The sequence below is a fragment of the Bradyrhizobium liaoningense genome (assembly GCF_018130785.1).
In the GTDB taxonomy this organism is placed as follows: Bacteria; Pseudomonadota; Alphaproteobacteria; order Rhizobiales; family Xanthobacteraceae; genus Bradyrhizobium; species Bradyrhizobium liaoningense_A.
In genome coordinates, this window is the sequence record NZ_JAFCJT010000021.1 from 1 (window position 1) to 55505 (window position 55505).

Here is a 55505-nt window from a genome sequence, read left to right on the forward strand (position 1 = left end):
ATGGCCTTGCGGCGATCGCCGAAGCCCGGAGCCTTGACGGCCGCGACCTTCAGGCCGCCACGGAGGCGGTTGACGACCAGGGTCGCGAGGGCTTCGCCTTCGACGTCCTCGGCAACGATGACCAGCGGCTTGCCGGTCTGCACCACGGCCTCGAGCAGCGGGAGCAGCTCGTTCAGCGAGGAGAGCTTCTTCTCGTTGATGAGGATGTAGGCGTCGTCCATCTCAACGCGCATCTTGTCGGCGTTGGTGACGAAGTAGGGCGAGATGTAGCCGCGGTCGAACTGCATGCCCTCGACGACGTCGAGTTCGGTCTCGAGCGACTTGGCTTCCTCGACGGTGATGACACCCTCGTTGCCGACCTTCTTCATGGCGTCGGCCAGGAACTTGCCGATCTCCGCGTCACCGTTGGCCGAGATGGTGCCGACCTGGGCGATCTCGTCGTTCGAGGTGACCTTCTTGGAGTTCTTCTGGAGGTCCGCAACCACGGCTTCGACCGCGAGGTCGATACCGCGCTTGAGGTCCATCGGGTTCATGCCGGCGGCAACCGACTTGGCGCCTTCCTTCACGATCGCCTGGGCGAGCACGGTGGCGGTGGTGGTGCCGTCGCCGGCCGCGTCAGCCGACTTGGAGGCGACTTCGCGCACCATCTGGGCGCCCATGTTCTCGAACTTGTCGTCGAGCTCGATCTCCTTGGCGACGGTGACGCCGTCCTTGGTGATGCGGGGAGCGCCGAACGACTTGTCGAGCACGACGTTGCGGCCCTTCGGACCGAGCGTGACCTTCACCGCGTTGGCGAGAACGTCGACGCCGCGCAGCATCTTGTCGCGCGCTTCAACCGAGAATTTGACTTCTTTGGCTGCCATCTGGAATTTTCCTTGAGGTTTTTGACAGGAGGGAGAGAGGGGCTCTTAGGCCGCCTTCTTCTTGGAAGCGGGGACGTCGAGGACGCCCATGATGTCGCTTTCCTTCATGATCAGCAGATCGACGCCGTCGATCTTGACTTCGGTGCCGGACCACTTGCCGAACAGCACGCGGTCGCCGACCTTCAGGTCGATCGGGATCAGCTTGCCGGCTTCGTCGCGGCCACCCGGGCCAACGGCGACGACTTCACCCTGGGAGGGCTTTTCCTTGGCAGTGTCGGGAATGATGATGCCGCCGGCGGTCTTCTCTTCTGCGTCGATACGCTTGACCACGACGCGGTCGTGAAGCGGACGGAATTTCATGCAGTCCTCCTAAGCATTTGCTCAGATTGATGTTTTGAGGGTGTTAGCAATCGATGCCCGCGAGTGCTAATGCGGGTGAAGCTCAAATAGGACAGGATTTTTGCGGGAGCAAGGGCTTCTAGCAGAAAATTCGGCACTCAGAAGGCCCGTCTGCCAAATTCTCTTTACCATCGTTAACCCGCCCGGAGAGCCTCTGGAGGCCCTCTTGGGGTCCGTATTAGCACGGAGCCGACTCTGCTGCTAAAGCATTGAATTTCAACAGCTTGTTAAACTTTTGGGCTTGAGATGGATTGTCAGTTTGCGTCACATTTCTCTCATGTGAGCGCATCAGTACCGGGTGGCTCGTAAGGCGCACACCGACCAGGCCGCCCCTTGAATGCGCTCCTGCAAAGGAGGTTGGCATGGGCTTGCGGAGTGGGGGCGTTTCCGAAGATTTCCGGAAACAGCTTTTGGGTTACGGGCTGACGACAGCGCAAATTCTCTATCGGATGCCCGATCATCCCTCGCTTCTCCAGACTTACGTCTGGCAGAACTACGACATGTTTCCGAAATTTCCGGCGCTGAAGGATTTCCTGGCGTTCTGGCAGGAGAAGCTCGACGGTCCCCTCCATTCGGTGACCGTCGCGCATTCCAAGCTGATCAAGCCGACCGAGCTGCGCGCGGTGGACGGCGTGTTCCGGCTGCATTGAACAGAACGCCGGATTCGTAGGATGGGCAAAGGCGCGCTCGCGCCGTGCCCACCATCTCTCCACGATTGCATCTGGCAATGGTGGGCACACTCCGCTTTACCCACCCTACGATATCTCGTTCTGTGCTAGCCTCTTCCTATAACAACAACAGGGAGGCGGCCCATGGCCAAGAAAGCAAAATCGCGCAGCGCAGCCCAGACCGCGGTGAAGAAGCGGAGCGGTACCAAGTCCGCAGCGCGATCCTCGGCCCGCAAGGCCGTGAAGGCGAAGGCACGCTCGACACCGGTAAAGCCCGCCCCGAAAAAAACCGCGCGTCCCAAGCAGCGCATCGCCATCAGCCATCACCGCGAGGAAGACTTCAAGGCCGACGGCCTGCGCACCTACGCAAAGTACCGCGACCTCGGCATCGCCGAAGCCAGCCACGGCCTCGCGCAAGCCCACGTGATCCGCCTGCAAGGGCCCTGCGATCCGGCCGAGGTCTCGAAGCTGCACTTCCACGACGTCGAATTCCAGATGGTCTACGTGCTCAAGGGCTGGGTGAAGACCTACATGGATGGCCAGGGCGAGACCTTGATGAAGGAAGGCAGCGCTTGGACCCAACCGCCGAAGATAAAGCACATGATCCTGGATTATTCCGACGACGTCGAGCTGCTGGAAGTGATCCTGCCGGCGGAGTTCAAGACGGTGGAGTTGAAGGCGTAGGTCTCGCCACCGTCACTGCGAGGAGCGGAGCGACGAAGCAATCAAGAAATGCAATCGTGGAGACAGTCTGGATTGCGTCGCTTGCAATGACCCTTCTCCGATCTCTCCGCTGTCATTCCGGGGCGATGCGCAGCATCGAGCCGGAATCCATCGGGCGGCAGTACGCGTGGTGAAATGGTTTCTCAGGTGCGCAATTGCGCACCGTAGCTCGCGCTACGCGCGCCCCGGAATGACGATCTCCATCCGGGCTACGCCATCACGACGGGTGCGCCAGGCGATCGCTAGAAAGCGACAGATCCGCGAAACCGGGCCGTTACCAGTTAGAAGGTTCCAGCCACCCGCAGCGCTGGCGGTAACCACTCGAAAATACCTCTCGCGTCAACTCAAGGGTGTGAAAATGCGGGAAATGTTTTCATGGCGACCAACACTTTTGGCCGACGCGGCGTCGTGGCGCCACCCCCGAGGGCATCGTTTCAACCCGTCGCCGCGCCGATCGCTCCAGCGGTCGTGCACGACAGTGAGGGGACGCTTTTTGTCGACAACAAGCTTCTCTCCGATATCCCCTTCCTCACCCTAGGCCTGATTTTCGGTCTGCTCCTGATCTACGCTCTGCAACGCAGTCTGGCCATCGACATTGCGCCGGACGGCTCACTCGATGTCCGCTCGCTGATCGCTCAGGGCGCGTCCGGCTACGATCTGGTTGTCGGAAGGCACGAGTGGTGGCGGATCGGCCTTGCGCCGCTTCTGCATGGCAGCCAGGGGCACCTCATCGGCAACTGCGTTGCGCTGTTCATCGTCGGCGTCAGGCTGGAGAGCCTGATCGGTCGTGGCTGGTTTTCGCTGATCTTTGTTGCCAGTGCGCTCGCCGGCGAGGCCGGCTCGCTGCTGGGCAATGGTCCCGGCACGGTGGGTGTCGGTGCGTCCGGCGCCATTACCGGACTCATCGCCGCGCTGTTCGTCGCGAGCTTCGAGCCAGACGCGGACGCCGATCAAACAATGTCGAGACTGAAGACGTCGCTTTTCTTCGGTGTTCCAGCACTGCTGCCGCTCGCCTTTGGCGCCTCCGGCAATGTCAACTACTATGCGCATGCCGGTGGTGCGCTGGCCGGCGGCGCGCTTGCCATCATGCCGTGGCTCGCCTTCTGGTCCTATGACAGCCTGCCGCGGAGCGCCGGCATGGTATTGCTCGCAGGATTCGTCGGATCTCTGATCTGCGCCGGCTTCGCCGTCGCTCATTATTCGTCCTACATGGCCGATGCCGTACACTATATCCGCGCGTCGGAAGCGCCGGCGAATGCCGACGACATGGCCAGCCGGTCTCTCGATCTCGTCACCCGCTATCCGAAAGACCCGCGGGCTCATCTGTTCCGTGCGATCTTCCTCCTGGAAAAAGCGAGCCTCAACGCCGCCGAGGCGGAAGCGCGAACCGCCATGTCGCTCGCCACTTCGGATGTGGCGGGTGGGACGGCACGTACCGGGGCGCAGGGCTTGATGGCGGTGTTGCTGTGGGCGCAGGGACGAAACAGCGAGGCGAAGGCCATGGCGGTCGAGCCGTGCCGTGCGAAGATGGCTGAGGTGCGTCGTATATTGCAGAAGCAGAAATTGTGCGGTTGACCGGGACGGCGGAGCTGAAGGCGCAGGCGCTGTCTCCTTCGTCATTGCGAGGAGCTCTTGCGACGAAGCAATCCAGACTATCTCCGCGAATGCATTTCTGGATTGCTTCGCTTCGCTCGCAATGACGAGGAGAGAGAGCTAACTCAACACCCCCACCACCGCTCCCATCAAACACGTCGTCAGCGTCCCCGACACGATCGACTTCAGCCCGAGCGCGTTGATCTCGTCGCGGCGCTCCGGCGCCATCACCCCTAAGCCGCCGATCATGATGCCGAGGCTGGCGAAATTGGCGAAGCCGCACATCGCGTAGAGCATGATCAGGCGCGAACGCGGATCGAGTGCGTCGGGCGGCAGCTTCGAGAAGTCGACATAGGCGATCAGCTCATTGAGCACGGTCTTGGTGCCCATCAGGCTGCCGGCGGTGACCGCCTGATCCCAGGGCAATCCCATCAGCCAGCACACCGGCGCCATCACGAGGCCCAGCAGCCTTTGCAACGAAATCGCCGCGCCGCCGATATCAGGCAGCAGGCCGAGGACGGCATTGACGAGATAGACCAGCGCCACCAGCACCAGGAGCATCGCGACAATGTTGATCAGCAGCTCGATCCCTGCGCCGGTGCCTTTCACGATCGCGTCCATCGTGCCGGAGACCTCCATCTCGGGGTCCTCCAGCGCGCCGCCGGTGCGTCTGTCGGATGTCTCCGGCACCATGATCAGGCTGACGAGGATCGCGGCCGGCGCGCCCAGCACGGATGCGATGACGAAATGGGCGGCCGCGTCGGGGATGAGCGGTGCCAGCAGCGTCGCGTAGAGGACCAGCACCGTGCCGGCGATGCCGGCCATGCCGCCGGTCATCACCAGAAACAATTCGCTGCGTGTCATCTGCGCCAGGTACGGCCGCACGAACAGCGGTGCCTCGACCATGCCGAGGAAGATGTTGGCCGCGGTCGAGAGCCCGACCGCGCCGCCGACGCCCAGCGTCCGCTCCAGCAGCCAGGCCATGCCGCGCACGACCGGCGGCAGCACACGCCAATAGAACAAGAGCGTCGTCAGCACGCTCATGACAAGCACGATCGGCAGGGCCTGGAACGCCAGGATGAAATCGGCGCCCGGCACCTTCGCGTCGAAGGGCAGGGGACCGCCCCCGATATAGCCGAACACGAAGGAGGAGCCGGCGCGCGAGGCCGCGGAGATCGCGCCCACCGCGTCGTTGATCGCGCCAAAAGCCCGTGCGACCACGGGCACTTTCAGGAGGACCGCCGCGGTGACGAAGGTCGCGACGAGGCCAATCGCTGCCTGCCGCAGCGATACGGCGCGGCGATTCTCTGCCAACGCGAAAGCGATCAACAGCAATGCGAAAATGCCGAGTGCCGATTGCAAGCGAAGCATGATGTCCCCAAAGCCCCAATGATTATGGCCGCGCCCGCGTTGCAAACGCAATGCCGGGACATGCGGGACGCGGTCTGCTGTTGACAAGCAGGTGCGCCTCAGTCACGCGGGGGCACGTCGACATCAGGGAGCGGACGGTCCAGGGTGACCCAAGAGGCGATGCCAGAGCAGCCAATTTCGGCCAGTCCACCGGTCAGTGCCCGCGCGCTCCTTACCCACCGCGCCTTCCTGTTCTTCCTGCTCTCGCGCAGCCTATCGCGCTTCTCCAGCCAGATCGCGGCGGTCGCGATCGGCTGGCAGATCTATGATCTCACCAGCTCGGCCTTCGACCTCGGCATGGTCGGCCTCGTGCAATTCCTGCCCACCGCGCTCCTGGTGTTCGTTGCCGGCCACGCCGCCGACCGTTTTGAGCGCAAGCGCGTGGTCCAGCTCTGTCAGCTGGTGGAAGCCGCGACCGCGCTCTATCTCGCTGTCATCACCTATCTCGGCGCGGTCGGCGAGGTGCAGATCTTCGTCGCGACCTTCGTGCTCGGCATTGCCGGTGCCTTCGAGAGCCCGACCACCGCGGCGCTCCTGCCGCTGATCGCGCCGCAGGGATCGCTCCAGCGCGCGACGGCGGTCGCGAGCGGCGCGGGGCAGGTCGCGACCATCACGGGGCCCGCGCTCGGCGGTTTTGCGTACGCGTTCGCGCCGCACCTCGCCTATACCGTGATGCTGCTGTTCTGGATACTTGGGATGATCCTGACCGGCTTCATCCGGCCGCGCCCGCAGGCGGTCGCCAAGGAGGGGACAAGCTCGGACAACATCTTTGCCGGTGTCCGCTTCATCCGCAGCAACCCGGCGATCCTCGGCACCATCTCGCTCGATCTGTTCGCGGTGCTGTTCGGCGGCGTCACCGCGCTGTTGCCGATCTATGCCCGCGACATCCTCCAGGCCGGCCCGGTCGGGCTCGGCGTGCTCCGTGCGGCGCCTGCGGTGGGTGCGTTGCTGATGACCATGGTGCTGGCGCGTCACGCCATTTCGCGGCATGTGGGCTTGCGCATGTTCCAGGCCGTGATCGTGTTCGGCGTCGCCACGGTCGTGTTCGCGCTGTCGTCCTGGATGTGGCTGTCGGTGCTCGCGCTCGCGGTTCTCGGCGCAGCCGACACGATCAGCGTCGTGATCCGCTTCTCGCTGGTGCAGCTCTCAACGCCCGACGAGATGCGCGGCCGGGTCGGGGCGGTCAACTTCCTCTTCATCAACGCCTCGAACCAGCTCGGCCAGTTCGAGAGCGGCGTGGCGGCCGCGCTGCTCGGCGCGATGCCCGCCGCCGTGCTCGGCGGCGTCTGCACGATCGCGGTGGCGCTGCTGTGGATGAAGCTGTTTCCGGCGCTGCGGCAAGTGGAGAGTTTGGAGTAGGGCACCGCTCTCTCCCCGTCATTGCGAGCGCAGCGAAGCAATCCAGAATCTTGCCGCAGAGACAGTCTGGATTGCTTCGCTGCGCTCGCAATGACGATTGTGGAAGCAGCACAGGTATTTGGCCGGCCTCACCCCGTTGGCAGGGCGAGACCGGAGTCTACTGTGCATGGGGTTGTTTTCGCGTTTTTTAGTTCAGCCGCGCCCGACGAACGGCATCTTGGTCGCCATGACCGTCATCGTCAGCACGTTGGCATCGAGCGGCAGGCCGGCCATGTAGGCGACGGCATCGCCGACCGCCTTGGCGTCCATGCGCGGCTCGTGCTTGGTCGTGCCGTCCGGCTGCAGCACGCCGGGGCCGTTGACCATGCGGTCGGTCATGGGCGTTGCGGCATTGCCGATGTCGACCTGGCCGACCGCGATGTCGTACATGCGGCCGTCGAGGTTCGAGGCCTTGGTCAGGCCGGTGATGGCGTGCTTGGTCGAGGTGTAGGCGGCCGAGAACGGCCGCGGCGCGTGCGCCGAGATCGAGCCGTTGTTGATGATGCGGCCGCCGCGCGGGCTCTGGTCCTTCATGATGCGGAAGGCGTGCTGGGTGCACAGGAACGGGCCGGTGAGGTTGGTGTTCACCACCGCCTGCCACTGCTCGAGGCTCAGGTCCTCGAAATTGACGGCGGGCGCGCCCATGCCGGCATTGTTGAAGAGCACGTCGAGGCGGCCGTAGGTCGCCTTCACCTTGTCGAACAGCGCGGCAATGGAATCCGGCTTGGTCATGTCGGCGGTGACGCACAAGCTCTTGCCCGCGGGGCCGAGCTTCGCGGTCTCTTCGAGCATGTCGAGCCGGCGGCCGACGAGCACCACGGTGAAGCCGGTGTTCATCAGCGCCAGCGACGCCGCGCGCCCGACACCGGTGCCGGCGCCCGTCACCACTGCGATCTTCTTTGCTTCACTCATCGTTTCCTGCCTTTTCTCTCTTCAAGTTGGCTGTCAGGTTTTTGGTTCTTTTTCGCTCTTGTAGGGCGGCCGCGGAATGTTCTGATGCGCCGCGCGCAAGGCCGCCGACCAGCGCGAGCGCAGGTCGTGGAAATAGGGCTCGCCCGCCTCGATGCGGTGATTGAGATCGGCATCGCAGGCATCCGAGCGCACCACCAGCACGTCGATCGGAAGGCCGACGCCGAGATTGGAGCGCATCGTCGAATCCATCGAGATCAGGCCGGTCTTCAGCGCCTCGTAGAGCTCGACGTCGTAATGCATGGCGCGGTCGAGCACCGGCTTGCCGTATTTGTGCTCGCCGATCTGAAGGTATGGCGTGTCGGTCGTGCACTCGATGAAATTGCCTGCCGTGTAGACCATGAACAGGCGCATGCGCGCGCCCTTGATCTGGCCGCCGAACAGGAAGGAGACGTCGAAGGAGACGTCTTCGGATTTCAGCGCCGGTCCTTCGGTCGCGTGCACCGACCGGATCGCCCGGCCGATGCGCTGGGCCGCCTGGAACATGGTCGGTGCGTTCATCAGCGTCTCGACCTCGCCCGTGTTGGGGTCCTCCAGGCCCTCGGTCAGCGTCGACAGCACCGACTGGCTGATGGCGAGGTTGCCGGCGCTGGCGATCGCCATGATGCGGTCGCCGGGTTTTGAGAAGATGTGGAGCTTGCGGAAGGTCGAGACGTTGTCGAGGCCGGCATTGGTGCGGGTATCGGCGATCATCACCAGACCGTCCCGAACCAGGATTCCGCAGCAATAGGTCATTTCCAGTCCCCGAACGCGTTTGCGCGGAATTACTAGCCAATTTCGGAGAGGCATGAAACCCCCGATTCCCCGGGGGGAGGCCGTCATTCCGACGCGCGACTGCCAGTCTGCTGCGACCGCCGAACTCAGTCAGCGGCATCGACGAGAAACGCCTCGTCGACGGGCACGCCGAGCGCCGTGACCAGCCGGTTCGTCTCTGCGGCCATGCCGACGATGGCGAGCAGCTCGCCATATTCGGCCTCGGTCATGCCCTTGGCCCGTGCGCCCGCGGTGTGCGAATGGATGCAGTAGCTGCAGCCATGCGCGATCGAAACCGCGACATAGAGCATTTCCTTGACCTTGGGATCGAGCGCGCCCGGAGCCATCACCTCCTTGATGCTCTCCCAGGTCCGCCGCAGCGTCTTCGGATCATGCGCCAGCGCGCGCCAGAAATTGTTGACGAAGTCCGACTTCCGCACCTTGCGGATATCGTCGAAAACGGCGCGCGCCTCGGCGGAGAGCTCATCGTCCGAAAGCAGCTTTACGGTCGCCATGGGATACCTCGCAGGGTCAGGTCTGATCCCGCGAGTGTAGCACGGCTCATGCGATCAGTCGGCAGCGCCTCGTGACGAGATGCGGCTGCGCCTAGCTCTGCCGCTGTGACTGCGATTGCGATTGCCCGCCGCGGCCGGCCTGCTCGACCTTCACGGCCACCGTCAGAGTCTCCGCACCGCCGCCATAGCGGGTGCCCCGCACGGGGGCTGCGCCGAGATAATCGAGCCCGATCGCAACGCGGACATGGGCGTCGGTGGTGCAGATGCAGTTGGCGGGATCGAAGCCGACCCAGCCAAGACCGTCGACGTACGCTTCCGCCCAGGCATGGCCGGCATCCTGGTGCACCGTGCCATCCGAGCGCAGGAAATGGCCGGAGACGAAGCGCGCCGGCACGCCGCCGCTGCGGGCGCAGGCGATGAAGATATGCGCGTAGTCCTGGCAGACGCCGCGCTTGAGGGTGAACGCATCCGCCGCCGAGGTGCCGCTGTTGGTCGGGTCCTCGTCGAAGGTCATATGATCGCTGATTTGCGTCATCAGCGTGTGCAGGAAGCCGAGCGTGTCGCTCTCGGCTTCGCTGCGCAGCTGCCGCGCGACCGCCGTCATTGCAGGATTGACCCCGGTAAGGTCGGTGGCGCGCAAGAACATGCCGGCCGGAAAGCGCTCGTCGGCGCCGCGCAGCACGCCGCCGGTGTCGTGTGTCTCGATCAGGCCTTCGGCGGTGATCCTGATGTCGCCGACAGGTCCGCAGGACAGCACATGGGTGACGTTGCCGAAGGCGTCCTCATGGGTGTCGAGCTTGGTGTCGGTGGAGACGTCAATCTGCCACTCCGCCACATATTGCCCGTCATGGCTGCCGGGCGTCATGCGCAGGATCTGGATCACGCTGGTGGCCGGCGGCTCGTAGCGATAGGTCGTGGTGTGCTGGATTCGCAGGCGCATGGTGGACCGTTGTTCTTGCGTCGTCATTCCGGGCCTGCCCTGCGGGCGCCCCGGAACGACCGCAGTATCAGATCAAATACTGCTTCGTGATGATTTCGCCCAGCCTGGAATTGTCCGCGATGAATTCCTGAATGAATTCATGCACGCCATGCTGGAAAATGTCGTTCATATTGCTGTGTTCCAGCCGGTTGCGGATGCCGCGGGCGTGGCGCTGGGCGGGGCCCTGGCGGCCATAGGCGACGCCGATCTGGTCGAGGTTGCGCACGAGATTGCCGTAGCAGCTTGCCAGCGAGCGCGGCAGCGTGTCGTTGAGGATGAGCAGGTCCGCAATCAGCCATGGCTTCAGCGTCTCGCGATAGACCCAGTGATAGGCCGTCAGCGCCGAGACCGAACGCAGGATCGAGCTCCACTGATAAAAGTCGAGCGGGCCGCCGACATGCTCCTCCTCGGGCAGCAGCACATGGTATTTCACGTCGAGAATGCGCGCGGTGTTGTCGGCGCGCTCCAGATGCACGCCCATGCGCGAGAACCAGTAGGCGTCGTTGCGCAGCATGGTCCGGTAGGCCGAGCCGTCGAAGCGCAGCGAAGTCTCCTGTACGAAGCGCAGGAACTTGGCGAGGTCCTCGCGCGTGGAGGTGCCCTTGCTCCAGACCGCCTGGAGCTCGATCCAGGCCGAGTTAATGGTGTCCCACATCTCGCTGGTCAGCGCGGTGCGCACAGAGCGCGAGTTCAGCCGCGCCGCCTCGATGCAGTTCCGGATCGAGGACGGGTTGTCAGCAGAGAACGAGAGGTAGTCGACGACGTTGTGTTCGTTGGCTTCCTCGTAGGTCTGATAGAAGCTTGCGGCGACGCCGGCGGTGAGCAGCGCCGAGTCCCATTCATTGGTCTTGCCGATATAGGCGGCAGGAAGCGCGGTGACGCGCAGCGTCGCATCGATGGTGCGCGCGAGATACTCGGCCCGTTCGACATAGCGGGCGAGCCAGTAGAGGTTTTCGGCGGTACGCGACAGCATCTGACTACTCGTCCAGGATCCAGGTGTCTTTGGTACCGCCGCCCTGGCTCGAATTCACCACCAGGGAACCTTCTTTCAGCGCAACACGCGTCAGGCCGCCCGGCACGATGGTGGTGCCCTTGCTGCCGGTCAGCACGAAGGGCCGCAAGTCCACGTGGCGCGGGGCGAGGCCCGATGCCGTGCAGGTCGGGCAGGTCGAGAGCGCCAGCGTCGGCTGGGCAATGAAACCTTCGGGCTCGCGCTTGAGCTTTTCGCGGAAGGCTTCGATGGTTGCCTTCGTCGCGGCGGGGCCGATCAGCATGCCGTAGCCGCCGGAGCCGTGGACTTCCTTGACGACGAGCTCGCCGAGATTGTCCAGCACATAAGCAAGATCCTTCGGCTCGCGGCAGCGCCAGGTCGGCACGTTCTTCAGGATCGGCTCCTCGCCGAGATAGAATTTCACGATGTCGGGCATGTAGGAGTAGATCGCCTTGTCGTCGGCGATGCCGGTGCCGACCGCGTTGGCGAGCGTGATGTTGCCGGCCGCGTAGGCCGACATCAGCCCGGGCACGCCGAGCACGGAGTCGGGGCGGAAGGTGAGGGGATCGAGGAAGTCGTCGTCGACGCGACGGTAGATCACGTCGATCCGCTTCACCCCCTCGGTCGTCCGCATGAACACTTCGTTGTTCTTGACGATGAGGTCGCGGCCTTCGACCAGTTCGATGCCGAGCTTGTCGGCGAGGAAGGAGTGCTCGTAATAGGCGGAGTTGTAGACGCCCGGCGTGAGCAGGGCGACCGTCGGCTCGCCGGAGGCGCTGTGCGGTGCAACGGAGCGCAGTGCCGAGAGCAGCTCGTCCGGATAGCGTTCGACCGGCGCCACCCTGTGGCGGGCGAACAGATCCGGAAACAGCCGCATCATGATCTCGCGGTTTTCCAGCATGTAGGACACACCCGACGGCGTACGGGCATTGTCCTCCAGCACGATGAAGTCCTCGGCATCGACCCGGACGATGTCGATGCCGGCAATGTGCACGTAGACGTCGTGCGGCACCTGCTGGCCGTTCATCTCGGGGCGGAAGACCGGGTTCTGGAAGATCAGGTCGTCGGGCACGATCTCGGCGCGCAGGATGTCGCGGCCATGATAGATGTCGCGCAGGAACATGTTGAGCGCGCGCACACGCTGCTTCAGGCCCTTCTCCAGCAGCGCCCACTCCTTGCCGGACATGATTCGCGGGATCACGTCGAAGGGGATCAGGCGTTCGGTGGACTCGGAATCCCCGTAGACCGCGAAGGTGATGCCGATGCGGCGGAACAGGAGCTCGGCCTCCTGGCGGCGATATTCAAGCGCCTCGGGAGGCGTCTCCTTGAGCCAGCGTGCCAGCTCCTGATAGGCGGGGCGAAGGTCCCCGCCGGGAATGTTCATCTCATCAAACGCGACTGCCATAGATCCCGACTTGTCTCCGTGGCCATGCGGCAAGAGTGCATGACTCCGAGGTGGTAGCAAGGGCCGGGCCAGCGCGATAAGCATGGAGGGAGGACATTTGCCGGGCATGGCCGGCGGCTTGCCTGAAAAAATGGCTGAGGACTGCTTATTTCGGCAGCAAAACCGCGTGACTTCAACGCGTTACCTCGGCAAAGTCGGGCCGACAGGTGAGGGACTTAAGGTATGAACGACATCGTCACGGCGGGCATTCTGGTCATCGGGGATGAAATCCTGTCCGGCCGGACCAAGGACAAGAATATCGGCTTCATCGCCGAATACCTGACCAATATCGGCATCGACCTCAAGGAAGTCCGGGTCGTCTCCGACGACGAGCCCGACATCATCGCCGCGTTGGATGCGCTGCGGAAACGCTATACTTATGTGTTCACCACCGGCGGCATCGGGCCGACGCATGACGACATCACCGCCGACAGCGTCGCCAAGGCCTTTGGCGTCGGCATCGATCACCATCCGGAGGTCGTCGCCCGCTTCCGCGAGCGCTGGAGCGAGCAGGACCTCAACGAGGCCCGCCTGCGCATGGCCCGGATCCCCGACGGCGCCGAGCTGATCCAGAGCGCCACCATCCTCGCCCCCGGCTTCAAGATCGGCAACGTCATCGTGATGGCCGGCGTGCCCTCGATCATGCAGGCGATGATGGACATCGTCTCGCCCAAGCTGAAGTCGGGCGTGCGCATGCTCTCCGAATCGGTTCGCGCCAATGCGCGGGAGGGTGACATCGGCAGCCCGCTGCGCGCGATCGCTGCCGCCCACCCGGACACCATCATCGGCAGCTATCCGTTCATGGACGAAGAGCAGAAGCCCAACACCAACCTGGTGGTGCGCTCGCGCGATGCGGACAAGCTCGCATCCGCGATGGCCGCGGTGAAGGAAATGCTGGCGGGATTGAGCATCACCCGCTAAAGCGCCCGGCTTGCCGGCAGACGAATGGCAGGAGACGACAATGGCTGAAGCACCGGAACCGAGTGCGCAGGAGCGGGCCGGCAAGGCCTTCCCGGTCTCGTGGGACCAATTCCACCGGGATTGCCGGGCGCTGACCTGGCGGCTCAACGAGGTCGGCCCCTTCAACGCGGTGATCGCGATCACCCGCGGTGGGCTGGTGCCGGCCGCGATTGTCGCGCGCGAGCTCGGCGTGCGCGTGATCGATACGGTCTGTATCGCCAGCTACGATCACGACAAGCAGGGCGACCTGCAGGTCCTCAAGGGTATTTCCGAGGCGGCGATGAAGCTCGGCGGGGGCACCGGGAAGGGACTCTTGATCGTCGACGACCTCGTCGACACCGGCAAGACCGGCAGGCTGGTGCGCGAGATGCTGCCCGACGCGCATTTCGCGACTGTTTATGCCAAGCCGAAGGGACGCCCGCTGGTCGACACGTTCATCACCGAAGTGTCGCAGGACACCTGGATATTCTTCCCGTGGGACACCGCGCTGTCCTACCACCCGCCGCTGCGCGACGGGGCGGCGTAGTTATCGCCGTCATTGCGAGGAGCAAAGCGACGAAGCAATCCAGACTGCTTCCGCGGATGCATTTCTGGATTGCTTCGCTTCGCTCGTCGCAATGACGGGTGGAGGCGACCATGCCCCTGCAAAACCGCGTCATGCCCACGGGCGACATCGTCGCCACCCCGCATCGCGGCCTGTTCACCGGCAATCGCGGCATCATCCATGATCCCGCGACCAAGACGCTTCTGAAGAAGCGCTGGTCGTCGCCGGCCTGGCTCACTTGCACTTGCGAATTCCGCGGCCGTCGCCGCGAGGTGATGGCACAGCGGAGCTGGACCGAGCTGTTCTTCCTCGACGAGGCCACCGCGCTCGCCGCCGGTCATCGTCCCTGTTTCTACTGCCGCCGTGACGATGCCAATCGCTTCCGGGCTGCGTGGGAGAAGGGGAACCGCGTCCATGATGTCCGCATGCACGATATCGATACGGTGCTGCACCACGAGCGGCTCGATCACGGCGAGAAGCGGCTGCACGCGCTGCTGGTGCCGCTCGACCAGCTGCCCGACGGCGCAATGGTGCAGCAGGGCGAGGAGAGTTTTCTGGTGATGCAGGGCAGGGCGTTGCTGTGGTCGGCGGCGGGTTATGTTGAAGGCGGGCGGGAGCTTTCCCAACCAGCTTTGCTGACGCCGCCATCAACGCTACGTGCCATGAACGCCGGCTACCAGGCTACACTGCATCCCAGCGCACACCGCGCCCTCTCCCCCCTTGCGGGGGAGGTCGGGGGAGACGGGTAGCCACGAACTTCGGCGCGTGGCTACTTCAGCGGCCGCCCTTGCTCATCCACAGTCGTCCGCGCATCGCGCAGCGCCCATTCGCGGATGATCTGGCGGCAGCGGGTGAGCTCGGCTTCGGTTGCCGTACCCATATCCTTTGACGCACGCTCGACCATGGCCTTGCAATTCAGCAGCACGGAGCGATCCTCCGCGCGCGCAGCTAACGTGATCGCCGCAAGAGCCGTGACGACGAGTGCCGTTCGGATCACCATCACCCCAGCTTCTCACGCGCCAGCGCGGCGCCGGCGCCGAGCGCCACCAGCTTGGCTTCGGCAATCTCGCGCCGCATTGGCGCCATGCCGCAATTGGTGGTGGCGATGATGTTGCTCTTGGGAACGAACTTCGACACCGCGTCGATCACCTGCACGACGTCCTCGGCCGTCTCCACCGTGTCGCTGGCGACGTCGATCACGCCGGCCTGCACGATCTTGTTCTTGAGCAGCGCGAGCAGGTCGAGCGGCACCTTCGAATTGCGGCACTCGATCGCGACCTGCTGGATCGGGCTCGCGTCGATCGCCGGAAAGATCTGCTCGTACTGCCGCCACTGGCTGCCTAACGTCTCCTTCCAGTCGGTGTTGGCCTTGATGCCGTAGCCATAGCAGATGTGCACCGCGGTAGCGCAGGTCAGCCCCTGCGCGGCGCGCTCCAGCGCCTTGATGCCCCAATCGTTGACCTCGTCCATGTAGACGTTGAAGGCGGGCTCGTCGAACTGCACCAGATCGACGCCGTCGGCCTGGAGCGCCCTGGCTTCATCGTTGAGGAGATCGGCGAAGGCAAAGGCCATCTTGACGCGATCACCGTAGTAGCGGTCCGCAATCGTGTCGATGATGGTCATCGGGCCGGGCAGGGTGAACTTCAGCTTCTTCTTGGTATGCGTGCGCGCAACACGCGCCTCGTCGGCATGAACACGACCTTTGAGCTGAAGCGGCGCGATCACCTGCGGCACCATCGCCTTGTAGCGATCCTTGCGGATGCCCATCTCGACCTTGTGGGCGAAGTCGATCCCGTCGATCTTCTCCAGGAAGCCGTGCACGAAATGCTGGCGGGCCTGCTCGCCCTCCGTGACGATGTCGATGCCGGCATCCTCCTGGACCTTCACGGCAAGCATCGTCGCGTCGCGCTTGGCACGAAGAAGCTCGTCGCCTTGCGACTTCCAGGGCGCCCAGAGCATGTTGGGTTCGGCGAGCCATTCCGGCTTCGGCAAGGAGCCGGCGATCGTGGTTGGAAACAGCATGGGTCCCTCCCGGCGGGTTGCGATTGCGCCATTGTCTGCCATGTCTTAACGTCGAGGTACAGAACAACAAAAGTCGCTCTCTATTCCAGGCGACGGCGACAGGGAAGGCGATGATCGATCTCTATTATGCGCCGACGCCGAACGGCTGGAAAATCTCGATCATGCTGGAGGAACTCGGGCTCCCCTATAGCGTGAAGCCCGTCAATATCCGCATCGGGGAGCAGTTCAGCCCCGAGTTTCTGGCGATCTCCCCGAACAACCGCATTCCCGCGATCGTCGACCACGCGCCCGCCGATGGCGGCAAACCGTTCGCGGCGTTCGAGACCGGCGCGATCCTGATCTACCTCGCAGAAAAGACCGGCCGCTTCCTGGCCGGCGATCTGCGCGGCCGCTCGACGACCATCCAGTGGGTGATGTGGCAGATGGCAGGTCTTGGGCCGATGCTCGGCCAGCACGGCCATTTCGCGCTCTATGCAGCGGAAAAGATCCCTTATGCGATTGAGCGCTACCGCGACGAGGCCGCGCGGCTCTATGGCGTGCTCGACCGGCAGCTGGCCAAGACCGGCGCCTATGTCGCCGGCGACTACTCCATCGCGGACATCGCCTGCTTCCCCTGGACCATGACCCACAAGGCGCAGGGGTTTACGCTCGACGACTATCCGAACGTGAAGCGCTGGTATGCGGAAGTGCGCGCCCGGCCGCAGGTGCAGGCGGGGCTTGCGATCGGCAAGTTCGTGAAAGAGCCGTTCGACGAGGAATCACGCAAGATCATGTTCGGGCAGAAGGCTAAGGAAGTGCTGGGAAAGACGTGACGACCACCGCTCTCTCCCCGTCATTGCGAGCGGAGCGAAGCAATCCAGACTCTTTCGGCGGAGGCAGTCTGGATTGCTTCGTCGCTTCGCTCCTCGCAATGACGGGGGAGAGAGCGGAATACGCATCAAAAGGAAACGCCATGATCGAATTCTTCTTCGACTGTTCCAGCCCCTGGACCTATCTCGCCTTCCACAACATCCAGCCGTTGGCCGAGGAGCTGGGGGCCGAGATCAGCTGGCGGCCGATCCTGGTCGGCGGCATCTTCAATACGGTCAATCCGAGCGTCTACGCGCAGCGTGAGACGCCGGTGCCGCTGAAGGCGCGCTACATGAAGAAGGACCTCGCCGACTGGGCGCGCTCGGCGGGTCTTGCGATCAAGATGCCGCCGACGGTGTTTCCGGTGAACAGCGTGAAAGCCATGCGCGGCTGCATCTGGCTTGGCAAGGATATGGTGCCGTTCGCCACCGCCGTGTTCGAGGCCTATTGGGGCGCCGACAGGGATATCTCGCAGGACGCGGTGCTCGCCGAAATCTGCAGGAAAGTCGGCATCGACGAGCCAAAATTCTTTGCCGGTATCTCTGAGCAGGGGATCAAGGACCAGCTCAAGGCCAACACGGAAGAGGTCGTCGCGCGCGGCGGTTTTGGTTCGCCGACGATCTTCGTCAACAAGACCGACATGTATTTTGGCAATGACCGCCTGCCGCTGATCCGCGAGGCGCTCAAGCGCGGCAAGGCGAGTGCGGCCTGATGGTGCGGGCTGTCGTCTGCCGCGCGCTCGGCGCGCCCGAGACGTTGCGGCTGGAGGAGTTTTCGTCGCGCGCGCTGAGGCCAGGCGAGGTGCGTGTCGCGATCCGCGCCGCCGGGCTGAATTTTCCCGATGTGCTGATGGCGGCCGGCGAATATCAGCTCAAGCCGGAGCTGCCGTTCACGCCCGGCATGGAGGCTGCCGGTGACGTCACCGAGGTGAGTGTGGAGGCAAGCGGCGGTGCCGTCGGCGACAAGGTCATCGTGAAGATGCGCCACGGCGCGTTCACGGATGAAGCCGTGGTAATGCCGGCGCAGCTCACGCCGATGCCATCGACGTTCGACTACGCGGAAGCTGCGACCTATCTTGCTGGTCATGGCACCGCCTATCACGCGCTGATCGATCGCGGCCGGGTCGAGCCCGGTGAGGTGCTGCTGGTACACGGGGCAGGCGGTGGCGTGGGTCTCGCGGCCGTCGAGATCGGCAAGATGCTGGGCGCGACCGTGATCGCGACCGCCTCCAGCGACGAGAAGCTCGCCATTGCGAAAGCACGCGGCGCCGATCATCTCATCCGCTACGATCGCGAACCGTTTCGCGATGCCGTCAAGCGCATCACCGACGGTCGTGGCGCCGACGTCGTGTTCGATCCCGTCGGCGGCGAGGTGTTCGAGAACTCGATGCGCTGCATCGCCTGGGGCGCGCGGCTCTTGGTGATCGGCTTCACCGGTGGCATCGGCTCGGCGAAAACCAATCTCTTGCTGATCAAGGGCGCGAGCGTGCTCGGCGTGCGTGCGGGCGAAGCGGTGCGGAAAAACCCCGTGCTCGGCGAGGTGCGGCTCAAGGCGCTGCTGCAATGGGCGGAGGAGGGCAAGCTGCGCCCCAACGTCTCGCATCGCCTGCCGCTGGAGGAGTATGCACAGGCGATGCGGTTGTTGCTCGATCGCAAGGCGATCGGGCGCGTGGCGCTGGTGATGGAGTGACGGCGCCGTAGGGTGGGCAAAGGCGCTCTTGCGCCGTGCCCACCATCTCTCAATGATAGCGAAAGAACGTGGGCACGCTTCGCTTTGCCCACCCTACGAGAGCGGCGATCGCCTCACTTGTACTCCCGCTCGCTCCACCACGGGAAATAGTCCGGCATATCGCTCGACACCTTGTTCTTGAACTGCGCGGGGCGCTTCTCCAGGAACGACACCACGCCTTCCTTCACATCGTCCGAGCGGCCGCGGGCGTAGATGCCGCGACTGTCGACCTTGTGGGCTTCCATGGGATCGTCGGCACCCATCATGCGCCACATCATCTGGCGGATCAGCGCCACTGACACCGGCGCGGTCTTGGCGGCGAATTCCTTGGCGAGCGCGCGGGCGGTCGGCAGCAGATCATCCGGGGCTACGACCTTGCTGACGAGACGCCCCGCGAGCGCTTCCTGCGCCGGGAAGACGCGGCCGGAATAGCACCATTCCAGCGCCTGCGAGATGCCGACGATGCGCGGCAGGAACCAGCTCGAGGCGGCCTCCGGCACGATGCCGCGCTGGGAGAACACGAAGCCGAAGCGGGCGGCATCCGAGGCAATGCGGATGTCCATCGCGAGCTGCATGGTGACGCCGATGCCGACGGCAGGGCCGTTGACCGCGGCGATGACGGGCTTCAGGCTCTTGAAGATGCGCAAGGTCACCTGGCCGCCGCCGTCGCGCACCTGCGGGTCGCTGTAATCGACCTTGCCGTCCGCGAAACGCTTTACGGGCCCGCGCCGGGCGTCGCGATCAAAGGTGTCCGCGCCCGAGGAAAGATCGGCGCCCGCGCAAAAACCGCGGCCGGCGCCGGTGACGATGATGGCGCGGACATTGTCGTCCTTATCGGCGGCGTCGAACGCGTCGATCAGCTCTCCCTGCATCTGTGCATTGAAGGCGTTGAGCTTGTCGGGCCGGTTCAGCGTGATGGTGAGGATCTGCTCGGCGATCTCATATTTGATCGTCTCATATGCCATGGCGGTTTCCTTCCTTGTTTCTTTGTCGGTCTCTCTAGCACGTCATTCCGGGGCGCGCGACGCGCGAACTCCGCTGCGCAATTGCACACCTGAGAATCCATTTCTCCACGCCACTTGTGCGGATGAATGGACTTCGGGCTTGCGCCAAGAGGGCGCAACCCGGAATGACGGGAGTGTGTTTACTGCGCCGGCGGCCTGGGCCAGGGCTTCTGCGCGCCGCGCAGGCCCTCAAAGGCCTTGGCCATGCCGAGCACGCCGATATCGTCGAAGCGGCGGCCGACGATCTGCACGCCGATGGGAAAGCCCTTCGCGTCGAAGCCGCCGTTGAGAGAGACAGCAGGGTTCTCCGACATATTCCACGGCACGGTATAGCAGATGTGCTCGAACGGCCTCATGGGATCGTTGGTGGGCGAAGCCCAGTCCGCCGGATAGTTCACGTTCGGCGCAGTCGGCGAGATCACATAGTCGAGCTCGCAGAACAGCTTTGACGCAGCCGCGCGGACCGCCATGGTCTGGTTGAATCCGCGGATAACATCCACACCCGAGAGCTTTGCGCCGGATGCGCCCCATTTGAAGATGTAGGGCAGCACCTTTGCCTGTTCGGCCGGCGTCAGCTTGGACAGATCATCCCACATCCGCACGCGCCAGAAATTGTCGAGGCCGTCGAGCATCTCGCGGGTGAGGATGCCGTCAACTTCCGTGACGACAGCACCGGCGGATTCGAACGCCTTTGCGGTTTTCACCGCGACCTCGCGAACCGGTTTTTCCGCCGGCAGACCAACGCCGGCATCGAGCATCAGGCCGATCCGCAACTTGCGCGGAGATTTTTCCAGCCCCTTCCAGTTCAGAGGCTCCGCCGGCAGGCTCATGCCGTCGCGCCGGTCGGGCTTTGCGATCACACTCATCATCAGCGCGCAATCGTCGACCGTGCGTGTCATGGGACCGGCGACACGGCCGACATAGGCGGGATCGATCGGCACCCGGCCGAAGCTGGGCTTCAGGCCAACGAGGCCGCACCAGCCCGCGGGCAGGCGCACCGAGCCGCCGATATCGGTGCCGAGATGCAAGGGACCGTAGCCGGCCGCCGCGGCAGCGCCAGCACCGGCGCTGGAGCCGCCGGGGTTCTTGGAGAGGTCCCAGGGATTGCGCGCGAGCGCGTGGAAGCTGGAGAGCCCCGAGGACAGCATGCCGTAATCGGGCATGGTGGTTTTTGCGAAGATGATCGCGCCGGCCTCGCGCAGGCGCGCGGCGGGCGGGGCGTCCTTCTCGGCCGGCACCAGCTTCACGCTGGCCGCTCCCAGCGGCACCGGCACGCCCTTGGTCGCGATGTTGTCCTTCACCGTGACAGGCACGCCGTCGAGCGCGCCCGATGGTTCGCCCCCGGACCAGCGCGCGGTCGAAGCCTTTGCGGCCTCGCGCGCGCTGTCGGGATCGAACGCGTAGAGCGCCTTGAGATGCGGTTCCCACGCAGCGACGTGCGTGAGCACGTCCTCCAGCACCTCGCTCGGCGAGAACTGCTTGGCGCGATAACCCGCGATCAGATCGACCGCGGACAGATCGTGCAGCGAGGTGACGGCCTCTTCGACGCTCTTTTTATGCATCGCTAACCCACCGGCATGCGCGTTTCGATGATCCGGGCGAACATGCTGGCGCCGATCGGCAGGATCTTGTCGTCGAGCACAAAGCCGGGATTGTGCACGGGCACCGAGCCGTCGTGGCCGACCCAGAAATAGGCACCGGGAATGGTCTGCAGCATGTCGGCGAAATCCTCGCTGCCCATCTTCGGCTGGGCGCGGGTGATCACGTTGGCGGGGTTGATGACGGTGCGCGCGACCTCCTCGACCACCTTGGACTGCTCGACCTGGTTGATCAGCACGCCGAAAGTATCGCGGATGTCGGCTTCGATCACGCACTGATAGGCGCTCGCGATGCCGGCGCAGATCGTGCGGATGCGCTCGGCGATCAGGGCGCGGATTTCATCCGAGAAGGTGCGGATGGTACCGCACAGATGCGCTTCGCCGGGGATGACGTTGTAGGCGGAACCGGCGTGAATCTGCGTGATCGAGATGACGGCGGCCTGCAGCGGCTCGACGTTGCGGCTGACGATGGTCTGGATCGCCTGCGCCAGCGTGGTCGCGATGATCACCGCGTCCTTGGAGCGCTCGGGCATCGCGCCATGCGCGCCATAGCCGGTGATGCGGAGGTCGAAGAAGTCGGCGCTCGCCATTGCCGGGCCGGGCAGGATCGCGATCTCGCCGTGGTTGAGGTCGGGCGCGTTGTGCAGGCCGTAGAGCTCGTCGCAGGGAAACTTCTCGAACAGCCCGTCCTTGATCATCGCGCGCGCACCGCCGAGGCCTTCCTCGGCCGGCTGGAAAATCAGGTGCACGGTGCCGTCGAAGTTCCTGGTCTCGGCGAGATAGCGCGCGGTGCCGAGCAGCATGGTGGTGTGGCCGTCGTGACCGCAGCCGTGGAAGCGGCCGGGGATTTTGGAGCTCCATTTCAGATTGGTGTTCTCCTCCATCGGCAGCGCGTCCATGTCGGCGCGCAGGCCGATGCGCTTGCCGCCCGACCCCTTGCCCTTGATCACGCCGATCACGCCGGTGCCGCCGAGACCGCGGTGCACCTCGATGCCCCAGCTCTTCAGCTTGTCGGCGACGATGCCGGAGGTGCGCACTTCCTCGAAGCCGATCTCGGGATGGGCGTGGAGGTCGCGACGGATGGCGGTGAGCTCGTCGGCGAAACCGTCGATGCGATCGATCGTGGGCATGTGTCCTGTCCGGTTAGCGTGAAGGAGGATTGAAAACGGGGCCGTTCGGCTTGATGCGGATGCCCGGACGCAGGCGCGTCCAGGGGAGCGAAGCGGTGTCGGCCGGCATCGCGCCGGGCGCGGCGCAGATCATCAGCTTTTCCGCGATCGGCTCGAAATCGGCGCGGAAATGCACCGAGCTCTTGTTGACCAGAATCTTCTGTGTGGTCGGCTCGATGCCGACATAGCGATACATCGCCTGGTCGGCGAGCTGCGCCTTGTGCGAGGAGACGACGACGCGGACGTCGCCGATGCGCAAGGCTGCCGAGGGGCCCATCTCCATCTCGCGGCCGCCATAATAGGGGCCGGGCGCGACAAAGCGGCCGTCGGAGAGCTTTTCGACGATGAAGGTCTCGCGATAGGGCTCGTCGCCGGGAATGCCGGACTTGCCACCGAGCGACAGCGTCACTGTCGCACCGACGCCGGCTTCATGCGCGGCCTTGGCCGAGGCCGGATCGTAGATCGCGCCGGTCGCGGCACTGGCCTTGTTGCGCACCAGCGCGCGCAGCATGCCGGTGGTGTCGGAATCGCCGCCGGCGCCCGGGTTGTCCTGGGTGTCGGCGATGATGATCGGCTTGCTCGCGCTCCTGGCGAGTTCCATCGCATGGCGCACGCCGTCGTCGGGCGACCAGATCTTGCCGTCGAAATCGTCCTCGTGGCTTTCGATCAGTTTGACGATCGCATCGGCCGCGCGGTCGGCATCGGCCTGCGACTTGCCATAGGCGAATACGCTCGGGCCGCAGTCGCGGAAGTCCGCGGCGGGGAAGCCGGGCGCGAAGGACAGCGTCGGAACGGCGTCGCTCTCCAGCGCAGCGAGCTTTTCGTAGATACCCTTGGTGGGAAAGTCATTGGTGCATTGCCAGCTGATGGCGATCAGGAACGGTAGTTGGCGGAACGACTTTGCAAGGCGCTGCTTCGTCTTCAGGAGGAGGGCGAGGTGGCGCGCAGAGGCGCGGCCGGTCTCGGCCATGTCGACGTGCGGATAGGTGCGGTAGGCGATCAGCGCGTCCGCGTGTTCCATCATCTCGGGCGTGACGTTGGCGTGCAGGTCGAGGCTGGCAACGAGCGGGACGTCCTCGCCGATGACGCGGCGCACGCGCGCCAGAATCTCGCCTTCGCCGTCGTCGAGATGCTCGGTCACCATGGCGCCGTGGAGGTCGAGATAGACCGCGTCGATCGGGCCGGCGGCCGCGATGCCGTCGACCATCACCTTCACGATGCGCTCGAAGGCGTCCTTGGTGACATGCGCGGAGGGGCTCGCACCGCAGGCGATCGTCGGAATGAGTTCCCAGCCGTTGGCTTCGGCGCTGTCGACGAAACCGGCGAGGCCGACATTGATGCGGCGCATCACCTTCAAGACGTCGGCGCCTTCAGTCATCGCCGGCCAGCCGCCGCCATGCTGGAAGTCCGCGAACGTCGCCTTCGTGGGAGCGAAGGTGTTGGTCTCGTGCAGGAAGCCGCCGACGGCGATGCGTGTCATTAATTCAATTCCGGTCGATCAAGAGTGCGCGACGTTAGCCTTGGCCTTGCGGAGAGAGCAAGGTGAGAAGCAGTCGCGCCACGCATAGGGTCAGATCGTTTTGGGAATGCTGCTCCGCCGTCATTCCGGGGCGCGCCACTTGGCGCGAGCCCGGAATCCATTGTGCTGCAGAGTCTGCCGTTCGATGGATTCCGGGCTCATCGCTTGGCGATGCCCCGGAATGACGACTGAGAGAGTCAAGCCGTGGCCGCCACACCCTCCGACACCGGCCGGAAGTTCGCAAAATCCCAGCCGCGGCCCGGAGCGGCCTCCAGCAGCGCCCTGGTGTAGGCCTCCTTCGGGTGCGTGAGCACCTCGGCGGCAGGGCCCTGTTCGACGACGCGGCCGTGCTGCATCACCACGACCTCGTCGCAGATCTGGGCGGCGACGCGCAGATCGTGGGTGATGAACAGGATGGCGATGCCGAGCCGCTTCTGGATCTCGTCCAGGAGTTCCAGCACCTGCGCCTGCACCGAGACGTCGAGTGCGGAGACCGCTTCGTCCGCGACCAGCACGTCGGGATCGAGCGCGAGCGCGCGGGCAATGGCGATGCGTTGGCGCTGGCCGCCGGAGAACTGGTGCGGATAGCGCGTCACGGCGTCCGCCGGCAGGCCGACCAGTTCGAGCAGCTCGCGCGCCCGCTTCATCGCATCGGCATGCGAGGTGCCGTAATTGATCGGGCCTTCCGCGATGCTCTCGCCGACGGTGACGCGTGGGTTGAGCGAGCGGTAGGGATCCTGGAACACGATCTGGATCTTCTGCCGGTGCGGCTGGAGCAGGCGGCGCGAGATGTCAGCGATCTCGCGGCCGGCAAGGCGCACGCCGCCGGAGGTCGGATCGATCAGGCGCACGATGCAGCGCGCGACCGTGGACTTGCCCGAGCCGCTCTCGCCGACGATGCCGAGGGTGCGGCCCTTGCGCAGCGTCAGCGTCACCTTGTCCGCGGCGACGACCTCGCGGCCTTTGCCGAAGAAGGCGCGCTCCTTGTAGACCTTGCTGAGGTCGTTGGCCTCGAGCACGACGGGCTCGCGGCTGTCCTCGCGCGGCGGCCGCGGCACCAGGCTCGGCACGGAGGAGAGCAGATTGCGGGTGTATTCCATGGTTGGATTGCGCAGCACGGTCTCGAGCGGGCCGGTCTCGACGAGGCGGCCCTGTCGCATCACCGCAACGCGGTCGGCGATCTCGGCGACCACGCCCATGTCGTGGGTGATGAACAGGACGGCCGTGCCATGATCGCGCTGGAGGTCGCGGATCAGGGTCAGAATCTGCTTCTGCGTGGTGACGTCGAGCGCGGTGGTCGGTTCGTCCGCGATCAGGAGCTTCGGCTCCAGCACCAGCGCCATCGCGATCATGATGCGCTGGCGCTGGCCGCCGGAGAGGCGGTGCGGATAGGAGGCGAAGATGCGCTCGACCTGGGGCAGGCGCACCTGCTCCATCATGTCGAGGATGCGCTTCTTCCGCGCCTTCGCGTCGAGATCGGTGTGGGCGCGCAGGACCTCGTCGATCTGGCGGCCGACCGGCACCACCGGATTGAGCGCGGTCATCGGCTCCTGGAAGATCATTGCCATCTGCGTCGCGCGGAGCTGGCGCAGGCGGCGGTCGGTTGCGGTGAGAATCTCCTCGCCGACCAGCTTGATGCTGCCGCCGGTGGGCACCAGCGTGCCCTTCGGCAAGAGGCCCATCGTTGTGAGCGAAGTCACGGACTTGCCCGAGCCGCTTTCGCCGACGAGACACAGCGTCTCGCGCTCGTGCACCTGGATCGAGATGCCGTCGATGATGTTCGCGGCCTTCGGCTTCTTGCCGACGGACACGACGAGGTTGTTGATGTCGAGGACTGGGTTGGTCATCACTTGATCCGCCATCACTTGCCCTCCCGCTGCTTCATGCGGGGATCGAGGGCGTCGCGGGCAGCGTCGCCGATCAAATTGATGCTGAGGATGGCGATCGAGAGCAGCAGGCCCGGCCAGAAGATCAGCGTCGGCTTGAGCTGAAAATACTGGCGGCCCTCGGCCATGATGTTGCCCCAGGTCGGCGTCTCCGGCGAGATGCCGGCGCCGAGGAAGGAGAGGATGGCCTCGGTCAGGATCGCGGAGGCGCAGACATAGGTGCCTTGGACGATCAGCGGCGCGATCGTGTTCGGCATCAGATGGCGCCACATGATCTTCGGCAGGCTGGAGCCGACCGAGATCGCGGCCTCGACGTAAGGCTCCTCGCGCGCGGACAGCACGACCGAGCGCACCAGGCGTGCCACGCGCGGAATTTCCGGAATTGTGATCGCGACCAGCACGGTCCAGAGGCTGGCGCCGGACAGCGAGACCACAGCGATCGCGAGCAGGATGCTCGGCATCGCCATGAGGCCGTCCATGACGCGCATCAGGACGGCATCGACCAGCTTGAAGAAGCCGGAGACGAGGCCGATAGCAAGGCCGATGACGATCGACAGGATCGCCGAGCCGATGCCGATCAGGAGCGAGATGCGGCCGCCATAGATGACGCGCGACAACAGGTCACGGCCATAGGCGTCGGTGCCGAGCAGGAACTGCGCCGAGGCCGGCTTCAGCCGCTGCGAGGGCGCAAGCTGGACCGGATCGTGCGGTGCGATCAGCGGCGCCAGGATCGAGACCAGCACGATCAACGCGAGCAAGGCCGTGGCCGCCGCGATGATCGGTGTCGAGGTGAGGAAGCCGAAGCGCGGCCGCAGCGGCGACGTGATCGGAATGGACGACTGGGGAAGGCTATCGACCGACATCTTTGTTGTTATCCTTGGCCCTAGTACCGGATCCGGGGATCGAGCAGCGTATAGGCGACGTCGATCAGGAGATTGACGACGACATAGATCAGCGACGTCAGCAGGATCATCGCCTGGATCACCGGATAGTCGCGCGCCAGCACAGCGTCCACGGTGAGGCGGCCGATGCCGGGGATGTTGAACACGCTCTCGGTGACGACGACGCCGGAGATCAGCAGCGCAAAGCCGGTGCCGATCACGGTGATGACGGGCACCGCGGCATTGCGCAGCGCATGCCGCATCATCACGGCGACCTCGTTGATGCCCTTCGCGCGGGCAGTGCGGACGTAGTCCTCGCCGAGCACGTCGAGCATGGCCGCGCGCGTCATGCGCGCGATCAGCGCGATATAGATGAAGGATAGCGCGCAGGTCGGCAGGATGATGCGTTCGAAAAACGGCCCAAAGCCGTTAAAGATGCTGCGGAAGCCCTGCACCGGTACCCAGCGCAGATCGATGGCGAAGATCTCGATCAGGATGTAGCCGACCACGAACACCGGCACCGAGAAGCCGAGCACGGATAGACCCATCACGAAACGGTCGATCCAGGTGCCGTGCTTCCACGCCGCGATGACGCCGAGCGGCACGGCGATGATGACGGCGAGGATGATGGTCGACAGCGCGATCGAGATCGACGGCTCGACGCGCTGGCTGATCATCTTCATGACCGGCAGGTTGGAGATCAGCGACGTCCCGAGATCGCCGTGCAGCAGCTTGTTCACCCAGGTGACGAACTGGACGATCAGCGGCTCGTTCAGGCCGAGCGAGTCGCGGATGCGCTCAAGCCGCTCAGGTGTCGCGTTGTCGCCGGCGAGAATCGCGGCGGGGTCGCCCGGCGTCAGCCGCAGCAGCAGGAATACGAACAGCGCGACGACGCCCATCACGGGCACCGCGGCCAGAACGCGGCGAATGAGATAACCTAGCATGCACCTATCTCCGGCTGCGGAACTTATGGGGCCCCAAGGCGCCCGTGGATTCGATCGTGTCTATCATGCGCGCCTGTCATTCGGACTGGGAAGGCCGGCCGGAGATGCCGACCTTTCGGGGCAAATTGTGTGCCAAGGGCAGGGCGGTATCAAGGGGGCGGCCTGCGTCCGATCGGAACCACTCAGGATGCATGACGCAACTCGCGCTCAACCTGTGACGGTGCGGTCGGCGGTGCGTTGAGCCCGCGCCAGCCGTCGATGGTTCCGGCAATCATCTGCGCGGTCGCGGCCGACAAGGTCCAGCCGAGATGGCCGTGGCCGGTGTTGAAGAACACGCCCGGCATCCGTCCTGCGCGCACCACCGGCATCATGTTCGGCATCATCGGCCGCAGCCCGGCCCAGGGCACGACCTTGGACGTCTCGACGGCGGGGAAGTTGCTGCGCACCCAGTCGACCAGCGGCTGCACGCGATCGGCGCGGATGTCGCGGTTGAAGTCGTTGAATTCGGCAGTGCCGGCAACGCGGAAACGATCCGCGCCAAGCCGGCTGGTGACGATTTTTGCGGCTTCGTCGAGCAGGCTCACGGTGGGCGTCGCGTTGCGGCTCTCAGTGGTGTCGAGCTGAACGGTGATGGAATAGCCCTTCACCGGATAGACGTTGACGCGCTCGTCGAGAAGTGCGGCGAAGTGACGGCTGGCCACACCGGCGCAGACCACGACGCCGTCCGCTTTCAACATGCCGCGCGCGGACGCGCCCGTGTCGCTTGCGGAGAGATCAGCCCAGCCGATGACAAAGCCGCCGCCTGCCCGGGCGATGGAATCGATATTGGCTTCATGGATGAAGGTCGCGCCGCGCCGCTTGCAGGCTTCTGAGAGCCCGCGGGTAAACTTGTGGATATCGCCGGTCGCATCCGACGGCGTGTAGAAGCCGCCGTAATAATCCTTCCGCAGCGTCGGCTCGATGGCGCGGATTTCCTCCGGCGTCACCGGATGCCGATCGAGGCCGCCTTCCTGCAACAGCGCGTTGACGCGCAGGCCGGATTCAAACCCCTTCTTGTCGTGATAGATGTGGAGGATGCCGCGGCGTTCGAGATCGAAGTCGATGCCTTCGCGCGTCGCGATATCGAACAGATGCTTGCGGGCTTCGATCGCGAGCCGCGTGGTCTGAACCGTGTTGGCGCGGTAGTTGCCGATGTTGGCCACGAACTCGCTCATCCACGAATATTTGTGCCAGTTCGGCCGCGGGTTCATCAGCAGCGGCGCGTCGCGCCGGAACATCCAGCGCAGCCCTTTCAGGATCGTTGTGGTGCTGTTCCACACTTCGGCATTGCTGGCGGAGAGCTGTCCGCCATTGGCGAAGGACGTTTCCATCGCGGCGTAGCGGTGCTTGTCGAGCACCGTCACCTTGTAGCCGCGTTCGAGCAGGGCATAGGCGGTCGTTACGCCGGTGATGCCGGCGCCGATGATGGCGATATGGGTCATGGTAGTTCGGGGCTCCCGTGAGTTAGGATAGGCGAACCGCCGGCCAAAGGCCGTTGGCGGCGCCCCATCTGTCACGGTTACCTGAGAGCTTGATCCGGCGCGGACCTCGACGAGGTCAGCTTGCGGACTATCCCCTTCGGTGGACGTCACGACCTTGAATCGCGCCGTCTCTCTCCAGATCGTCCTGACGATACAGTCCTTTTGCCTGAGAGTTTCCGGGGCGGTTGCTCCGTCGGCGCCGCAACGAAAGCTGAAAGCCATCGTTGCGATCTCTCCCGCATCGTCGCGTGGACAATCGACCAGTACGATGCGCCTCATTTTTAGACAAGGCCAAATTTCAATCGCGACTGCCAATGCATTGTGCAGTGCGAAGCCGATTCATTCACTCGAGTGTCGCCAGCAGTCCCGCCATCAGGCGGGCGCGCTCGACCAGGCTCTCGACCTCGATGAACTCCTCCAGCGTGTGGCCATTGCCGCCACGCACGCCGAGGCCGTCGAGTGTCGGGATGCCCATCGCGCCGGTGAAATTGCCGTCGGAGCCGCCGCCGGAACTCGCATGCGGCAGTTCGGCGCCGAGCGATTTTGCGATACCGCGCGCCTTTTCATACAGCGCCATGGTGCCGGCATCCGGCTCCCATACGGGGCGCGTGACGCCGCGCGTCACCTTGAAAGTGACATCGTTGGTCGTGCCCGACAGCGCCAGCATCCGCTCGACGCCGCGGTCGAGATCGGCCTGGCGCTTGGCCATGGACAGCGCCTCGCCGGTGGCGGTCGTGGCAACGCAATTGACCCATTGTCCGCCGTGCACGACACCGACCGAGAAGGTGCAATCATCGGTCGTCATCGCGTCGATGGCGAGGATCTGCCGCGCCATCTCGCGGATCGCCGAGCGTCCCGCTGACAATGTCGCGCCGGCATGGCTCGGTCTTCCCGTCGCCTCGAGATTGAAGCGCGCGATGGCGTAACGTCCGGTAGTAACGCCGTTGTCCGCACGGCCGGGCTCGGGCACCAGCACATATTTGTTGCGCGCGGCTTCCGCTTCGATGATGTCGCGCGTCGAGGGGGTACCGACTTCCTCGTCCGGCGTGAACAGGACGGTGATCGGCAGGGGCGTGGTGAAGGACGCGCGCGCCAGCTGCCGGATCGCTTCCAGCGAAAGGTAGTTGCCACCCTTCATGTCATAGATGCCGGGGCCGTAGCACTTGTTGCCCTCGCGCCGCCATTTCAGCTTCTCAATGGTGCCGACCGGGTGGACGGTATCCATGTGCCCGGCGATCAGGATGCCCGGCTCGCCCTGTTTCGGATGCGGGAAGCGCGCGCGGATGACGCCGCCAAAGCCCTGCCGGCCGCCGATGCGTTCGATCGTCGCACCCATGATCGCCATATCCCGCGCTGCGATATCGAGCATTCGGTTCACGGCGTCCGCGTCCCAGGTTGGGCTCTCGCATTCCACCCAGGTGCGCAGACCCTCGAGCATCGCCTCGGAATCGAAGGGAAGATTGGCTGGATTCATCTTAATGTCTCTCAAGCTTCAAAGATGGAACGCGCATTGCATTGGCGCGGGGCAGGACAGGCCGGGAGTGTTGTAGAGCTAAACCGATCTTTGTGGAGCCCGTGCGTGTGATGCCATGGGCTGCACCGAAACCGGATTGACGCGCTCAACACTGTCTGCAAGTCTCGAAAGATAAAGGCATTGCATGAGGTTAGTTCGCCTAACGAATGATCCTGATGCTCAACCAATAATCTGCCTTTGAACAGTTTCACGTCAGGAGAAACTTTTATGTTGAGCTTGATGCGCCGGGGGCGTCGCGCGTTCGTCTCCACACTTGCGCTGTCGGTCGTCGCGCTTTCGACGGCGATGGCCTCGCCGGTGTTTGCCGCCGGCAAGACCATCACCGCGGTGATGCATTCGGATCTGCGCATCATCGATCCGATTTTCACCACCGCCTACATCACGCGTGACCATGGCTACATGGTCTACGACACGCTGATCGCGACGGACTCGAACTTCAAGATCCAGCCGCAGATGGCGGACTGGAAGATCTCCGACGACAAGCTCACCTACACCTTCACGCTGCGCGACGGCCTGAAGTGGCACGACGGTACGCCGGTGACGGCGGAAGACTGCGTCGCTTCGCTGAAGCGCTGGGCCGCGGTCGACGGCATGGGCCAGCAGATGATGCAGTTTACTGCGAGCATCGAGGCGACCGACCCCAAGACGATCACGCTGAAGCTGAAGGAGCCTTACGGCCTCGTGCTCGAATCCATCGGCAAGCCGTCCTCGCGCGTCGCCTTCATGATGCCGAAGCGTCTCGCTGAAACGCCGCCGGACAAGCAGATCCCCGAGCAGGTCGGCTCGGGTCCGTTCAAGTTCGTGCAGGGCGAATTCCAGCCCGGCGTGAAGGCGGTCTACGTCAAGAACACCGACTACGTGCCGCGCAAGGAGGCGTCGAGCTGGACTGCCGGCGGCAAGCTGGTCAAGGTCGATCGCGTCGAATGGATCACCATGCCGGATGCGCAGACCGCAGTGAACGCGCTGCAATCGGGCGACATCGACTTCATGGAAGTGCCGCCGTGGGATCTGCTGCCCGTGCTTGAAGGCAATGCCGACCTCAAGGTCGAGACGCTGAACAAGTTCGGCTACCAGACCCTCGGGCGCATGAACTTCCTCTATCCGCCCTTCGACAATCCGAAGATCCGCCGTGCCGCACTTCTGGCGATGAACCAGAAGGACGTGCTCGACGCGCTCGTCGGCAATCCCAAATACTACAAGATCTGCGGTGCGTTCTTCATCTGCGATACGCCGTTCGCCACCGACGTCGGCTCGGAATCGCTGGTCAAGGGCAACGGCATGGCCGAAGCCAAGAAGGCGCTCGCCGAGTCCGGCTATGACGGCACGCCCGTCGTGGTCATGGTGCCCGGCGACGTCGTGACGCTGAAGGCGCAGCCGACCGTTGCGGTGCAGCTGCTCCGCGAGGCCGGCTTCAAGGTCGACGCGCAGGCGACCGACTGGCAGACGGTGGTGAGCCGTCGCGCCAGCCAGAAGCCCCCGAAGGAGGGCGGCTGGAACATGTTCTTCACCAACTGGGTCAGCGCCGACGTGTCCAACCCGATCGCCAATCTCTCGATCGGCGGCCAGGGCAAGAAGGGTTGGTTCGGCTGGGCGGAGAACGCCAAGATCGAGAAGCTCAAGGACGACTTCGTTCGCGCCGCCTCGCTCGACGATCAGAAGAAGATCGCGGCCGAGATCCAGAAGGAAGCCTACGACCAGGTGATCTACGTGCCGCTCGGCCAGTACCTGGCGCCGAGCGCGTGGCGGAAGTCGCTCACCGGCGTGCTCGATGGCCCGGCGACCCCGCTGTTCTGGAACATCGACAAGTCCGAGTAAGGCCAGGGAAGGGAAGGCGCGTCGCGCGCCTCTCGTCCCGATCGTTACGCGGCGCCGCTGTCATCAGCGGCGCCGCTCGCCAGGAGAATTTCCCAAGAGAGCTTCCAAGAGAATTTCCAGAGAACCTCCCAAGAAAATTTCTCAGGAGAACTTCAGTGCTCCAACCCATGCGCCGGGGACGTCGTTCTTTCGCCTCCACACTTGCGATTTCAGTCGTGGCGCTCTCGGCACTGGCCTCGCCGGTTCTCGCCGCAGGCAAGACCGTTACCGCCGTGATGCATTCGGATCTGCGCATCCTCGATCCGATTTTCACCAGCGCCTATATCTCGCGTGATCATGGCTACATGATCTACGACACGCTGATCGCGACGGATTCGAACTTCAAGATCCAGCCGCAGATGGCGGACTGGAAGATCTCCGACGACAAGCTGACCTACACCTTCACGCTGCGTGACGGCCTGAAGTGGCATGACGGCACGCCGGTGACGGCGGAAGACTGCGTTGCCTCGCTGAAGCGCTGGGCCGCGGTCGACGGCATGGGGCAGCAGATGATGCTGTTCACTGCGAGTATCGAGGCGACCGACCCCAAGACGGTCACGCTGAAACTGAAGGAGCCGTACGCGCTGGTGCTGGACTCGATCGGCAAGCCGTCGTCGCGGGTCGCTTTCATGATGCCGAAGCGTCTGGCCGAGACGCCGGTGGACAAGCAGATTCCCGAGCAGATCGGCTCCGGCCCCTTCAAATTCGTGCAGAGCGAATTTCAGCCCGGGGTGAAGTCGATCTACGTCAAGAACACCGACTATGTGCCGCGCAAGGAGCCGGCGAGCTGGACCGCCGGCGGCAAGGTGGTGAAGGTCGATCGCGTCGAATGGATTACGATGCCGGACGCGCAGACGGCGTTGAACGCGCTTCAGTCGGGTGACATCGATTTCATGGAGATTCCTGCCATCGAAATGTTGCCCGCCATCGAAGCCGACAAGGGGCTCAAGCTCGAGATCCTGAACAAGTTCGGATTCCAGACCGGCGCGCGGATGAACTTCCTCCATCCGCCGTTCGATAACGTCAAGGTCCGCCGCGCTGCACTCCTGGCGATCAAGCAGAAGGACGTGCTGGACGCGCTGATCGGCGATCCCAAATACTACAAGGCTTGCGCCGCGATGTTTATCTGCGACACGCCATTCGCGACAGAGATTGGCGGTGAGACCCTCGCGAAGGGCGGCGACATCGTTGCGGCCAGGAAGGCGCTCGCCGAATCCGGTTACGACGGGACACCCGTCGTGCTCATGGCGCCGGGCGACGTGCTGACGCTGAAGGCTCAACCGATCGTGGTGGCCCAGCAACTCCGCGAAGCCGGCTTCAAGGTCGATTTGCAGGCCACTGACTGGCAGACGGTGGTGAGCCGGCGCGCCAGCCAGAAGCCCCCGAAGGAGGGCGGCTGGAACATGTTCATCACAAACTGGGTCAGCGCCGACGTGGTCAACCCGATCTCCAACGTCGCTGTCGGCGGGCAGGGCAAGAAGGGCGGCTGGTTCGGCTGGGCCGAGGACGCCAGGATCGAGCAGCTCAAGGACACCTTCGTTCGTGCAGCTTCGCTCGACGATCAGAAGAAGGTCGCAGTCGAGATCCAGAAGGAAGCCTACGATCAGGTACTCTACATGCCGCTAGGTCAGTATCAGTCTCCAAGCGCGTGGCGGAAGTCGATCACCGGTGTGATCGACGGCCCGGCGACGCCGGTGTTCTGGAACATCGACAAGACCGAGTGAGGCCAAATCCAGGTAAGGGAAGGTGCATCTCGCACCTTCGGTCCGAGCGTTACACGGCGTCGCTGTCATCGGCGGCGCCGTTTTCGTTTGTCAGCCTCGTGTCAGTCTTTAACTCTTCCAGTTTCCAATCATTGCTATTTGTTTCTGTTCTGAAATAGATGTGCGCAGCTCGCACATCACTTCCTTCCCGTATTGATTCCTGTGCCGATTGATTTTGCACTCCGGGCGATGGCCGAACGGTCCGATCGCGCGCCGGCCCGATGGCGCCGGCCGTTCCTGCGCTGGCTCGACACCGTCGAGGCGGGCTGGGCCGTTCCGCTTCTCATTGCGTGCTTCGTTGCGATCTGGACGCTCTATCTGGCCATCGCCTATGCCGGCAGCGGCCTGCACCCCGACACGCTCGAGGCCTGGACGCTCGGGCGCCGTTTCGCGTGGGGCTATCACAAGCATCCGCCGCTGATGGGTTGGGTCACGGCGGTATGGACCTCGGTCTTCCCGCTCAGCGACTGGTCGCTGCAACTAATGGCGATGGCCAATGCCGGGCTCGCGCTGTTTTTCGTCGACCGGATCGCACTGCAGTTCGTGACCGGGCACAAGCGCATCCTGGTGCTGCTGCTCTTGATGCTGACGCCGGCCTATCAGTTCCACGCCCAGCGCTTCAACGCCAATGCGGTGCTGCTTGCGGTCTGGCCGCTCGCGACCTGGTGTTTTCTGCGCGCGTTCGAGACCCGCAGCGCGGCCTGGGCGGTCGCCGCAGGATGCACGACGGCGCTGGCGATGGCCGGCAAATATTATTCGGTCTTCCTCGTCGCGAGCTTTGCATTGGCCGCGCTGGCGCATCCCGCGCGCCGCGCCTATTTCACCTCCGCTTCGCCCTGGATCTCGGTCGTCACCGGGCTCGCGGCGCTGTCGCCGCACATCTATTGGCTAGCGACCGCTGGCGCGTCGGCCTTCACCTACGCGATGGCGCACGCCAACGGCAACATCGTGAGCTCACTCGGTGAAGTGCAGAACTTCCTGCTCGGACTGGTGGCGGCCCTCGGCGCATCAGCCGTCATCTGGGTGTTCATCGCGGGCACGCGGCTGAAGCAATTCCCGGCCGATTTCGCCGTGATGAGCTCTGGTCTGCGGCTCCTTTTCTACGTAGCGATCGGCACGATCGTGCTGCCGGTCCTGACGTCGCTGGCGATGGGCACCGATCTGCCGTCGCTATGGGCGTTGCAAGGGCTGTTCCTGTTCGTCGTGCTGATCGTTTGCGGCACGCGCTACCCGATCGAGCGGTTCTACACCGTCAACCTCACGGTGATCACCGCGATCGTTGGGCTAGCCGCTGTCTTCGTCGCCGCGCCGATTCACGCCGTCTATCGCAACAATCACGGCTACGAAGAGGGCCGGAATCTCTACATGCAGGTCGCTGACGAGCTCACCCGCGAGTGGCGCGAACTGACAGGCGAGCCGCTCGGCGCCGTCAGCGGCGACGATTCGCTGGCCTTTGCGACCGCATTCTACAGCCCGGACCATCCGTCTTACGCGCGACCGTTTGAATTTCAGTACACATGGGGCGTGCCGCGCAAGACGACATTGGATCGCGGTTGGGCCGCGCTCTGTTTCAGCGGCCAGGACCATTGCGGCAGGTGGATGCAGTCCGTGTCTGCGCGCACCGAGCATTTCGTCCGACGCGAGTTCACCGTGCAGGCGACGCTTTGGGGCAAGCCGGGCCTGACGCGGGAGGTGGTCGTGTTGATGGTGCCACCGCGGACGAGCAGCGCAACGCCCGAGAGCGCCGCGCAGGATTTCAGCGCCAGCAGGCGGGCTGCGGAGTAGCGCTCGCGTTCAGCAATGGCTGTCGCGCACCCGCTCGAGGCCCTCGCTCGCGAAAGGCGCGGTGAATGGGGCCTGCTCAGCATTCGGCTCAGGAGGTTTCGTTTCCGCCGGACCCGAGGTCTGATGGTCTTCGCTGAGTTCCAGTTCCATTGCGGCGGCCTTTCGAATTGCTGCAGTACAACATCGAGGCCGCCGGGAAGTTCCTCACACGATCGGGCGATGATGCGGCTTGAACAGCCGTCCCTTCTCCACCACCAGCACGATGGCAAGCGCAGCGAGCGTCGACAGGAAGAAGCCGACCGAGAACGGCAGCAATGTGCCGTCGAAGCTCTGCCCGATCGCCATGCCGACGACGATGCCGATCAGCGTCGTGATCGAGCCGTAGAGCGAGGATGCGGTGCCGGCGATGTGGCCCTGCGGCTCCATGGCGAGCGCGGTGAAGTTCGCGACCATCATGCCGAACGAGAACATCATCAGGGCAGACAGCGCCATGAACAGGGAGAGCGGCAGCATGCCGAGGCTTTCCGTCAGCAGCATCACGCCCGCCACCGCGGTGTAGAGCGTCAGCGCGCCGTGCGAGATCACGCGCATGCCGAGCCGTCCGACCAGTTTTGCATTGAGGAAGCCGGCGATGGCAGTGCCGGCCGCGATCGCCGCGAATGCGAGCGGGAAATAATGGCCGAGATGATAGATGCCGGTGAAGACCTGCTGCGCCGAGAAGACATAGGCAAAGAGCGCGCCTATCACGCTGCCGGCGGCCGTGGCATAGCCGATGGTCTGGCGGTTCGTCACGGTCTGCCGGAACGCCGAGAGCACGTCGGCGGGCGCCAGCGACCTGCGCTCGGACTCGGGGAGGGTTTCAGGCAGCCGCAGCACGCTCCATGCGAGCGCGAGCAATCCGTAGAGCATCAGCACGACGAAGATGCCGCGCCATTGCGTTACCAGCAGCACCGCCTGCCCGAACGACGGCGCGATCACGGGCACCGCGATGAACACCATCATGGCGAGCGACATCACGCTCGCCATCCGGCGGCCGACATAACAGTCGCGCACGATCGAGGTCGCGATCACGCGCGTTGCCGACGTGCCGAGCCCTTGTAGCGCGCGCGCCAGCAGGAGCGTCTCGAACGAGGGCGCGGCGACCGCCAGCACGCTCGCCACCGCATAGACGGCCATGCCGCCGAGCAGCACCGGGCGGCGGCCGAAGCGGTCCGACAACGGGCCCATGACGAACTGGCCTGCGCCGAAGCCGATCAGGAAGGTCGAGAGCACCAGTTGAAGATGGTTGGCATTGGGAATGGTGAAGGCTGCCCCGATGTTGGGCAGCGCCGGCAGCATCATGTCCATCGCAAGCGGATTCAGCGCCATGATGGACGCGATCACGATGACGAATTCTGGAAAACCCATGGGCCGGTGTCCCGAGGACACCCAATCGTCGGCATTGACGTCGGACAAGAAGCTCACCCCTGAAATCGAGAGCTTTATCCACGCAGATGCTGCGTTGCACAACCCCTGTTTCGGGATGGCTGTCAGGCGGGCCCGGGAAGGCAAGAATTGGTGAGGAGCCCACCTTTCCTTGCCGGCCGGGCTCCACAGATCGCGCAATCGCCCGCTGGCCGGAAACCAGTGATTCACCATCCCTCCCTAAAGATCGCCGACCGGCGCGGCCTGTCCGTCCAGCAGGATGAAACCGAAACGCATTCTGCCCACAGTGCGGCTGAGACGATGAGGCGCCGCAGCGGCGCCGAGAGAAACCAAGCTTAACAAGGTATCCGCCTGTGTCCGACTTGTCCGGTGCAGCACGATGGTTGGAGCCCGCGGCCGACACGGCTGCGAGACGGAACATCTGGCTGGCCTGCCTGCTCGCGCTGACCGCGCTGCTGGTGCTCGGCAATCTCGCCAACGATGCCAGGCTGGACGTGAAATATGGCTGGGACGTGCGCGTCAATTGCGCGGCGGTCGAGGCGCATGCCGACGGGCGCGATCCCTATTTCGTCAAAAATCTCAAGGGCACCGGGCTCTCTTATCCCTATCTGCCCGTGACGCTCGACGTGTTCCGCCCTTTCTGCGCGGGCGGCCTCCTGATCGATCATTACCGCGGCATCTTTCTCGCTCTCGCCGTGCTCTGCGGGTTGCTCCTGCCTGGTCTTGGTCACAAACGCACGAATGTGCGCGATGTCGCGCTGAGAGTGCTCTGCGTGCTCGGCGCGTTCGTCGGCTTCGAATGGGTGCAGGCCTCCGGGAATTTCGCGATCCTGAGCGGTGTGTTCACCGCTCTTGCGCTGACGCTGCTGCTGCGTCCGGCCGCCTCCGGAACGAGCGATGACCCAAGCTTTCGCTTGCGGCTTGCCGGCGCCGCGCTGCTCGGCCTCGTGACCTCGTTCAAGCTCGTGTTCTTTCCCGTGCTCGCCGCGCTCTATTTCCTGCCGCTGCCGCGTGCGCGCAAGCTGTTGTTGATCGCGGCGGCGACGGTCGGCTTCGTGCTACCGATCCTGGCGTCGAAGCTGTTTTATCCCGAGCTGTTCGCAAGCTGGCAGCTTGCGGTCGGCGGACAGATCCCCGGCCAGCATTCCGTCGATCTCCTGGAGACCAACCCGTCGCTGCTGCTACTCGCGCACAGCCTGACGGACCATGCTGGTCTGGGTGACAGCAAGCCGGCGCTGTTCGCAACCTATGCGCTGTTCGCCGGCGCGCTCGTGCTCGTACCGTTCGCTCTGTCCGTCCTGCGCGCGATCGGCGGCTGGCCGGTGCGGGGAGGGGGGTCGCTCCCGATGCGGCTGGATCGCTGGCTGATGGATCATCCCCGCGCGGCGATGCGCATCACCGTGCTGGCGATGTTCGCGCTCTATCTCAGCTCGCCGCGCCTGAAGGAGTATGCCTTCTTCGAGCTGGCGCTCTATGCGACGATCCTCGTCGTCGATCTTCCGGCCATTGCGCTCGCAACCTTCCTCACATTCGGCCTCCTGTTGCCGGCACAGATCTCGCTGACAGGGACGCAGTTCGATGGCAGCTACATCCTTCTCATGATCTCCCTGCTGTGCTTCTGGATCCTGCTCGCCGACTTTCGCGCCGAGCCGAAGCGCCTCGAGGTGGACGGCGCGCAACCATGACCGATGTCGCGATGCCGGCAGATCAGCAGCCCCTTGCCACCGATGCTTCGGCGGGCTGTTGCCCAGATGAACCGACCTTGCCGGGATCTTCAGCCGTAAATGCCTGGACCCAGCCTTCAACTTCGGCCCTGCTTATCTGGTTGGCCCTTCTTGCCCTGGAAGTCATCGCCGTCCTGCTGCTGTGTGACTCCAGGCTCTTCTTCTCACTGGACGATGCGTATATCCATCTTGCGGTCGCCGACCAGATTCTTTCGGGTGGCTACGGGATCAATGTCAGCGAATATTCATCACCAAGTTCATCAATCATCTGGCCGTATTTCCTGGCTTTGACCGAAACGCTCCATTTAGGCCCGCTCGGTCCATTGCTGATCAATATTGCAGCGGCGGGCTCAACGATCTTCGCCATCATGCGATTTCTGGAGGCGAGTGGCCTCTTCGATGGTGAAGAGTTGCCGTTCACTTGTCTGATCACGCTACTCGTGATTTTCATCACCAGCGCCGTCGCACTCCCCATGACCGGCATGGAGCACAGTGTTCACGTCTGCGCGACAATCGTGACCTTCACGGGTCTTGTCGCGACCACCCGTGGATTTGCGCCAACGCCGCTCCACTTCGCTGCACTGGTGCTGCTTCCTCTGATCCGCTTTGAAGGGATCGCGTTCGCCTGTGCCGCAATCGTGGCGTTCGCGCTGCTGGACCAGCGCCGCTTTGCGGCTGGCGCGGCGGTCGTTGTCGCCGTAAGTCTATCGGGTTATTGCGTTTTCATGGCCTCGCGCGGGCTGCCGTTGCTGCCAAGTTCCGTGTTGTTGAAGGGCTATCTGACCACTCTCGATGAGCCTGCGAGCGAACTGCCAGCTATCGTCAGGAACGTGCTGCGGAGCATGACGACGTCGTACGGACTACGGCTCATCGCGCTCGGCCTTGCAGTTGCATGGTGTGCCAATTTGTTGCGCGCCGATCGCAAAGTTCTGATCGTCTTTCTGACCGTGATCTTTGCCGTTGGGGCTCATCTCGCATGCGGTCAGTACGGGTGGTTCAATCGCTACGAGGTCTACATCATGGCGCTCGCCGCGGCCGCGTTGGTGTGGGGGGCCGCAAAGCTCAAGCCCGAGCTTTCCGGACTGCAATGGGTCCGCGCAAAGATTGGCATGGTTTTGGGGCTTGGTGTCGCCGCGATTCCTTACGTGACGGCGGCAGTGGCAACGCCGCTGGGAGCGAGCGACGTCTACGAGCAGCAACATCAGATGGCGCGTTTCGCGCAGTCGTTTTACGGGCGTCCGGTCGGAGTCAACGATCTCGGGATGGTCGCGTACGGCAATGACAACTACACGCTGGATCTCTGGGGCCTTGGATCGGAGCAGGTACGCAAGGCGAGAATGATGGGAGAATATGGTCCGGCACAGATGGCGGCCCTTGCAGAAGATCACCACGTGGGTGTCGTCATGATCTACAGCTCGTGGTTTGCCAAGGGCGTACCGTCAAGCTGGAGGAAGGTTGCCGTGCTGCGAACAAAAAGTGTGACCTTGTCGTCGCAAGATGTCGATTTTTACATCACCCCGCTGGCCGACAAGGCGGTGGTGGCTTCAGCGTTGTGGGCATTCAAGGCATCGCTCCCATCGCGCGACAGGCTGGACATTGTCACTCCGTAAGGCGAGATCACAACGGTTTATCGAGGAAGCTTCCAGCAATCGCCGGGATGCAAGCTCGTTTGCTTGAATTCGGTTCGAGAAGACCAGATTCCGAGCAGGACGAGATAGCTCGTCCAGTCGATGCGAAAATCGGTCAGCAGCAGGCTGCAGCAGAAGCAGGCTAAAGCGATGGCGATGAGAGCCCAATTCAATTGGAATGGCCGCAGAGAAATGACCTCGTTCCCTTTTTTTGGTGGGCCGGGCGACGTCTTGCGCCAATCGCATAGCGTCGAAAAGTTGGTGCGGGCAGCCGGGGTCGAACCGGCACAGCTCTCACGAGCCGAGGGATTTTAAGTCCCTTGCGTCTACCAATTTCGCCATGCCCGCTTGATCCAACGAGATCAAATAGTTAAGTCCACCTCCGGCCGTCTGGAATTGGCGCGTTTTGTGGGCCGGATGGCCGGTTCTTCCTTAAGCGAGCCGGCCGCGCAACGCAAAGCCTCAATCCGGACATCTGTTGTTGCTTTAGGCATTCTCAATCCACGGGGACTATTCATCCGGCATGACTGCTTCGCTTTCCTCTCCGCTGCGCTTCCGCGGCGCGCTTGTTGTGCTGTTGGCGGGCGCCGCGCTGTCTGGCTGCGCCGGCATGAGCGAGACGGTCGCCCCGGCCTTTGCCGATCCCGGCAAATACGAATTGTACGACTGCAAGCAGCTCGAGGCCGAGCGCAAGACGCTTGCGAGCCGCACCGCCGATTTACAGAAGCTGATGGACAAGGCCGAGACCGGCGCCGGAGGCGCCGTCGTGTCCGAGCTCGCCTATCGCAACGACTACATCGCGGTGCGCGGCTCGGCGCAGCTTGCCGAAGACGCCTGGCGCCGCAACAGGTGCCGGGAGACGCCGCCGAACGCGGCGCCGACGGCCTCGGCGCCGCAGCCGCCGGTCATCAAGCCCGCCCCGCGATCTGGCGCCGCCGTTCGCTGAGCCGGCACGACTGCGCCCCCATCACGGCCGCCAGCCGTAGATCCAGTCCTGCCGCGCCAGCATGCGCTCCGGGCCGAGCGCGCGGATCGCAACATCGCGCGCGATCGCGAGCGGCCCGCCGAGATGATAGATGCGGCCCTGCTGCCGCGCCGTCCGCTGCACCCGCCGCACCCGCGCCTGTCGCGCGCGGCCATATTGCTTCAGCGCCGCCGTGACGCCGGCCGCGCTCTCGGCAGCCTCGAGGCTCAGATGCTGAGCGAGCACGGCGGCATCCTCGATCGCCATGCCGGCGCCCTGGGCCGCGAATGGCAGCATCGCATGCACGGCGTCGCCGAGCAGGCCGATTGGTCCCTCGCTCCAGGGGCAGCCGTCGGGCACGCCGAACAGCGCCCATTTGCGCCAATTGTCGACCGGGGTGAGCATCATCCTGGCCGGCGATGGCCAGCGCGGTGCCGCGAAGGCGTCCATCACCTCGAGCGGGTCGCCCGGCGTGCTCCAGCCGGGCCTGTTCCAGGTCCCCGGCAGCACGGCGACCACGTTGATCTGGCGCCCGCCGGCGATGGGATAGGCGACGAGATGGGCGTTCGGACCCATCCAGAGCTGCACCCGCCGCGCGGTAAAATCCTTCGGCAGTTGCGTGGCATCGAGCGTGCCGCGCCAGGCGATCAGGCCGGAGAAGCGCGGTTGCACCTCGGGAAACAGATGCTGGCGTACTGTCGACCAGATGCCGTCGGCGCCGATCAGCGCACTGGCCAGATCGCTGCGGCGTATCGTGCCGCTGCGATGGACGACCGTCAGTCCCTTGGCGTGGGGCGCCACATCCTCGAAGGTCGCACCCAACTTCAGGTCTATATCGGGGTGATCGGCAACCGCACCGGCCAGTGCGGATTGCAGGTCGGCGCGGTGCACCACCCAATAGGGGGCGCCAGCCCGCGCGGAAGCGGCTTCGCCGAGCGGCATGCGCAGCAGTTCGCCGCCGGCCCGCGCGCTCATGACGCAGAGCGCCTCAGGCGTGACGGCGCGCAGCCTGAGCCTCTCGGTGAGGCCGAGCTCGACCAGCACGCGGCTGGCATTGGGGGAGAGTTGCAGGCCGGCGCCGACTTCCTCAAGCCGCTCGGCCTTCTCCAGCACGACGATGCGGAAGCCGCGGGCTGCGAGCGCAAGCGCGGCCGTCAGTCCACCGATGCCGGCACCGGCGATGACAATCGTTCTGGAGAGCGCCACCCCTGACCGTGAGAGGCGGTCAGGCCACCTTGTCCTTCAGCACGCATTCCGGCGGACGGGCTTCGCCCGGCTTCAGGTCGGCGGCGAAACGGTACAGCGTCGAGCAATAGGGGCAGATGATCTCGTTGTCGTTGCCGAGGTCCAGGAAGACGTGCGGATGATCGAACGGAGGGTTGGCGCCGACGCACATGAACTCTTGCGAGCCGATCTCGATGACGGGGACACCGGCATCGTTATGGAAGTGCGGGACGACATGGTCGGACATCGTAGTTCATCCTGGAGTGGCAATGGCGGCAGACACAATCAAATACTGACGCGGCATCTTTGAGGCGCCGCGGACCATACTGGTGGGTACAGATGATTGCTAGTCCAGCGGAACCGAAAGGTTCGCAATTGCCCCATGCTCATTTGCTCATGCAAATTCGACACAATCTTACGGCCAGAGAGAAGCCCTTCTTTCGTCGGGGACGTTGTGTCGCAATTTTGGCGTACTATGTCTTTGGGCGAGCGGAATTGCGACGAAATACCAACCATCAGGCGCAAATGATCTCGGGACCGTCCAGGCTCTTGGCATGAAGTGGCTGCGAATCAGCGCAGCGTTGACCGGTATTGCGGCATGCAGCTTCATGCTCGCGCAGGTAGCGCCGCATACCCGCGAGGCTGGCGCGATCATCGCAGCCCAGGACGATCCGGCGACGCTCTCCGAGCTCAGGCTCGATGCGCTGCTGCGGCAGAACGACCGCCTGGTTCAGGACAATATCGAGGCCGCGCTCGCCGCCGGCGACGCCGATCTCGCTGACAGTTTTGTCGCGCTGGCGCGTGATCGCAACATCGCGCTGCCCGACGACCTCCTCAATCGCGTGAGCGATGCGGTGAGGGAAGAAAATTCGACCCGGCATTTCGCCAAACGGTTCGCAACCGGCCTCGTCACCGGCAACGCCGACGATGTCGCGAGCCTGTCCGGAACCGTCGCCGGCGATCTTTTCGTGATCGGCGACATCAGGGACGTCGTGCGCGAGGGCAAGCACCTCGCCATGGGCGAGGACACCGATCGCCTGGTGCTGGGGCTTGCGACCGCGGGCCTTGCCGTGACGGCCGTGACCTACGTGTCGGTCGGCGGCGCTGCGCCTGTTCGTGCCGGACTGACGCTGGTGAAGGATGCCCGCAAGGTTGGACGGCTCGGCGAGGGACTTGCCTTATGGGCCGGCCGGTCGGCGCGTGAGGTGGTCGATACGCCGATGCTCCAGAACGCCGTCGCCAAGGGTTCTGTGTTCCGGCCCGGCGAGACCGTGAGCGCGATCAAGGCGGCGTTCCGTGCCGAGAAGGCCGGTGCGCTGGTCCGGCTCGGGAAGGACGTCACCCGCGTTGCCGAAAAGACCGGCACGCGCGGCGCCATGGATACGCTGCGCATCGCCGAAGGCCCGAAGGACGTCGCGCGCGCGGCCCGGCTTGCGGAAGCGCAGGGCGGCAAGACCCGCGCGATCATGAAGCTGCTCGGCCGCGGCGCGCTGCTACTCGCCGGCGGCATGTTCGATCTAGCGCTCTGGCTGTTCGGCGCGGCACTGACGCTGTTCGGCCTGCTGTCTTCAATCAAGGCGACGACGGAGCGCCTGACCCAGGCCTGGTGCGACCGCAGACGGGCGCGCGGGCTCCGCCGCGCGAAACTTGCCGCTGACGCCGCTCTGGCGAACGCGGCCGTCACGGCCTAAGATCAAACCTCTCCCCTCAAGACTGCGGAACTGCTGATGCCGAGCTTTCACAACGGCGACGTTGAAATTGCCTATCTCGACGAAGGCGAGGGCGATCCGATCATCCTGGTGCACGGCTTTGCCTCGAGCAAGAACGTGAACTGGGTCTATCCGACCTGGGTCTCGGAATTGCGCAAGAACGGCCGCCGCGTCATCGCGCTCGACAATCGCGGGCATGGCGAAAGCGCAAAACTCTACGAGCCCAAGCAGTACTCGATCCCGACCATGGCCGGTGACGTGCTCGCGCTGATGGATCACCTCGCGATTCCGCAGGCCGACATCATGGGCTATTCGATGGGCGGACGGATGACGGCCTGGCTCTCCCTCAACGAGCCGCAGCGCCTGCGCTCGGCGATCCTCGGCGGCATCGGTATCGGTGGCCTGATCGAGGGTACCGGGCCCGGCGAGAACGTCGCGAAGGCGCTGGAAGCGCCCTCGCTCGACGACGTCACCGATCCCGTCGGCCGCACGTTTCGCGCCTTCGCCGAACAGACCCGTTCTGATCGTCGTGCGCTCGCCGCCTGCCTGCGCGGCACGCGTGACCTCATGACGAAGGACGAAGCAGCGCGCATCGACGTGCCCGTGCTGATCGCGGTCGGCTCGACCGACGACGTCGCAGGATCCGCCGGCGCGCTCGGCGCCATCATCCCGAGATCGGAAGTGCTCGACATCCCGAACCGCGATCACATGCGCGCGGTCGGCGACAAGGTCTACAAGACCGGCGTGCTCGACTTTCTCTCACGCCGCGGCTGAGGTCTCGTCCGACGGTTCGTCGTCGCTCAGGCGACGCGTCAGCGCCGTCAGCACGACGAAGGTGGCAACCCACACCATCCGCGCGCCGTAGCGATCGTGGGGGCCCGAGATCACGCCGCAGATGAAGGCGTTGCCGAGCAGCGCCAGCGTGACGGTCGCTGCGAGCAGCGTCAGATCGTCGAGCCGGCGGTTTGCGAGCGCATGCGCGAGCAATATGATGAGCGCCAGCATCGAGGCCAGCGCGACGGGAACGTGCAGCCAGTTGACGTGATCGAAATCGAGGCCGTGATTCTGTTGCCGCGCCGCGCGCATCGGCGCGACCTGCGCCGGGAGGTAGCGCTCGATGATGCCGTAGGTGTGTCCAATCCAGACATTGGTGCCTTCGCCGGTCGCGACATGCATCAGTTGCTGGCCCATCGCCCGCAGCGCCGCGCCGGCCTGCCAGGCCGGATAGTCGGCGAGCGAATGCACGACGATATAGCCCATCTCGTCATTCATGCCTTCGAAGCGGCCGAGCGTGTTGAACATGCTCCTGCCCCACAGGAACTCGTCGGCGGTTGCCGGCAATTCGTTGCGGTAGGGACAGAGCTTGAAGTGTTCGCGCGGGCAGTGGTCATTGAGGAAGCGCGCGACGATGCCATCCTGCATCATACGGCCGAAGGCGACGCCGTAGCCCCCGGGCGTCCAGGCCCATTTGCCTGACAGCGCGTGGTTCGCCGACACCAGCATCAGGCCGCCCACGACGATGGTCAGGCTCGCCTGCGTCAATCCGGCAATCGGGAGACGGCGCCCCAGAAACGGCCGCGCGATCCAGCCGGCGGCGCAGAGCCCGAACAGCACGCCGAGCGTGGCGCTGTGGGTCGCCGCGGCAAAGGCTGTGAAGACGAACAGCGAGATTTTCTCGAGCGTTGAAATCCTGCTGCCGCCGACGACCAGCAGGAACAGCGACAGGATCGAGAGCCCTGCAAAGATGTCCGTGAGCAGCATGCTCGCGAGCCAGGGCAACGCGGTCGACAGGATCAGGAGCAGGCTGATCGCGACGAAGCGAAACGTCTGCATCAATCCGAGTACGCGCAGCGTCAGCTGCAGCAGCCACAGCGTCGCCAGCGACTGGACCGCGAGGTTGATCCAGAAACCGAAATTCTCGCCATAGTGCAGATAGAGGCCGAACACGGTGGAGCGGCTCGGGACCAGATAGCCCTCGTACCAGCGCGCCAGATAGCCGCCGGTATCCCATTGTAACAGCGGATAGCCATTCCAGAATGCCGGTGCGATCAGGAGGAGGGGCAGCGCCACCGCCGCCAGCCGCAGCCAAAACGAGCCCGCGGCGCGCGCGCGCAATTGTTCGGTGGTGATGCTCAAATCCGCTCCGTCGTCTTCGGGACCATGCCCGCAATAGCCGTTGAGGCGGAATTCACCAATAGTTTGAAGCCGCCCGGCTTGAATTTGGCAAAACCCTGACCATTTTGAGCCGACCTAGCCGCTCGGGGGCGTCAGAAGAAACTGTTGTGTTTCAACGCGTTGGCATGCTTTCGCGGGGCAAGGCACTGTTCACTCTCAGGCAAGCCCGTCAGGACTTTGTCGCCTAGACTGTGGTATAGAGCCAGCAAAACGAGCCCAATTCGAAAGAGCAGATCTCATGGCAGTTCATCAGGTCAATCCGGGAGGAAAGCTCGCAACGCTTGATCCGATCTGGGATCGGATTCGCGGCGAAGCGGAGGACATCGTCCATCGCGAGCCTGAGCTTGCGACCTTCATCTATTCGACGGTGCTGCATCACAGCCGCCTGGAAGATTCGGTGATCCACCGTCTTGCCGACCGGCTCGATCATTCCGCGCTCTCGGGTGATCTCGTGCGCCAGACCTATGACGAGGCGCTGCGCGACGATCCCGATCTCGGCAACGCCTTCCGCGCCGACCTCGTCGCCGTCTATGATCGCGATCCCGCGACGGCGCGCTTCATCGACCCCTTGCTCTACTTCAAGGGCTTTCACGCCATCCAGACCCATCGCCTCGCGCACTGGCTCTGGCTGAAGGGCCGCAAGGACTTTGCGTATTATCTCCAGAGCCGCGCCTCGGCGGTGTTCCAGACCGACATCAATCCCGCCGCGCGCATCGGCCGCGGCATCTTCCTCGACCACGCCACCGGCTTCGTCTGCGGTGAGACCGCGGTGATCGAGGACGACGTCTCGATCCTGCACGGCGTCACGCTCGGCGGTACCGGCAAGGAGAACGAGGACCGTCATCCCAAAATCCGCCACGGCGTGCTGATCGGCGCCGGCGCGAAAATCCTCGGCAACATCGAGATCGGCCATTGCGCGCGCATCGCGGCGGGCTCGGTCGTGGTCAAGCCGGTGCCGCACAACGTCACGGTTGCCGGTGTGCCCGCCAAGATCGTCGGCGAAGCCGGCTGCGCCGAACCGTCGCGCACCATGGATCAGATGATCAACGCGATGGGGCTTTGAGCTAGCGTGTAAGGGCCGGATTCTCCGGTCCTTTTCGTCCCCAAATTCTTTGGCAATTCATGCTGGCGGTTCGTCGCATCTCGTCCTAAAACCCGCCGACCAATTTCGATCGGAGACTTGCCGTGGACGTCAAAGAAGTCAGAAAGCTGGACGCGTATCTGAAGCGCGTATTCGGCAATCCCAAGATCCGCGTCGTGCCGCGGCCGAAGAAGGATGATTCCGCCGAGGTCTATATCGGCGAGGAGTTCATCGGCGTGCTCTTCGTCGACGACGAGGATGATGATCGCTCGTTCCAGTTCCAGATGGCGATCCTCGAGGACGATCTCGTCGATCAGGAATAACGCGGCGATCGTGTCGCTCATTGGGGCCGCGCTTTGCGCGACCCCTTATTCTATTTCTTCGCAAGAATGCGCAGACGCGCCGTGGCATCGGCCACGATGATGCTCTCGGCATCGACGAGGTCGGCTTGCACGACCATGTCGCGATCCGTTCGCTCGATGACCCGCGCACGCGCGGTGATGGGGCCGACCGCCGCAGGCTTCAGGAAGCGCGTATCCAGGCTCTTGGTCACCACCGTCAGGTCGGGCGCGAGCGCCGCCAGCGCGCAAATCCCGGTGGCGGAGTCGAGCATCGCCGCCAGGAAGCCGTTGTCCCGTGCCTGTTGGTGAACGCGCTCTGGGCCTGAAAGCGGATCAGCGCTGTTTGTCCCGTCTCGTCGAAGCCGAGCCATTCGCGGCCCAGCAATTGGGCGCCGGGTGGGAGATTTGCTGCCGCGTCGCTCACGTCGATCACCACGCTTTCGTCGGTGAGCCTAGCAGCCGGTCAATGCCGCGCAAGCGCGACGCGCGTCATCCGCGTGGTCCGCGCAATTGCGTCGTCAGCCTGTCCAGAGCTTCCGCGACGTCGCGCCATTGCGACAGCCAGCTGCGCGGAAAGCGGAAGGTGAGGTCGGCGCCCCCGACGCGGCGTTCGGAGAGACACATGCCGGGCGTCGCCGCATCGCGCGTGCAGCGCGCGGTGAGTGCAGGGTTTGCAGCGGAATAGAAGTCCTCGCTGCCATAGGGTGTGTCGCTACGGAACGTCCGCATCGTCAGCCCGTCTGCCGCATTGGTCGCGGCCTGGTCGAGATAGCGCGGATAGATCGTGGCTGTTCGCTGTTCCGGCGCGAGTGCATCGTGATGCGCCGATATCGACAGGAAGACGCGGTCGATCGGCTGCATCGCCTCTTCGACGGTGTCGGCGGTGACGTGCTTTGGCGCGCCCGGCGGTTCCAGTGAGGGATAGAGGAAGTCGAGATCGATGCGTTCCTGCGGCCCGGAGTGCCGCTGGATCTTCATCCGGATCGCCGTCGTCGGAACGTTGAACAGCGTACCGCCGACGCTCACCGGTAGCCTGTCCGGCGCGTTCGCACCGCGCGAGCCCCAGGTCGGCCACAGCAGATAGGCGACCAGCGCGACCGCGCCCACCGCAGCAACGCCGGCGAGCACGATCGGGACGACATGCGCCCGTGGGTGCGTCCTGGAGGACCTGAGGGAGGTTGCCGAAAACATCGTCATGAGCTTGCGCAAGTCGAGCCGGGAAGTCGGCCGGTGGCCGACGAATCAGCGGCGAATATGCCATGCGGCGGCGAATTCGCGCAGCGTTCCCCGCTGCCGGGACGGGGGAGGGCCCTGCGCGGACCGGTTGCCGTCGTTAACCTTCCCTTAAGGATAATGTAGCGTTAACCGGCACTCTTTGTCACAGGAAGGCTCCGGCGTTGCGTAAGGGCGGACCGTTCCGATGACACCTGAAGCCTTCAATTCTCTCTTCTCGATCTGCATCGGTTTCGCGCTCGCGGGCGCGCTCGTGAACGGATACCAGGCGTTTGCGCAACGGCCGGCAGGCTTCGGCCTGTTGCAGGACGGCGTGGCGCCGAAGACGTTTGCGGCGGTTCCGTTCCTGGTGTTCGCGGCGCCCTTCATCATCATGCGCAACACGCTGCGCGGCATGCGGGTGGAAAGCCGCCGCGTCGAATTCGTGATGATGGCGACCGTCATCGCCGGCTTCTGGAGCATGATGAGCGGCACCTTCTTCCTGATGACGCTGCGCGCCGCCGGCGTTCTGGTCTGACGTTTGCCTCTCGGCCGGGCCCTTTGCTTCAGGGCCGCCGTTTCGCTATGGCTGGGGTCAAAATGACAGGAGACCTCGATGGCGATCTATGAGCTCGACGGGCAGGCGCCCGATCTTCCCTCGGACGGCAATTACTTCATCGCTGAGACCGCCACCGTGATCGGCCGCGTGCGCCTGAAGCCGGGTGCGAGCGTCTGGTTCGGCGCGGTGCTGCGCGGCGACAACGAGTGGATCGAGATCGGCGAGGGCGCCAATGTGCAGGACGGCTCGACCTGCCACACCGATCTCGGCTTTCCCATGGCCATCGGCAAGAACTGCACCGTCGGTCACAACGTCATCCTGCACGGCTGCACGATCGAGGAGGGCGCGCTGATCGGCATGGGCTCGATCGTGATGAACGGCGCGAAGATCGGCCGCAACAGCATCGTCGGCGCCGGCTCCGTCATCACCGAAGGCAAGGAGTTTCCCGAGCGCTCGCTGATCATCGGCTCGCCCGCGCGCGTGATCCGCACGCTCGATGACGCCCAGGTGCAGAAGATGGGGAGTGCGGCGAGGTTCTACGTGGCCAATGGCCCGCGCTTCAAGAAAGGCCTGAAGCGGATCGACTAGCTGCCTTCGGATTCGCGGGCTTCCATGGCGCCCGCAATCTTCTCATGGCCCGCCGACCACAGCGCATGCTCATCGCTGCCGTCCGAGTAAGGATTGGCTTCGGCCGGGATGTTTTCGCGCGCGGCGCGTTCGCCCTCCGCAAAAGGATCGCGATCGGTCATCGTGATTTTGCCTTTCTGGCTTTGGAACGCGCAGCCGGCTCGGCGGTGTCCTTGTTTGCGCTGATCGCGCCTCCATCCTCGCTTTCAAGCTGATGTGACGGGATTTGTTCCGGAACGGGTCTTGGGTGCGACCGTTGACAGCCAAAGGAGCATTCCCGATGGCCTCATCGCCTGCAAACAATTCAATCAAGACCTTGATCGTGATCCTCAGTCTCGCCGCGATGCCGGCGGTGTCGTTCGCACAAACAACCGGCGGCGCAACCGGGTCCAGCGGATCGACGGGAGGTGTCGCCAACTCCCCGGCGCCGCCGCCCGGCACCAACAGTCTCGGTACGGCGCAATCATCCGGCGCGTCCGCCGGGCGCACCACCGGCATGGGCACAGGCGGGTCTGCCGATGCCACCGTCAATGCGGAGAACAAACTGCTCGACAAGAAGATGAAGGGCATCTGCCGCGGCTGCTGATGCTCGCGCGGAAGTGAGGCAGTGAGGCTGTCAGGAAGGCTCGGGTGACGGTAGCTTGATCCTGCTTTGAAGCGTGGAACGTCTCCGCGCGGAGGATCGAGTGAAATGTTACGCAAGATGATGATGGCGGCGCTGGCCGTCGCGGCGGTCGGGTTGTCGGCGCCGCAGGCCGCCCAGGCGAGAGGCGGTTTCGGCCATGGCGGCGGCGGCTGGGGACACGGTGGCGGCTGGGGCCATGGCGGCGGTTGGGGCCATGGTGGCGGTTGGGGCCATGGCGGCCACTGGCGTGGCGGCGGCTTCTGGCCGGGCGTCGCGATCGGGGCGGGTCTCGCCGGCGCCGGCTACTACGGCGGCTATTACGGCTATGGCTACCCCTACTACGGCAATCCCTATTACTATGGTACCGGCTACGACGATGGTGGTTATGGTGGCTGCTATGTCGTGCGGAAGCGCATCATGACGCCGTCGGGCTGGCGTGTCCGCCGCGTGGATGTCTGCGAATAGCGTCTGCGACGCCAAGTCAGGACTACCGGGCCAGATCTACCAAAAGACCGGGCCCACCAAAAAACAAGGCCGTTGACGCAGTATACCGTCAACGACCTTGCCAGCCCCGGACATTGAAATCGGCTCACGCCATCCGGTAACCGGGAGCATCGCGCGGAATCATACGGGCGAATGTGATCCAGTTCACAAGTGGAAAAATTTATAGTCACAAGCCATGACCCGATTAGCCGCGCGAGCGCTTGCGGGCACTGGCATGAACGCGGCGCGACGGTTTCCTGCGGGTAACCGAGGGTGTCTCCGCCTCCGTGGCCCGGGCGCTGGCATAGGATTGCCGCAAGCCATCGACGGACTCGTTCAGGGTTGCGACCTGCTCGGACAGGCGCTTGGTGTCGGCCTGCTGGAATGCGAGCAGCTTCTTCACCGTCTGGAGCTGGTCCTGCACGACCTGGAGCTGGTCGATCGATTCCTGCTGGGTCGCCTCCAGCCCCTTGGTCTTCTCGACCAGCTGCTCGGAGGCCTGGGCCGTGCGGGCCTGGAGCTGCCGCGACGCCACCACCCGGTCGGTCTCGGGAGCTGCGCCGGTATAGGCGCGCCAGATCGCGATCGAGGTCACGCCGGAGACGAGGAGCAGGAGGGCCACGGCGGTCAGCGCGATCGGCTGTGCGCCAAGGCGAAGGAGGGGATTGGACGGTGTGCCCTGGGCGAGATCGATCATCGCTGACAAAACCCAAATTGAAACTTGGTGAGTGGCGAAGACCGGCGACCCAAGGGCGGCCGGGGCGTCCCGAAAGTGTTACCAATCAGCAACAAATGGGACCAAAAAGAGGCTAACGGCAAAAAACCAGCAATTAGTTGGTCTTGAGGCCCCTGACGGTCCTTAAAAGACCAGGGATCAAGGCTGGAACGGCGAAAACGGCCCGGAATAGGTCTTCGAGCGCGGGGCCGCGTAGGGTCCGAGCCGGGAGGTCTTCAGTCCCAGCCGCCCCAGTGATTCTGCCAGCGTGACCGCCGCCGCGACGCCGTCGACCACGGGCAGGCCGTGTGTGACCGAGAGCTCGCCGGCGAGATCGGCCATGCCGGCACAGCCGAGCACGATCGCCTCCGCCCGATCGTCGCGGATCGCCGCGGTGATCTCCGCGGAGATCTTGCCGAGAGCATCGGTATTGCGCTCCTCGAGCGCGAGCACCGGGACCTCGGCGGCGCGGACGCGGACGCAGCGCTCGGCGAGACCGTATCTCCGTAAGTTATGCTCGATCGGCACGATGGAGACACCGAGCGTCGTCACCACGGCAAAGCGCGCCGCGATCAGGCTCGCCATGTGGAAGCCGGCTTCCCCGATGCCGACCACCGGCGCTTTCGCGGCGGCACGCGCGGCGTCGAGGCCGGTGTCGTCGAAGCAGGCGATGATGTGCGCATCCGCGCCGTCGCGATCGGCCTCCCGGATGCAGCCGAGCATGCCGGGCACGGCAAAGGCTTCGTCGTAAAATCCCTCGATCGAGACCGGGCCCATCGTCGGCTGGCGCGCGTCGATCACGGTGTCGGGCAAGGCGACGCTGCGCGCCGCAGCGGCGATCTTCGCCGTCATCGTCACAGTGGTGTTGGGATTGACGACGTGTAGCCGCATCAGATCAGACAAGCCCCTTGCCGGCGTCCGAGCCTTTGGCCGCCTGCCGCTTGTTCAGCACGTGGATGGTGCCGAGCGCAAGGGCGATCACGGTGAACGACACCGCCGAGATCACGGTGCCGAGCGCATAGATGTCGGGGTTCGTCACCGTGGTGGTGAGGCCCTGGAGATCGAGCGGCAGCGTGTTCACGGCCCCGATTGCCTGGCTGGAGCGAGCGAGCTCGTCCCAGGATAGCGTGAACCCGAACAGGCCGATGCCGATCACGGAGGGCAGGATGATCGGCAGCACGACATGACGGAAGGCCTGCCACGGCGTCGCGCCGAGATCGCGCGCGGCTTCTTCCAGCCGGGGATCGAAGCGGTTGAAGATCGCGAACATGATGAGCAGGCCGAACGGCAGCGTCCAGGTCAGATGCGCGCCGAGACCTGATGTGAGCAGGCCCATCGAGGTCTCGAAATTCTCGTTCCAATGCGCCTTGATCAGATCGTCGATGATGCGGAATTCCAGCGAGATGCCGAGCGACGTGATGATCGAGGGAACGATCAGGCTCGCGATCGCCGAGTAAAACAGAATGCTCTGCGCCTTGAACTTGCGGCGGAAGGCCATGCCGGCGGCGACCGAGAGCACGACGGTCACGACCATCACGATCAGGCCAAGCAGCAGCGAGCGGCGGAAGGCCGCGCCGAGATCGACGATGCCGGTGCCCTGGAACAGTTTTGCGATCCAGAAGGTCGACACGCCATTCATCGGGAAGGTGAGGCCGCCCTGCGGCCCCTGGAACGAGAGAACGTAGATCGCGATCATCGGGCCGTAGAGAAACAGCACATAGGCCGCGAAGAAGATCGCGAGCACGTAGAAAGAGCGCGGACGTCCCTCCTTCATGCTCTAGAGCTCCTTCTTGATGTCGACGATGCGCGACATCATGGTGATGATCAGGAAGGTGATGATGAGCAGGATCACGGCGTTGGCGGCGGCGGCCGGGAATTGCAGCGCGTTCACCCGCGTCTCGATGATCTTGCCGGCAGCCGCGATCTGCTGGCCGCCCATCACGCCGATGGTGATGAAGTCGCCCATCACGATGGTGATGACGAAGATCGAGCCGATCACGATGCCGGGCTTGGCGAGTGGAATGATGACGTTGACCAGCGTCTGGAAGCCGGTGGCGCCGGCGTCATAGGCGGCCTCGATCAGCGACTTGTCGATGCGCACCATCGAATTGAAGATCGGCACCACCATGAAGAAGGTGAAGAGGTGGACCAGCGCCAGCACCACGGAGAATTCGGAGAACAGCAGCCATTCCAGCGGGTGGTTGATCAATCCGCTCTTGACCAGTCCGGAGTTCACCAGGCCGTTGCGCCCGAGCAGCGGGATCCAGGCGATCATGCGGATGACGTTAGAGGTCCAGAACGGGATCGTGCAGAGCAGCGACAGTCCCATCTGCCAGGTCTTGGACTTGACGTGGAAGGCGAGGAAGTAGGCGACCCAGAAGCCGATGAAGAGCGTGATGACCCAGACCAGGAAGCACAGCTTCAACGTCTTCAGATAGGTCTTGGCGATGGTGCAGAGATCGGGGAGCTGTGCGATGCAGCCTTCGAACGTGTCGGTGTAGCCGCGGCCGGAGAAGGCCGGCAGCAACTGGTATTCGTTGTAGTCCCAGAAGGAGACGATGACGACGAAGACCAGAGGGATCAGGAAGAAGGCGAGAAACACCAGCATCATCGGCCCGGCCTGAAGCCAGGAGATGAAGGAGGGCGACAGGCGCGTCACTTTCGCGGCGCGCGCGGTGCCCGCCCCCGGGATCAAGCCCGGGGACGCCTGTTGCAGGATGTCCTCTGACGTGTCCATCAAATTACGCC

Annotated in this window: 56 protein-coding genes, 1 tRNA gene and 2 riboswitches (1 of these 59 running past the window's edge); of the genes, 24 read left to right on the forward strand and 33 right to left on the reverse strand. The window is 64.2% G+C overall.

From position 1 onward, the window contains the following. A partial coding sequence (gene groEL, locus JQ627_RS29850) for a chaperonin GroEL (RefSeq protein WP_212487959.1) occupies positions 1-863 on the reverse strand: 863 nt, incomplete at its 3' end. Positions 864-908: 45 nt separating this feature from the next. Beyond that, positions 909-1223: a co-chaperone GroES gene (locus tag JQ627_RS29855; protein WP_014494241.1), complete on the reverse strand. Its 315-nt coding sequence runs from the start codon at positions 1221-1223 to the stop codon at positions 909-911. Positions 1224-1624: 401 nt separating this feature from the next. On the opposite strand from JQ627_RS29855, the gene JQ627_RS29860 reads away from it, so the two are divergent. The 3 genes from JQ627_RS29860 to JQ627_RS29870 all read left to right on the forward strand — a co-directional run bounded on the left by JQ627_RS29860 (position 1625) and on the right by JQ627_RS29870 (position 4228). Continuing rightward, positions 1625-1912 carry an usg protein gene (locus JQ627_RS29860; protein WP_212487960.1) on the forward strand — a complete coding sequence of 96 codons (288 nt, stop codon included), beginning with the start codon at positions 1625-1627 and terminating at the stop codon, positions 1910-1912. 162 nt (positions 1913-2074) lie between these two features. Further along, complete coding sequence (locus JQ627_RS29865; RefSeq protein WP_212487961.1) at positions 2075-2614, forward strand: cupin domain-containing protein; 540 nt, start codon at positions 2075-2077, stop codon at positions 2612-2614. Between the two features lie 414 nt (positions 2615-3028). Then, positions 3029-4228 (forward strand): rhomboid family intramembrane serine protease, encoded by a 1200-nt coding sequence (locus tag JQ627_RS29870; protein ID WP_212487962.1) that lies wholly within the window; start codon positions 3029-3031, stop codon positions 4226-4228. 138 nt (positions 4229-4366) lie between these two features. Here JQ627_RS29870 and JQ627_RS29875 read toward each other — a convergent pair whose 3' ends face one another. Then, a complete protein-coding gene (locus JQ627_RS29875; protein WP_212487963.1) occupies positions 4367-5617 on the reverse strand; it encodes a NupC/NupG family nucleoside CNT transporter in 1251 nt (416 codons plus the stop codon). Between the two features lie 159 nt (positions 5618-5776). Here JQ627_RS29875 and JQ627_RS29880 point away from each other — a divergent pair, with 159 nt between their 5' ends. Continuing rightward, entirely contained in the window at positions 5777-7015 is a 1239-nt protein-coding gene (locus JQ627_RS29880; protein WP_212487964.1) for an MFS transporter, read from the forward strand. A 192-nt stretch (positions 7016-7207) separates the two neighbouring features. Here JQ627_RS29880 and JQ627_RS29885 read toward each other — a convergent pair whose 3' ends face one another. The 6 genes from JQ627_RS29885 to JQ627_RS29910 form a co-directional block, all read right to left on the reverse strand. After that, positions 7208-7966 (reverse strand): SDR family oxidoreductase, encoded by a 759-nt coding sequence (locus JQ627_RS29885; protein WP_211385151.1) that lies wholly within the window; start codon positions 7964-7966, stop codon positions 7208-7210. Positions 7967-7999: 33 nt separating this feature from the next. Beyond that, entirely contained in the window at positions 8000-8758 is a 759-nt protein-coding gene (locus JQ627_RS29890) for a proteasome-type protease (RefSeq protein WP_212487965.1), read from the reverse strand. 125 nt (positions 8759-8883) lie between these two features. Then, entirely contained in the window at positions 8884-9291 is a 408-nt protein-coding gene (locus JQ627_RS29895) for a carboxymuconolactone decarboxylase family protein (RefSeq protein ID WP_212487966.1), read from the reverse strand. A gap of 91 nt (positions 9292-9382) precedes the next feature. Next, the gene (locus JQ627_RS29900; protein ID WP_212488070.1) at positions 9383-10231 is read right to left on the reverse strand and encodes a transglutaminase family protein; all 849 of its coding nucleotides are present in this window, start codon (positions 10229-10231) and stop codon (positions 9383-9385) included. 67 nt (positions 10232-10298) lie between these two features. After that, the gene (locus JQ627_RS29905) at positions 10299-11243 is read right to left on the reverse strand and encodes an alpha-E domain-containing protein (protein WP_027560128.1); all 945 of its coding nucleotides are present in this window, start codon (positions 11241-11243) and stop codon (positions 10299-10301) included. A gap of 4 nt (positions 11244-11247) precedes the next feature. After that, positions 11248-12666, reverse strand: a complete 1419-nt coding sequence (locus JQ627_RS29910; RefSeq protein WP_212487967.1) for a circularly permuted type 2 ATP-grasp protein — start codon at positions 12664-12666, stop codon at positions 11248-11250. 222 nt (positions 12667-12888) lie between these two features. On the opposite strand from JQ627_RS29910, the gene JQ627_RS29915 reads away from it, so the two are divergent. From JQ627_RS29915 to JQ627_RS29925, 3 genes are all read left to right on the forward strand, one after another. Continuing rightward, on the forward strand, positions 12889-13626 hold the full coding sequence (locus tag JQ627_RS29915) for a molybdopterin-binding protein (RefSeq protein WP_212487968.1): 738 nt from the start codon (positions 12889-12891) through the stop codon (positions 13624-13626). Between the two features lie 40 nt (positions 13627-13666). Further along, a complete protein-coding gene (gene gpt / locus JQ627_RS29920; RefSeq protein ID WP_212487969.1) occupies positions 13667-14191 on the forward strand; it encodes a xanthine phosphoribosyltransferase in 525 nt (174 codons plus the stop codon). Positions 14192-14301: 110 nt separating this feature from the next. Next, positions 14302-14958 carry a hypothetical protein gene (locus JQ627_RS29925; RefSeq protein WP_212487970.1) on the forward strand — a complete coding sequence of 219 codons (657 nt, stop codon included), beginning with the start codon at positions 14302-14304 and terminating at the stop codon, positions 14956-14958. A gap of 20 nt (positions 14959-14978) precedes the next feature. Here JQ627_RS29925 and JQ627_RS29930 read toward each other — a convergent pair whose 3' ends face one another. Together JQ627_RS29930 and JQ627_RS29935 are read right to left on the reverse strand one after the other, a co-directional pair. Continuing rightward, entirely contained in the window at positions 14979-15209 is a 231-nt protein-coding gene (locus tag JQ627_RS29930) for a hypothetical protein (protein ID WP_212487971.1), read from the reverse strand. Beyond that, entirely contained in the window at positions 15209-16231 is a 1023-nt protein-coding gene (locus tag JQ627_RS29935) for a methionine synthase (protein WP_212487972.1), read from the reverse strand. The genes JQ627_RS29930 and JQ627_RS29935 overlap by 1 nt, the downstream gene beginning before the upstream one ends. Positions 16232-16341: 110 nt before the next feature. Between JQ627_RS29935 and JQ627_RS29940 the strand changes: the two genes are divergently transcribed. The 3 genes from JQ627_RS29940 to JQ627_RS29950 all read left to right on the forward strand — a co-directional run bounded on the left by JQ627_RS29940 (position 16342) and on the right by JQ627_RS29950 (position 18769). Then, entirely contained in the window at positions 16342-17043 is a 702-nt protein-coding gene (locus JQ627_RS29940) for a glutathione S-transferase N-terminal domain-containing protein (RefSeq protein ID WP_212487973.1), read from the forward strand. A gap of 140 nt (positions 17044-17183) precedes the next feature. After that, positions 17184-17792: a 2-hydroxychromene-2-carboxylate isomerase gene (locus JQ627_RS29945; RefSeq protein ID WP_212487974.1), complete on the forward strand. Its 609-nt coding sequence runs from the start codon at positions 17184-17186 to the stop codon at positions 17790-17792. Continuing rightward, positions 17792-18769 (forward strand): NADPH:quinone oxidoreductase family protein, encoded by a 978-nt coding sequence (locus JQ627_RS29950; RefSeq protein WP_212487975.1) that lies wholly within the window; start codon positions 17792-17794, stop codon positions 18767-18769. The genes JQ627_RS29945 and JQ627_RS29950 overlap by 1 nt, the downstream gene beginning before the upstream one ends. Before the next feature lie 113 nt (positions 18770-18882). On the opposite strand, the gene JQ627_RS29955 is transcribed toward JQ627_RS29950, so the two are convergent. From JQ627_RS29955 to JQ627_RS29995, 9 genes are all read right to left on the reverse strand, one after another. Beyond that, positions 18883-19773: a crotonase/enoyl-CoA hydratase family protein gene (locus JQ627_RS29955; protein ID WP_212487976.1), complete on the reverse strand. Its 891-nt coding sequence runs from the start codon at positions 19771-19773 to the stop codon at positions 18883-18885. A 179-nt stretch (positions 19774-19952) separates the two neighbouring features. After that, positions 19953-21374: an amidase gene (locus JQ627_RS29960; RefSeq protein ID WP_212487977.1), complete on the reverse strand. Its 1422-nt coding sequence runs from the start codon at positions 21372-21374 to the stop codon at positions 19953-19955. Positions 21375-21376: 2 nt separating this feature from the next. After that, positions 21377-22540, reverse strand: a complete 1164-nt coding sequence (locus JQ627_RS29965) for a M20 aminoacylase family protein (RefSeq protein ID WP_212487978.1) — start codon at positions 22538-22540, stop codon at positions 21377-21379. A 13-nt stretch (positions 22541-22553) separates the two neighbouring features. Further along, complete coding sequence (locus JQ627_RS29970; RefSeq protein WP_212487979.1) at positions 22554-24059, reverse strand: M81 family metallopeptidase; 1506 nt, start codon at positions 24057-24059, stop codon at positions 22554-22556. Between the two features lie 236 nt (positions 24060-24295). Continuing rightward, positions 24296-25945, reverse strand: coding sequence for an ABC transporter ATP-binding protein (locus JQ627_RS29975; RefSeq protein WP_212487980.1), 1650 nt, complete (start codon positions 25943-25945; stop codon positions 24296-24298). A 14-nt stretch (positions 25946-25959) separates the two neighbouring features. Further along, complete coding sequence (locus JQ627_RS29980) at positions 25960-26847, reverse strand: ABC transporter permease (protein WP_212487981.1); 888 nt, start codon at positions 26845-26847, stop codon at positions 25960-25962. Between the two features lie 20 nt (positions 26848-26867). Continuing rightward, complete coding sequence (locus tag JQ627_RS29985) at positions 26868-27809, reverse strand: ABC transporter permease (RefSeq protein ID WP_212487982.1); 942 nt, start codon at positions 27807-27809, stop codon at positions 26868-26870. 182 nt (positions 27810-27991) lie between these two features. Continuing rightward, positions 27992-29290, reverse strand: coding sequence for a D-amino acid dehydrogenase (locus tag JQ627_RS29990; protein ID WP_212487983.1), 1299 nt, complete (start codon positions 29288-29290; stop codon positions 27992-27994). 66 nt (positions 29291-29356) lie between these two features. Continuing rightward, positions 29357-29470, reverse strand: a riboswitch (glycine riboswitch). A 3-nt stretch (positions 29471-29473) separates the two neighbouring features. Further along, positions 29474-29578, reverse strand: a riboswitch (glycine riboswitch). A 94-nt stretch (positions 29579-29672) separates the two neighbouring features. Further along, a complete protein-coding gene (locus JQ627_RS29995) occupies positions 29673-30803 on the reverse strand; it encodes a M20/M25/M40 family metallo-hydrolase (RefSeq protein WP_212487984.1) in 1131 nt (376 codons plus the stop codon). A 267-nt stretch (positions 30804-31070) separates the two neighbouring features. Between JQ627_RS29995 and JQ627_RS30000 the strand changes: the two genes are divergently transcribed. From JQ627_RS30000 to JQ627_RS30010, 3 genes are all read left to right on the forward strand, one after another. Continuing rightward, on the forward strand, positions 31071-32678 hold the full coding sequence (locus tag JQ627_RS30000) for an ABC transporter substrate-binding protein (protein WP_212487985.1): 1608 nt from the start codon (positions 31071-31073) through the stop codon (positions 32676-32678). Positions 32679-32833: 155 nt separating this feature from the next. Beyond that, the gene (locus JQ627_RS30005; RefSeq protein ID WP_212487986.1) at positions 32834-34441 is read left to right on the forward strand and encodes an ABC transporter substrate-binding protein; all 1608 of its coding nucleotides are present in this window, start codon (positions 32834-32836) and stop codon (positions 34439-34441) included. Positions 34442-34669: 228 nt separating this feature from the next. Further along, positions 34670-36265, forward strand: a complete 1596-nt coding sequence (locus tag JQ627_RS30010) for a glycosyltransferase family 39 protein (RefSeq protein WP_249143494.1) — start codon at positions 34670-34672, stop codon at positions 36263-36265. 204 nt (positions 36266-36469) lie between these two features. On the opposite strand, the gene JQ627_RS30015 is transcribed toward JQ627_RS30010, so the two are convergent. Then, positions 36470-37672 carry a multidrug effflux MFS transporter gene (locus JQ627_RS30015; protein ID WP_409363826.1) on the reverse strand — a complete coding sequence of 401 codons (1203 nt, stop codon included), beginning with the start codon at positions 37670-37672 and terminating at the stop codon, positions 36470-36472. A 371-nt stretch (positions 37673-38043) separates the two neighbouring features. Between JQ627_RS30015 and JQ627_RS30020 the strand changes: the two genes are divergently transcribed. Then, positions 38044-39375 carry a hypothetical protein gene (locus tag JQ627_RS30020; RefSeq protein ID WP_212487989.1) on the forward strand — a complete coding sequence of 444 codons (1332 nt, stop codon included), beginning with the start codon at positions 38044-38046 and terminating at the stop codon, positions 39373-39375. After that, positions 39372-41024, forward strand: a complete 1653-nt coding sequence (locus JQ627_RS30025; RefSeq protein ID WP_249143495.1) for a hypothetical protein — start codon at positions 39372-39374, stop codon at positions 41022-41024. The genes JQ627_RS30020 and JQ627_RS30025 overlap by 4 nt, the downstream gene beginning before the upstream one ends. A 277-nt stretch (positions 41025-41301) precedes the next feature. Here JQ627_RS30025 and JQ627_RS30030 read toward each other — a convergent pair. Next, positions 41302-41390, reverse strand: a tRNA-Leu gene (locus JQ627_RS30030). 175 nt (positions 41391-41565) lie between these two features. Here JQ627_RS30030 and JQ627_RS30035 point away from each other — a divergent pair. Further along, positions 41566-41988, forward strand: coding sequence for a twin-arginine translocation pathway signal (locus JQ627_RS30035; RefSeq protein ID WP_212487990.1), 423 nt, complete (start codon positions 41566-41568; stop codon positions 41986-41988). Positions 41989-42009: 21 nt separating this feature from the next. Here the strand turns inward: JQ627_RS30035 and JQ627_RS30040 are convergent, their stop codons facing one another. Both JQ627_RS30040 and JQ627_RS30045 read right to left on the reverse strand, forming a co-directional pair. Then, positions 42010-43212, reverse strand: coding sequence for an FAD-dependent monooxygenase (locus JQ627_RS30040; protein WP_212487991.1), 1203 nt, complete (start codon positions 43210-43212; stop codon positions 42010-42012). 19 nt (positions 43213-43231) lie between these two features. Beyond that, complete coding sequence (locus JQ627_RS30045) at positions 43232-43477, reverse strand: zinc-finger domain-containing protein (RefSeq protein WP_008562814.1); 246 nt, start codon at positions 43475-43477, stop codon at positions 43232-43234. Between the two features lie 307 nt (positions 43478-43784). Between JQ627_RS30045 and JQ627_RS30050 the strand changes: the two genes are divergently transcribed. Beyond that, a complete protein-coding gene (locus tag JQ627_RS30050) occupies positions 43785-44921 on the forward strand; it encodes a hypothetical protein (protein ID WP_212487992.1) in 1137 nt (378 codons plus the stop codon). Positions 44922-44957: 36 nt separating this feature from the next. After that, positions 44958-45713, forward strand: coding sequence for an alpha/beta fold hydrolase (locus JQ627_RS30055; protein ID WP_212487993.1), 756 nt, complete (start codon positions 44958-44960; stop codon positions 45711-45713). Here JQ627_RS30055 and JQ627_RS30060 read toward each other — a convergent pair. Then, positions 45699-47075 (reverse strand): hypothetical protein, encoded by a 1377-nt coding sequence (locus tag JQ627_RS30060; protein WP_212487994.1) that lies wholly within the window; start codon positions 47073-47075, stop codon positions 45699-45701. The genes JQ627_RS30055 and JQ627_RS30060 overlap by 15 nt on opposite strands. A 277-nt stretch (positions 47076-47352) precedes the next feature. Here JQ627_RS30060 and cysE point away from each other — a divergent pair, with 277 nt between their 5' ends. Both cysE and JQ627_RS30070 read left to right on the forward strand, forming a co-directional pair. Beyond that, positions 47353-48177 carry a serine O-acetyltransferase gene (gene cysE / locus JQ627_RS30065; protein WP_212487995.1) on the forward strand — a complete coding sequence of 275 codons (825 nt, stop codon included), beginning with the start codon at positions 47353-47355 and terminating at the stop codon, positions 48175-48177. Between the two features lie 122 nt (positions 48178-48299). Continuing rightward, positions 48300-48518, forward strand: a complete 219-nt coding sequence (locus JQ627_RS30070) for a DUF3126 family protein (protein ID WP_007602550.1) — start codon at positions 48300-48302, stop codon at positions 48516-48518. 50 nt (positions 48519-48568) lie between these two features. On the opposite strand, the gene JQ627_RS30075 is transcribed toward JQ627_RS30070, so the two are convergent. Next, positions 48569-48907 (reverse strand): PaaI family thioesterase, encoded by a 339-nt coding sequence (locus tag JQ627_RS30075; RefSeq protein ID WP_249143496.1) that lies wholly within the window; start codon positions 48905-48907, stop codon positions 48569-48571. A 118-nt stretch (positions 48908-49025) separates the two neighbouring features. Next, entirely contained in the window at positions 49026-49733 is a 708-nt protein-coding gene (locus tag JQ627_RS30080) for a hypothetical protein (protein WP_212487996.1), read from the reverse strand. A 223-nt stretch (positions 49734-49956) separates the two neighbouring features. On the opposite strand from JQ627_RS30080, the gene JQ627_RS30085 reads away from it, so the two are divergent. Both JQ627_RS30085 and JQ627_RS30090 read left to right on the forward strand, forming a co-directional pair. Beyond that, positions 49957-50286: a DUF6949 family protein gene (locus tag JQ627_RS30085; protein ID WP_014494286.1), complete on the forward strand. Its 330-nt coding sequence runs from the start codon at positions 49957-49959 to the stop codon at positions 50284-50286. 78 nt (positions 50287-50364) lie between these two features. Next, positions 50365-50895: a gamma carbonic anhydrase family protein gene (locus JQ627_RS30090; RefSeq protein ID WP_212487997.1), complete on the forward strand. Its 531-nt coding sequence runs from the start codon at positions 50365-50367 to the stop codon at positions 50893-50895. Here the strand turns inward: JQ627_RS30090 and JQ627_RS30095 are convergent. Continuing rightward, positions 50892-51056: a hypothetical protein gene (locus tag JQ627_RS30095; protein WP_014494288.1), complete on the reverse strand. Its 165-nt coding sequence runs from the start codon at positions 51054-51056 to the stop codon at positions 50892-50894. The genes JQ627_RS30090 and JQ627_RS30095 overlap by 4 nt on opposite strands. Positions 51057-51214: 158 nt before the next feature. Here JQ627_RS30095 and JQ627_RS30100 point away from each other — a divergent pair, with 158 nt between their 5' ends. Together JQ627_RS30100 and JQ627_RS30105 are read left to right on the forward strand one after the other, a co-directional pair. Beyond that, positions 51215-51520, forward strand: a complete 306-nt coding sequence (locus JQ627_RS30100) for a hypothetical protein (RefSeq protein WP_212487998.1) — start codon at positions 51215-51217, stop codon at positions 51518-51520. Between the two features lie 105 nt (positions 51521-51625). Continuing rightward, the gene (locus JQ627_RS30105) at positions 51626-52024 is read left to right on the forward strand and encodes a hypothetical protein (protein ID WP_212487999.1); all 399 of its coding nucleotides are present in this window, start codon (positions 51626-51628) and stop codon (positions 52022-52024) included. 223 nt (positions 52025-52247) lie between these two features. Here the strand turns inward: JQ627_RS30105 and JQ627_RS30110 are convergent, their stop codons facing one another. The 5 genes from JQ627_RS30110 to JQ627_RS30130 form a co-directional block, all read right to left on the reverse strand. Then, positions 52248-52739 (reverse strand): hypothetical protein, encoded by a 492-nt coding sequence (locus JQ627_RS30110; RefSeq protein ID WP_212488000.1) that lies wholly within the window; start codon positions 52737-52739, stop codon positions 52248-52250. 177 nt (positions 52740-52916) lie between these two features. Beyond that, complete coding sequence (locus JQ627_RS30115) at positions 52917-53648, reverse strand: aspartate/glutamate racemase family protein (RefSeq protein WP_212488072.1); 732 nt, start codon at positions 53646-53648, stop codon at positions 52917-52919. A 4-nt stretch (positions 53649-53652) separates the two neighbouring features. Then, positions 53653-54531 carry an ABC transporter permease gene (locus tag JQ627_RS30120; RefSeq protein WP_212488001.1) on the reverse strand — a complete coding sequence of 293 codons (879 nt, stop codon included), beginning with the start codon at positions 54529-54531 and terminating at the stop codon, positions 53653-53655. A gap of 3 nt (positions 54532-54534) precedes the next feature. Continuing rightward, positions 54535-55494 (reverse strand): ABC transporter permease, encoded by a 960-nt coding sequence (locus JQ627_RS30125; RefSeq protein ID WP_212488002.1) that lies wholly within the window; start codon positions 55492-55494, stop codon positions 54535-54537. Positions 55495-55498: 4 nt separating this feature from the next. Then, positions 55499-55505, reverse strand: partial view of a PotD/PotF family extracellular solute-binding protein gene (locus tag JQ627_RS30130; protein ID WP_212488003.1) — the 3' end only. It continues 1283 nt past the right edge of the window; the window shows 7 of its 1290 coding nt (coding positions 1284-1290); its start codon lies off the right edge, out of view; the stop codon is at positions 55499-55501.

What these genes read in the sequence shown, in the direction of transcription:
- JQ627_RS29980 (WP_212487981.1), bottom strand. Translation starts at nt 26,847, where the DNA reads ATGTCGGTCGATAGCCTTCCCCAGTCGTCCATTCCGATCACGTCGCCG.
- JQ627_RS29960 (WP_212487977.1), bottom strand. Translation starts at nt 21,374, where the DNA reads ATGCATAAAAAGAGCGTCGAAGAGGCCGTCACCTCGCTGCACGATCTG.
- JQ627_RS30045 (WP_008562814.1), bottom strand. Translation starts at nt 43,477, where the DNA reads ATGTCCGACCATGTCGTCCCGCACTTCCATAACGATGCCGGTGTCCCC.
- JQ627_RS30120 (WP_212488001.1), bottom strand. Translation starts at nt 54,531, where the DNA reads ATGAAGGAGGGACGTCCGCGCTCTTTCTACGTGCTCGCGATCTTCTTC.
- JQ627_RS29900 (WP_212488070.1), bottom strand. Translation starts at nt 10,231, where the DNA reads ATGCGCCTGCGAATCCAGCACACCACGACCTATCGCTACGAGCCGCCG.
- JQ627_RS29945 (WP_212487974.1), top strand. Translation starts at nt 17,184, where the DNA reads ATGATCGAATTCTTCTTCGACTGTTCCAGCCCCTGGACCTATCTCGCC.
- JQ627_RS29855 (WP_014494241.1), bottom strand. Translation starts at nt 1,223, where the DNA reads ATGAAATTCCGTCCGCTTCACGACCGCGTCGTGGTCAAGCGTATCGAC.
- cysE (WP_212487995.1), top strand. Translation starts at nt 47,353, where the DNA reads ATGGCAGTTCATCAGGTCAATCCGGGAGGAAAGCTCGCAACGCTTGAT.
- JQ627_RS29950 (WP_212487975.1), top strand. Translation starts at nt 17,792, where the DNA reads ATGGTGCGGGCTGTCGTCTGCCGCGCGCTCGGCGCGCCCGAGACGTTG.
- JQ627_RS29990 (WP_212487983.1), bottom strand. Translation starts at nt 29,290, where the DNA reads ATGACCCATATCGCCATCATCGGCGCCGGCATCACCGGCGTAACGACC.
- JQ627_RS29865 (WP_212487961.1), top strand. Translation starts at nt 2,075, where the DNA reads ATGGCCAAGAAAGCAAAATCGCGCAGCGCAGCCCAGACCGCGGTGAAG.
- JQ627_RS29965 (WP_212487978.1), bottom strand. Translation starts at nt 22,540, where the DNA reads ATGCCCACGATCGATCGCATCGACGGTTTCGCCGACGAGCTCACCGCC.
- JQ627_RS30025 (WP_249143495.1), top strand. Translation starts at nt 39,372, where the DNA reads ATGACCGATGTCGCGATGCCGGCAGATCAGCAGCCCCTTGCCACCGAT.
- JQ627_RS30100 (WP_212487998.1), top strand. Translation starts at nt 51,215, where the DNA reads ATGGCCTCATCGCCTGCAAACAATTCAATCAAGACCTTGATCGTGATC.
- JQ627_RS30015 (WP_409363826.1), bottom strand. Translation starts at nt 37,672, where the DNA reads ATGGGTTTTCCAGAATTCGTCATCGTGATCGCGTCCATCATGGCGCTG.
- JQ627_RS29880 (WP_212487964.1), top strand. Translation starts at nt 5,777, where the DNA reads ATGCCAGAGCAGCCAATTTCGGCCAGTCCACCGGTCAGTGCCCGCGCG.
- JQ627_RS29930 (WP_212487971.1), bottom strand. Translation starts at nt 15,209, where the DNA reads ATGGTGATCCGAACGGCACTCGTCGTCACGGCTCTTGCGGCGATCACG.
- JQ627_RS30095 (WP_014494288.1), bottom strand. Translation starts at nt 51,056, where the DNA reads ATGACCGATCGCGATCCTTTTGCGGAGGGCGAACGCGCCGCGCGCGAA.
- JQ627_RS29895 (WP_212487966.1), bottom strand. Translation starts at nt 9,291, where the DNA reads ATGGCGACCGTAAAGCTGCTTTCGGACGATGAGCTCTCCGCCGAGGCG.
- JQ627_RS30085 (WP_014494286.1), top strand. Translation starts at nt 49,957, where the DNA reads ATGACACCTGAAGCCTTCAATTCTCTCTTCTCGATCTGCATCGGTTTC.
- JQ627_RS30080 (WP_212487996.1), bottom strand. Translation starts at nt 49,733, where the DNA reads ATGACGATGTTTTCGGCAACCTCCCTCAGGTCCTCCAGGACGCACCCA.
- JQ627_RS29970 (WP_212487979.1), bottom strand. Translation starts at nt 24,059, where the DNA reads ATGACACGCATCGCCGTCGGCGGCTTCCTGCACGAGACCAACACCTTC.
- JQ627_RS29860 (WP_212487960.1), top strand. Translation starts at nt 1,625, where the DNA reads ATGGGCTTGCGGAGTGGGGGCGTTTCCGAAGATTTCCGGAAACAGCTT.
- JQ627_RS30050 (WP_212487992.1), top strand. Translation starts at nt 43,785, where the DNA reads ATGAAGTGGCTGCGAATCAGCGCAGCGTTGACCGGTATTGCGGCATGC.
- JQ627_RS29935 (WP_212487972.1), bottom strand. Translation starts at nt 16,231, where the DNA reads ATGCTGTTTCCAACCACGATCGCCGGCTCCTTGCCGAAGCCGGAATGG.
- JQ627_RS29995 (WP_212487984.1), bottom strand. Translation starts at nt 30,803, where the DNA reads ATGAATCCAGCCAATCTTCCCTTCGATTCCGAGGCGATGCTCGAGGGT.
- JQ627_RS29870 (WP_212487962.1), top strand. Translation starts at nt 3,029, where the DNA reads ATGGCGACCAACACTTTTGGCCGACGCGGCGTCGTGGCGCCACCCCCG.
- JQ627_RS29890 (WP_212487965.1), bottom strand. Translation starts at nt 8,758, where the DNA reads ATGACCTATTGCTGCGGAATCCTGGTTCGGGACGGTCTGGTGATGATC.
- JQ627_RS29910 (WP_212487967.1), bottom strand. Translation starts at nt 12,666, where the DNA reads ATGGCAGTCGCGTTTGATGAGATGAACATTCCCGGCGGGGACCTTCGC.
- JQ627_RS30110 (WP_212488000.1), bottom strand. Translation starts at nt 52,739, where the DNA reads ATGATCGATCTCGCCCAGGGCACACCGTCCAATCCCCTCCTTCGCCTT.
- JQ627_RS29905 (WP_027560128.1), bottom strand. Translation starts at nt 11,243, where the DNA reads ATGCTGTCGCGTACCGCCGAAAACCTCTACTGGCTCGCCCGCTATGTC.
- JQ627_RS29875 (WP_212487963.1), bottom strand. Translation starts at nt 5,617, where the DNA reads ATGCTTCGCTTGCAATCGGCACTCGGCATTTTCGCATTGCTGTTGATC.
- JQ627_RS30000 (WP_212487985.1), top strand. Translation starts at nt 31,071, where the DNA reads ATGTTGAGCTTGATGCGCCGGGGGCGTCGCGCGTTCGTCTCCACACTT.
- JQ627_RS30115 (WP_212488072.1), bottom strand. Translation starts at nt 53,648, where the DNA reads ATGCGGCTACACGTCGTCAATCCCAACACCACTGTGACGATGACGGCG.
- JQ627_RS29955 (WP_212487976.1), bottom strand. Translation starts at nt 19,773, where the DNA reads ATGGCATATGAGACGATCAAATATGAGATCGCCGAGCAGATCCTCACC.
- JQ627_RS30090 (WP_212487997.1), top strand. Translation starts at nt 50,365, where the DNA reads ATGGCGATCTATGAGCTCGACGGGCAGGCGCCCGATCTTCCCTCGGAC.
- JQ627_RS29940 (WP_212487973.1), top strand. Translation starts at nt 16,342, where the DNA reads ATGATCGATCTCTATTATGCGCCGACGCCGAACGGCTGGAAAATCTCG.
- JQ627_RS29915 (WP_212487968.1), top strand. Translation starts at nt 12,889, where the DNA reads ATGAACGACATCGTCACGGCGGGCATTCTGGTCATCGGGGATGAAATC.
- JQ627_RS30075 (WP_249143496.1), bottom strand. Translation starts at nt 48,907, where the DNA reads ATGGCTCGGCTTCGACGAGACGGGACAAACAGCGCTGATCCGCTTTCA.
- JQ627_RS30010 (WP_249143494.1), top strand. Translation starts at nt 34,670, where the DNA reads ATGGCCGAACGGTCCGATCGCGCGCCGGCCCGATGGCGCCGGCCGTTC.
- gpt (WP_212487969.1), top strand. Translation starts at nt 13,667, where the DNA reads ATGGCTGAAGCACCGGAACCGAGTGCGCAGGAGCGGGCCGGCAAGGCC.
- JQ627_RS30055 (WP_212487993.1), top strand. Translation starts at nt 44,958, where the DNA reads ATGCCGAGCTTTCACAACGGCGACGTTGAAATTGCCTATCTCGACGAA.
- JQ627_RS29975 (WP_212487980.1), bottom strand. Translation starts at nt 25,945, where the DNA reads ATGACCAACCCAGTCCTCGACATCAACAACCTCGTCGTGTCCGTCGGC.
- JQ627_RS29925 (WP_212487970.1), top strand. Translation starts at nt 14,302, where the DNA reads ATGCCCCTGCAAAACCGCGTCATGCCCACGGGCGACATCGTCGCCACC.
- JQ627_RS30125 (WP_212488002.1), bottom strand. Translation starts at nt 55,494, where the DNA reads ATGGACACGTCAGAGGACATCCTGCAACAGGCGTCCCCGGGCTTGATC.
- JQ627_RS29885 (WP_211385151.1), bottom strand. Translation starts at nt 7,966, where the DNA reads ATGAGTGAAGCAAAGAAGATCGCAGTGGTGACGGGCGCCGGCACCGGT.
- JQ627_RS30105 (WP_212487999.1), top strand. Translation starts at nt 51,626, where the DNA reads ATGTTACGCAAGATGATGATGGCGGCGCTGGCCGTCGCGGCGGTCGGG.
- JQ627_RS29985 (WP_212487982.1), bottom strand. Translation starts at nt 27,809, where the DNA reads ATGCTAGGTTATCTCATTCGCCGCGTTCTGGCCGCGGTGCCCGTGATG.
- JQ627_RS30035 (WP_212487990.1), top strand. Translation starts at nt 41,566, where the DNA reads ATGACTGCTTCGCTTTCCTCTCCGCTGCGCTTCCGCGGCGCGCTTGTT.